Source organism: Kaistella palustris DSM 21579 (assembly GCF_000422265.1).
GTDB lineage: Bacteria > Bacteroidota > Bacteroidia > Flavobacteriales > Weeksellaceae > Kaistella > Kaistella palustris.
On record NZ_KE383812.1, the window covers coordinates 488,448 to 545,610 of the forward strand.

Consider the following 57,163-nt stretch of genomic DNA (forward strand, 5'->3'; position numbering starts at 1 on the left):
GAAAAATCGGTCATGAAAAGCGAAACCGCCGAAAACACCTATATACTTGCAAAACTTTATTCCAAAACCGGAAATATGGCAAATGCGAAAATGTATGCTGAAATTTCCCGGAACCTTGCGGAAAGTCAGGGAAAGGATGCAACCATGGCGACACAGCTTTTAAAAACTTTAAAGTAACCTACATTTGAGAAAACTAATCTTCGCCCTGGCGGTCGCATTTACATCGTTGCTTCCTGCGCAAACGGTCGATTCATCTACCGTTCCGAAAAAACTTTACATAAAAGCGAACGCACTTTTTCTTCCCGTTGGCATGCTGAATGCGGGTGTGGAATACCAGCTGAACAAAAGATATACGGTGCAGGCAGAAGTTTTCATCTCGCCCTGGAAATCATTCATGGGAAAATATGCACAGGTGTATATGATAGGATTTGACGGCCGATATTATTTTGATGAAGCCTTCAAACACTGGTATGTGGGAGCCAATATTTCGGCTGCCAGAATCAAAATCCAGAAATATAATTACTGGGGCGATGAACCCTTCCAATACACCGAAACATCTCCGGTTTATACCAACAGCGACCTCTATCAGAATGGTTATTCCCTGATGCTGGGAGCAGTCGTTGGTTACCAGTTCCAGCTTGCACACAACTGGAATATAGATCTATTCCTGGGCGCCGGCACGGTTCAGAGTTTCTACCGCGGCTGGCACAAGGAATTGGGCATCCGGTACGATCTCGATCCCACCCGTGATTTCAACCGCAGTGGCGAATTCCTGCCGTACCGTGGTGGCGTAATGATCTCTTACAGACTGAAATAATGAACATCCGCAGTAAAAAATATCTGGTGATCGCCGTAATCACCTTCATCATCTTATTTTTGATGAACTATCTTGGCAACACCAATCCCGATAAACTCGAACGCGCGCTTATGACCGCAGTTGCCGGCGTGATCGGACTCACGATCGGTATGTGGTTCGTGTACCGAAATTCCAAAGACGATACGCACCACGATTTCGACTGATAAGCTGCAATCTTTTTGGGCGGACATTTCGCGCTTTCCGCTGCAATCTTTTTGCTCCACTTCGTGCCGCAAAAAGGATTTCCGCTGCAATCGCGGCCGCGGGTCCGCATGTAGTAAGTAAGCGCTAAAGTTGCAGGAAAACCCTTTGTGATTTTTCTCCGGCCCGGGTTTGTTTCTGCTTATTTCTACTAAACTCATAATTATTATCTTTGCACCATGATAAAAATCGGCAATATAGAACTGCCCGAATTCCCGCTGTTGTTGGCGCCAATGGAGGATGTCTCGGATCCACCCTTCCGCAGGCTGTGCAAAATGCACGGCGCAGATCTCATGTATTCCGAATTTATTTCCTCCGAAGGCTTGATCCGCGACGCCATGAAAAGCATGAAAAAGCTCGACATCTTCGATTATGAAAGACCGGTTGGCATTCAGATCTTTGGCGGCGATGAAGAAGCCATGTCACTCTCCGCAAAAATCGTGGAAGCGGTAAATCCGGATATCGTGGACATTAATTTCGGGTGTCCCGTAAAAAAAGTAGTTTGCAAAGGTGCCGGCGCCGGTGTTTTGAAGGATGTGGATCTTATGATCCGTCTTACAAAAGCGGTGGTAAACTCCACACATCTGCCGGTAACCGTAAAAACCCGTTTGGGTTGGGATACCGAAAGCATCAATATTATGGAGGTTGCCGAACGATTACAGGAAGTCGGTGTTAAAGCGCTGACCATTCACGCCCGAACCCGCGCACAGATGTACAAAGGTGAAGCAGACTGGAATTACATACACGCCGTAAAGAATAATCCCAATATCGAAATTCCGATCTTTGGAAACGGCGACATCGATTCGCCGCAAAAAGCGCTGGAATACAGAAACAAATACGACTGCGACGGTATTATGATCGGTCGCGGTGCCATCGGCTATCCCTGGATCTTCAATGAAGTGAAACACTTTTTTGAAACTGGTGAAATTCTGCCCGAACCTACGATCACTGACCGTTTGGAAGCAGTTCGCCAACATGCCGAGTGGAGCACAGAATGGAAAGGCGAGCGCCTGGGTCTTATTGAAATGCGCCAACATTACAGCAACTATTTCCGTGGGATTCCGCATTTTAAAGATTTCCGCAAACAGTTTCTGGAGGTTTTTACTTTAGAAGAAATGGATGTGGTGATTGAAAAGGCTGATCAGTTCTACGCGGACTACTGTTTTGATGCATAAGCGTTCGCTCAAAATCAATCCTGAAACTTTACCGACAAAATTTCAATCAGCAACTTCATCATATTGGAAAATGAAAGTTGATTTGAAACGGTCCCGCCTAGCCCTGATTGAACGGCCTGTCTGAGCTCTCCCGCGGCAAACTGCCGCGGGAAGCGAGTAGTGAAAGCAGGTTCCCGGCTCCTGAAAATTTGTCTTAAATTCCGTAACTTTCGGCCTGTTTACTGGACTAATCTTACAAAATTTACTTGATGCTAAAAGCTGAAAATGTAACCAAAACTTACAACGCCGGAAAAAAGCTCGCGCTCAGCGACTTTTCGATCGATGTTCCCAAAGGCAGTATTTATGGGCTTCTGGGTCCGAACGGCGCCGGAAAAACCACTTTTATACGCATCATCAATCAAATTACGCAGGCGGATTCCGGCAAGATTTTCATCAATGGCGAAAACCTGAATCCGGAACACATACGCCAGATCGGTTATATGCCGGAAGAGCGCGGCCTGTACAAAAACATGTCGGTCGGCGACCAGATCCTGTATTTCGGTGAGCTGAAAGGCATGAGTAAGAGCGATGCGCTGGCGCAGGCAAAATACTGGTTCGAGCAACTGCAGATCGATCAGTGGTGGAAAAAGAAACTCAGTGAACTCTCTAAAGGCATGGCGCAGAAAATCCAGTTTGTAGTGACAGTGCTGCACCGCCCAAAACTGCTGATCCTGGACGAACCTTTCTCGGGTTTTGATCCGGTGAACGCAAATTTGATTAAGGACCAGATCCTGAAATTAAAAAATGAAGGAACTACGATCATCCTGTCTACCCACCGCATGGAAAGTGTGGAAGAAATGTGCGATTATGTGGCACTGATCGACAATGCAAAAAAAGTGCTTGACGGAAAAGTGTTTGATGTACGCGAAAAATTCAAGAAAAATATTTTTGGAATTACCCTGGCTGAAATTGATGACGAGAAATTCAGTCTCTTTCGTAATGAATTCGGCATCACGGATTTCCGTACAGAAAACCAGCTGGTGACCTTCGATCTGAAAAATGACCGCAACCAGAATATCCTGCTGAATGAACTGATGAAAATTGGAAAAATACGGTCATTTGATGAGAAAATACCGAGTATGAATGAGGTGTTCATCAACGCGGTGGATAAGTCTTAAGAGATCACGAGACACCCGCAAAACTCTACCTAACCAATCATTTACTTCTCTAATGAAAAATATATTTCTTATCACCAAACGCGAATATCTTACGCAGGTCAAGAAAAAATCATTCGTCATCCTGACGCTTCTGGCACCGGTTTTAATGGTTGCATTTGGCGCTTTGATCGCGTTCATGTTCAAGGCTAATGAAAGTTCGAATACCTTCAATGTAGTAGATAAAAGCGGACTTTTCCTTGGAAACCTAAAGAGTGATAAGGCCGTGAAATATGTATTTGTGCCGCGGGAAAATGAAAGAGCCCTAACATCCACACTGAAAGACATGACCGGAATAGAAGGTCTGCTCATCATCCCCGAACTGAAAGATAACAATTTTGAGGATCTTGAGAAAAACTCGAAATTACTCCTGAATAAAAAGATAGGCTTTGACACCAAAAGCAAGGTTGCAGCAGACCTCTCGAAAGTCATTAAAAAAGAAAAAATTAAAACGCTCGGCATTTCCGAAACTGAACTCGCGAATCTCGACAAAGGTTTTCAGCTGAATACACAGAATGTTGTTGACAACAATAAAGGAGATTCTGATCTGGATTTCGGCGTAAAATCGGGACTGAGTATGGTTTTGATGTACGCTGTTTTCATGTTCATCATCATTTACGGTGTTCGCGTTATGCGTAGCGTGCTCGAGGAAAAAAACAACCGTGTGGTCGAGATCATCATTTCCTCCGTTAAACCTTTTGAACTGATGATGGGAAAAATTCTGGGTGTCACCCTGGTGGCGGTTACGCAGTTCAGTATCTGGATCACCATGTCGGTGATTGGCGCACTGTTCCTGAATACGGGCTTTTCTGCCATGCAGAAACAGATGCCGGGTGGCGAACAGTCGGCGGAAATGCTGCAGAAATTTGACATTAAGCAGACCGCGATGGAAGTTTCGCATATCCTTCTGGACATGAATTTTCCGCTGATCATTTTTGTCTTTATCGTATTCTTTCTTTTGGGATATATCTTTTACAGTTCCATGTATGCGGCGATCGGTTCTGCTGTCGACAATGAAACCGAGACACAGCAGTTTACCTTGTTTGCCATTATCCCTCTGATGTTGGGCATGTACGGCAGTTTCACGATCATGAACAATCCGGAAGGTCCGCTGGGATTTTGGCTTTCGATAATTCCGTTTACATCGCCGGTGGCGATGATCGCGCGGATTCCTTTCGGCGTTCCGGCCTGGCAGATTGCGCTTTCTATGATTTTACTGGTTATTTCCACTTTACTGATGATCTTTCTGGCGGCAAAAATTTACCGTGTTGGAATTCTGATGTACGGCAATAAAGCCAGTGCAAAGGAACTCTGGAAATGGATCAGAAGTTAGGAACTGAACTTGTAAATGTTAATGAAACCTCGATAGGGTTTAAATCCACTAATTTCTAGCCGCACAAGTACAAAAAATTCCCCCAAAAAAGTTTCGAGGGAATTTTTATGCTAAGAATTAAAATTTACTGAAAAATGTAACTGAGACCGAGGCTCAACACTTGCTCAGACTTATTCTTTGTGATATTGGGATCGCTGGCAACTTCATTCATCAATCCTTTGTACGTATTGCTGAGTCCGAAATCATACCGCCCGGTAATTTCCAGTTTACGCCTGTACGAGTAACCTAAACCTACACCGACCGCGAAATTAAAACTTGCAGCCTTACCGTTTATTCCGGTCGCAGGATCGCCTTCTATGGTATATCTTAAAGGTGCATCAGTCACTTTTTGACTGATCAGGAAATTAAATTTTGGTCCCGCAAGCGCAAAAAACTCCGATTCTGCTTCAGAAAAATAGCCTTTAAAATAAATCGGCACACTGATGTAATTGTTGGCGTAAACCGCATTGTAGCCGACCGCATTTTTGGCGTCTTTATCTTTCCCGCTTTCGCCGGCTCCCAGATATTCCACTTCGGGCTGGATGTAGAACTGGTCGTTACTGTCGACCGGGATCAATGCCAAAAATCCTGCGTAGGCGCCATAAAGCGGACCCGAAGGATTATGGGCATGGCTGACGCGGGAATACGTGCCACCGGCAGTAATTCCGAAGCGCGTACTGCTGAGATCGATCTGCGCCGAAAGCAATGCAGCTGCGCAAAGTGCGGCACTTGTTACTAATTTTTTCATATTTGTGTGTTTTAAAAATTATCCAAGAATCTTGGCGACAGTCACGCCGATATCTGCAGGAGAATCAACGACAGTAATGCCATTCTCGCGCATGATCGCCATTTTAGCCTGAGCAGTATCTTCGGCACCACCAACGATTGCGCCGGCGTGGCCCATGGTTCGACCTTTTGGTGCAGTTTGTCCTGCAATAAAACCGACAACAGGTTTTTTGCTGCCGCTTTCTTTGTACCATCTTGCAGCTTCAGCTTCCAGGTTACCGCCGATCTCACCGATCATTACCACGGCATCAGTTTCAGTATCATTAATGAAAAGTTCCAAAGCATCTTTGGTCGTAGTCCCGATAATTGGATCACCGCCAATTCCGATCGCTGTAGAAACTCCGTAACCTGCTTTCACTACCTGGTCAGCAGCTTCGTATGTTAAGGTTCCGGATTTTGAAACGATCCCTACTCTTCCTTTTTTGAAAACAAAACCTGGCATGATACCGATTTTAGCTTCGTCGGAAGTAATGATTCCCGGGCAGTTGGGACCAATTAGGCGACAATCTCTGTTTGCAATATAAGATTTTACTTTGATCATATCTTCTACAGGAATACCTTCGGTAATTGCAACGATCACTTTAATTCCTGCGTCGGCAGCTTCCATAATAGCATCAGCAGCAAATGTCGGCGGTACAAAAATAATGGAAACGTTTGCACCGGCTTTTTCGACAGCTTCAGCAACGGTATTGAAAACAGGTTTTCCCAAATGCTCAGAACCACCTTTTCCCGGAGTTACACCACCTACAACATTGGTTCCGTATTCAATCATTTGTTCTGCGTGGAAGGTTCCTTCGTTTCCGGTGAAACCCTGTACGATTACTTTCGAATCTTTGTTTACTAATACTGACATTTTTTATTTTTTAAAAATTGTTTATAATCTGTTTTTGACCATTTTAAATTGTGGCTCATTGGCCATAAATAAAAAGGCCGGCTTAAGAATTCCTTATAAATTTTTAAGCTTTATTTCTTTTCTTAAATACTGTTTAAACTCCTCTGCGATCGGGCCAAAGTAAGTTCCCTTCTTCAGATCTCTGTTTACGCCGCATTTTGCCAAAAGTACGGTTCCTGTTTCTACACGAACGCCGGAAGCCATACCGACCTGTCCCCAGATCGTGACTTCATCTTCTATAATACAACAGCCTGCAATCCCCGTTTGGGACGCGACAAGGCATTTCTTTCCAATAATGGTGTCGTGGCCGACCTGGATCTGATTATCGAGTACGGAACCTTCACCAATTACGGTAGAATCCGTAACACCGCGGTCGATGGTGCAATTGTTACCGATCTCTACATTATCTTCAATAACGACGTTTCCCACCGAAATCAACCGGTCGAAACTGCCACTGTGTTTTCTGTAATAAAAGGCATCACCGCCTAAAACTGTTCCGCTCTGGATCACTACATTATCGCCAATTACCGTGTAATCACCGATGACGACATTAGGAAAAACAAGACAGTTCTTACCAATCCGCACCTCGTTGCCAATGACTGCCGAAGGGTGAATCTGTGTGCCTTCGCCTACTTCCAGGTCATGCAGTTCCTTGGTGAAATTAAAGATCCGCCGGAAATGAGTGTTGATCATATTGAAATCCCGGAAAGGATCATCGGAAACCAAAAGGGCTTTGCCGGGCGGACACTCCACTTCTTTGTCAATAAGAATTATGGTTGCAGGAGAATTCAGTGCCTTGTCGTAATATTTTGGGTGATTTACAAAAACAATCTCACCATTCTGCACGCGGTGGATCTCATTGGTCCCAAACACGGGAAGGTTTTGGTTGCCAATAATTCTGGCACCAATAATTTCAGAAATTGTTTGAAGTGTTTGTGGCTGCTGAAATTTCATAAATTCAAATAAAATCTTTATATAGGAAAAAGTTGAAATACGGTTCCGCCCAATCCGGTGGAATTATTTTACTCTTTCCAGGTAACTTCCGTCTTCGGTGTTCACTTTAATCTTATCACCGGCTTCGATGAAAAGGGGAACCATTACCCGTGCGCCGGTTTCTACGATCGCATTCTTCAAGGCATTTGTCGCGGTATTTCCTTTTACACCCGGATCTGCTTCGGTCACATCTAAATAAACGGTTGGTGGAATTTCGGCAGATAAAGGACTTTCGTCGGCTTCTTTCAGAATAATGGTCACTTCTTCGCCAGCTTTCATGAACTGGGCGTTTTCGATCATTTCCTTATTAAGGTAGATCTGCGAGAAATCGTCATTATTCATAAAATGAAAACCATTGTCGTCTTCGTACAGGTACTGGAATTTGCGGGTAATTACTTTTACCTCATCGATCTTGTGTCCTGCAGAGAAGGTGTTATCCAGCACTTTACCGTTGGTCACAGATTTCATTTTTGTCCGTACGAAAGCCGGGCCTTTACCGGGTTTTACGTGCATAAACTCAATGATCTTAAATATATCATTACTGAATTCGATACACATTCCCTTCTTAATATCGTTGCTTGTTGCCATTTATTTTAGTTGATGGTTGAAATTAATTTTTAATCTTTAATCCTTAACTCTTAGTTCTTAATTTATTTATTCTTCTCGGTACCGTACCCTTTCACGATTCCGCTTGGGGAGTTTTTGATAAATTCTAAAATTTCATCGCGTTCTGCCGTTGGGAGCATTTCTTTTTCGATGTAGCCCATTGCTTGGGAAACATTCATTTTCATCTGAAAAATCGCTCTGTATATTTTTTGGATCTCGAAAATTTTGTCATTGGTAAAACCTCTTCTCCTGAGTCCTACTGAATTGATACCTGCATAAGAAATTGGATCGCGGCCAACTTTTACATATGGCGGAACATCTTTTCTGATGAGTGATCCGCCGGAAATCATGGCGTGTTTACCGATCTTGCCAAACTGCTGTATGGCAGAAAGACCACCCATAATGGCCCAGTCTCCAATTTCTACATGTCCGGCAATACCGCAGCCATTGGCAATAATTACATTGTTTCCCAGCACGCAGTCGTGTGCAATATGCGAAGTCGCCATAATCAGGCAATTTTCTCCTACTTTGGTATATCCCAATGCTTTTGTTCCGCGGTTTACGGTCACACATTCCCGAAGGGTTGTTCCATCGCCGATCATGACCTGTGTATCTTCGCCTTCAAACTTTAAATCCTGCGGTATGGCAGAAATTACAGTTCCGGGGAAAATGCGGCAGTTTTTACCAATCCGGCTGCCATCCATAATGGTGACATTGGGACCGATCCAGGTACCTTCGCCAATCTCGACGTCGCCGGCTATGGTTGTAAAAGGTTCTACTGTGACGTTTTTGTGGATCGTGGCGCGTTTATCTACGGCGGCGAGTTGATGTACCATTTAGTCCGTTTTGTTTTTTGCAACCTGCGCCATCAGTTCAGCCTCTACAACTACGCTGTCGCCGACATAACCGTAGCCCTGCATGTGTACAATTCCGCGGCGGATTGGCGATATCAGTTCTATTTTAAATACCATGGTATCACCCGGCACTACTTTTTTCTTGAATTTTACCTTATCCATTTTAATGAAATAGGTAGAATAGTTTTCGGGATCCGGAACCGAAGCCAAAACCAGGATACCACCGGTCTGCGCCAGCGCTTCAACCTGCAGAACACCCGGCATTACAGGTTCTTTGGGAAAATGTCCCACAAAGAAAGGTTCGTTCATGGTCACATTCTTCAGTCCAACTACATGTGAGTCTGAAAGTTCCAGGATTTTATCGATCAACAGGAATGGCGGACGGTGCGGCATTAAACGCATAATACCGTTGATGTCGTATACCGGCTCTTTATTGATATCGATATCGGGGACGTTCTTCTTTTTCTGAAGTTTCCACTGGCGGTTCAGTTTTTTCGCAAACTGTGTGTTTACAAAATGTCCCGGTTTATTTGCAATGACTTTACCTTTGATCTTAACGCCGGTCAAAGCAAGATCGCCCACTACATCCAGAAGTTTATGACGCGCGGCTTCGTTCGGGTAATTTAAGGTCAGGTTATTTAAGATACCGTTTGGCCGGATCGCAAGATCATCTTTGCCAAAAGCGGATTTAAGTTTTTCTTTGGTATCGGAAGTCAGATCTTTGTCCACATACACGATGGCGTTGGAAATATCTCCGCCTTTAATCAAACCGGCATCCAGAAGCATTTCCAGCTCATGCAGGAAACTGAAAGTACGTGCGGAAGATATTTCTTCTTTAAATTCGGAAATATCTTTTAAAGTGGCATTTTGAGTCCCCAAAACTTTGGTACCGAAATCGACCATGGTAGTGACTTCATAAGTATCCGACGGAATTATGGTGATTTCTGAACCCGTGGTCGTATCAACATAAGAAAGGACCTCCTTTACAATTAAATATTCGCGCGCAGTGTTCTGTTCCTGGATTCCTGCTTTTTCGATAGCTTCTACAAAATACTTTGAGGAACCGTCCATAATTGGAGGTTCGGCACTGTTCATTTCAAGGTAAGCATTATCGATATCGCAGCCAACCAGGGCAGCAAGCAAATGTTCACAGGTGTGAATTCTTACACCTAGTTTTTCCAGGGTTGTTCCGCGCTCGGTCGTCGTTACGTAATTTACGTCGGCTTCAACCTGCGGGTGACCTTCCAAATCGGTACGCACGAAGACAAAACCTGTGTTCTCTTTTGCAGGTTTAATCGTTAACTGAACTTCTCTGCCGGTATGGAGGCCTATGCCCGAAAGCGATACCTCTTCCCGCAGCGTTTTTTGTTTATCACTCATTCATTTTATCTCTGGTGTCGCGCTCGAGGTTGTTGAGCCGCTTCACGATTTCTGTAAAGTTTCTGAAATGCACATAGTTTCTTCGGTATTCACCCGCATTTATAGCAGGTGAGCCGTAAAGGATATCGTGGTCTTTAGCACTGGAATTCACGCCGCTCTGTGCCTGAATCTTCACCTGGTTGCCGATTTTGATATGGCCTACAATGCCTGCCTGACCACCGATCTGATTCCAGTCGCCGATTACGGTAGAACCTGCAATTCCCGCCTGCGCAGCAATTACATTGTTCTCGCCAATTTTTACATTGTGGGCGATCTGTATCAGGTTATCTATTTTGGTACCTTTGCCGATTACAGTGGAACCGAGAGTACCCCGGTCAATACTGCAGTTGGAACCCACTTCCACATTATCTTCCAGTACCACGTTTCCGAGTTGGGGGATTTTCTGGTAGCCTTCTTTGGTAAGCTGAAAGCCGAAACCATCAGAACCGATCACTGTGTTTGAATGGATGATGCAGTTGTCGCCAATTACGCAGTAATCGTAAATGCGAACGCCGCTGTAAAGCACACAGTTTTTACCGATCTTTACATTTTTACCAATATAAACCTGGGGATAAATCTGACTTTCATCACCAACCGTCACCTTTTCAGAAACACAGGTGAAAGCGCCAACGTACACATTTTCACCAACCTTTGCGGTTTCATGGAATACTGCGCCATCTTCAATGCCGGATTTACGGTCCTGCATCTGCGTATAAAGGTTCATTAAAACCTGAAATGACAGATAGGCGTCTTCTACCGCAATAATGGTCTTGTCGTAATTGTCTTTGGTAAGTAACTTTTCGGAAACGATGAGAACGGAGCATTTTGTGGACTCAATATATCCTGAAAACCGCTCCTGAGACACGAAAGAAAGGTGACCTTCTTCACCGCTTTCTATGGGTAAAACGCCGGTTATTGCAGCATTTTCATTGCCGATAATTTTTCCATTAATAAAACTTGCAATCTGCGACGCTGTAAATTCCATATCCCGCAAAGATAGGAAATTCCCAAATATTGTCTGTTTATTTGCCTGAAAAAAAAATCTGCTAGATTTCCCTGGGGAAAGATAAAATATACTTAGTATTCATCTGGCTGATAAACGAAGACAGTATCTGGTTCTCGGAATCCTCGAGTCTGAGTGTATCGCCATTTTTTTGCAGCAAGAGTATGGGTTGCACTTCGCGGTTATACGGCAGCAGACTCCGCGAAATTTCTTCAACAAAATCTGAACCGTTGGAAATATTAAAAACCTCATTCGTTTTCGATATTTTTTGCTGAATAAATACCGGATCAAATGGTTTAGATGAAATAATTGTCTTGGGTAAATTCCGTTCCATGACGCATTTGCATAAATAGGACAGCATAAAATCATCATTTTTTGTCCAAAATTTCATGGCCTGAATAAAATCATTGTCGTCGAGTTCTGTAAAACGGCGTACATCTTCGGAAGTTGCGTACTCGAAATGGTTTTTATAAAGAAAATATTTCAGGTTTTCGGAAGCCGGCAGATCTTTGCCTTCAGCCGAAAGCGTTTTGGCGCGGTGCAGAATTTTAATCAATAGGTGCTCAGCAAGTACGGACGTTTTATGATAATACACCTGCCAGTACATGAACATACGCGCAGTGAGGAAATTTTCTATGGAATAAATTCCTTTGGCATCGATCACAAGTTCATCCCTGCAGACATTCATCATCGAGATAATGCGCTGGGTATTTACATTTCCTTCAGCAACACCGGTATAAAAACTGTCTCTTTTCAGATAATCCAGGCGGTCTACGTCGAGTTGCGATGAGATCAACTGGTTGAAAAACTTCCGGTGGTATTTACCCCGAAACATTTGTATAGCAACCACAAGTTCACCTCCAAATTCTTCGTTCATCTTCTCCATTAGTAATAAGGAGAGTTTCTCGTGGTGCCAGTCATCCATCAGCATATTTTCCAGGGCGTGGGAAAACGGGCCGTGACCTACATCGTGCAGTAGGATCGCCAGCAGGGCAGATTTTTCTTCTTCCCTGGATATTTCTACGCCTTTCAGTTTTAAAGTTTCCAGGGCGGTAAACATAAGATGCATAGCCCCGAGCGCGTGATGGAAACGGGTATGCGTGGCGCCGGGAAAAATAAGATTCAGCAAACCGGTTTGCGAAATCCGCCGGAGCCGCTGGAAATACGGATGTTCTATAACATCGAAAATAATTTCCGATGGTATCTTTATAAAACCGTGGACGGGATCGTTGATGATCTTGAGTTTATTGGTCATGTGGGAAAAAACTTTGTTAGAAAATTCAGTTAAACTGAAATTCTGCACAAAATTAATTATAATAAAACAAAACCTTTTTCGCGCAGCGACATTAGGAAAGAAAAAGCGGCTGTATTATTAACTGACAAATGTTTTTTCTGCAATTGCGGCGGCCGTACGCGATAACCATAACTCAATTAACTCAAGTTTAACTTTTTACACCGGCTTTTTGGGCAAAATTTAAGAACATTTGGTTGTATTTTTGATGCCTTAATACAGGTTCAAAAACATTGAACCTTTTCCTAAAAAAACTGAAACGATTTTATGACAAAACTGATTTGGATAGATGATGAAGTAGATTTACTAAAACCTCATATTGTATTTTTAGAAAACAAGGGTTACCAGGTTTCCGCGGTGAATAATGTGAATGAAGCGCTGGAAATGATAGAAAAGGAAAATTATGTCCTGGCACTTCTTGATGAAAATATGCCGGGAATTTCCGGTCTGGAGGCGATTCCGATGATCAAAAACATCGACTCAGCGATTAAGATCGTAATGGTAACCAAGAATGAAGAGGAACAGATCATGGAACAGGCGATCGGGTCGCAGATCGCGGATTATATCCTGAAGCCTGTGAATCCCAATCAGGTTCTGCTTTCCCTGAAGAAAAACCTACAGGAGGACACACTTGTGGAACAGAAAACGATCCTTGAATATCAGCAGGAATTCCGGAACCTCTCGATGGAGCTTTCCTATCTGCGCACGTACCAGGACTGGGCGGAGTATTATAAAAAGATCCTGAACTGGGAGATTAAATTCGATAAGGTTTCCGACAATGAATTCATGGATCTGCTGCAGTCTCAGAAAGAGGAAGCCAACATTCGGTTTTCCAAATTTATCGAAAGGAACTATGAGGACTGGCTGAATACGTCCGATAAACCGATGATGAGCCACACGCTCTTCAAGGACAAGATCAAAACGGAAGTTGAAAAAGAGAAAGTATTGCTTCTGATGATCGATAACCTGCGCTATGACCAGTGGAAAGTCATCGAACCGCTTTTTACGAAATTCTATAACAAGACCTCGGAAGATTACTATTTCAGTATTCTGCCAACTGCTACACAATATGCGCGGAACGCTTTTTTTGCAGGTTTACTGCCTTCGGAAATCGAGAAACGCTTCCCGCAATATTGGTTTAATGATAATGAAGACGGAAATAAAAACGAACACGAACGCGATTTTCTGGAGGATCAGATGAAACGCTTGGGCCTTTCCGCGAAAAGCATGAAATACCTGAAGATCCTGAACTCCGATTTTGAAAGAAAAATTCTCGACGATTTCAACCAGCATAAAAACAATGATCTGCTCGTTATCGTCTATAATTTTATCGATATCCTGTCCCACGCCAAAACCGACAATCACATTGTAAACCAACTGATCCGTGACGACAAGACTTTCCGGTCGCTCACTTACAACTGGTTCGAGAATTCTTCTTTGCTGAAGATCATCAAGCAGGCAGCGGAAAGTGGATTCAAACTTGTCATCACTACCGATCACGGAACGATTTATGTGAAGAAACCCAGCAAGGTTGTGGGCGACCGCGAAACTTCTACCAACATCCGGTATAAAACCGGCAGAAGTTTAACTTACGAAAACAGTGATGTTTGGGCAATTTCCAATCCCGAAAAACTATTTCTGCCCAAAGGCAATTTAAGTTCTAAATATATTTTTGCCAAAAATAATATATTCCTGGCGTACCCGAAAAATTACAATCACTTTGTGAATTATTATAAGGAAACCTACCAGCACGGTGGAATTTCCCTGGAAGAGGTTATTATTCCGATCAGCATTTTAGAACCCAAATAGTTTTTTTTCATAGTTTATTTGATTTGGGCTCTGTTGGGCGGGAAAGATCTAAGATTTTTCCCGCCTTTTTATGATTAAAAATTTCGTACCCCACCCCAGTCTTGGAAATCACCGCTCGAATTGGTATTTTTGAAAAAACTTTCCATGAAGATCATTTCTTATAACGTCAACGGCATCCGCGCAGCTTTTACTAAAGATTTTGTGGGCTGGCTGCAGGTAGCGAATCCCGATATAATCTGCATTCAGGAAAGCAAAGCCGGCACAGATCAGATCGATATCGCAAGTTTTGAACGGATCGGCTATCACAGCTTCTGGCATTCGGCCCAGCGCAAAGGATATTCAGGCGTGGGAATCGCATCCAAAGTTCAGCCGAACTATGTAGAATATGGTTGCGGAATCGAGCATTACGACAGCGAAGGGCGAATTATGCGCGCCGATTTTGATGATTTTTCAGTAATCTCGGTCTACGTTCCGTCGGCTTCCAACATTTTGCGGCTGGAATATAAAATGGCTTTCTGCTATGATTTTCTGGACTACATTAAAAACTTAAAGAAAACCATACCCAACCTTATTATTTCCGGCGACTTCAATATTTGCCACCAGGAAATTGACATTCACAATCCTGTGGGTTTAAAAAACACTTCAGGTTTTCTGCCGATGGAAAGGGAATGGCTTACCAAATTTATAGAGGAATGCGGCCTTATCGACAGTTTCCGGCACTTCAATGATCAGCCGGATTACTATTCCTGGTGGAGTTACCGCCAAAATTCCCGCGAGCGCAACAAAGGCTGGAGGCTGGACTATAATTTTGTTTCCACTGAGTTACAGGAAAAATTGCATCGCGCTGTAATTTTAAAGGAGGTTTTTCATTCCGACCACTGCCCGGTACTTGTTGAACTGAAATAAATTCCGGGTTTCATTTTTTTAAACCTTTATCAAATTCCTATCATCGTACTGAATTTACTGATGTAAAAAAGACATTCTCTTCCTTTCACATACTATTCCGCATTCATAACCAAATTTATTGTTATGCATCCAATTGCAGTGGCACATAATTTGGTTCGTATTTTTTACCTGGATAAAGCTCTGTTTTCCCCTGCAACAGAGTAAGCCGGGAACCTTTCAGATTTTTACCGTTTACAGGATTTACCTGCTCTTTTTTTCTACATTTCCAGCCGCTGGTTAGGTGGAGAACAAGAAAAGTCTGAATATATAGTACGCAACAACATTAAAAATAAACGATATGGAAGCTAACATTAAAAACCGAAAATCATATTCTTTCGATATGATTGTTTTTTGCCACCTGCGCTGGGACTATGTTTATCAGCGGCCACAACATCTCCTCAGCCGGCTTGCAAAGGATTACCGGATCCTGGTAGTTGAAGAACCGGTTGCACACACGCCTCATTCCAAAGGCTCATTTAACCTTCGGGAAGTGGAACCGAATGTTCATGTATGTCAACCCGCAATTGATGATATTGAGAATTTAGGACCCTACCTCAAAAAGCACCTTCACAACACGCAGTTCACCGTTGGCTGGTTTTATTCCGCCGCCTTTGTTTCGGTTTTGGAAACGCTTGAGTTCGAAACTGTAGTTTACGACTGTATGGATGAACTTTCTCTTTTTAAAGGCGCCTCAGCCAAACTGATCGAGCAGGAAAATACGCTGCTGGCCGCGGCGGACACCGTATATACCGGCGGTAAATCACTGTATGAATCAAAAAAACTGAAGCACCACAATGTGCACTGTTTCCCAAGTTCAGTGGATGTCGGCCACTTTTCCGGTGAATCGAAGACCGGGCAGGAAAAGCCGGCAGATCTGAGAAATATCGCACAACCTATCGTCGGTTATTACGGCGTGATCGATGAGCGCATTGATCTGGAACTCTTGCGCAAAACAGCAGAAAAAGCACCCGACTACTCTTTCGTGATGATCGGTCCTGTTTGCAAGATCGAGGAATCAGACCTTCCGCGCGCGGCAAACATTCATTATCTGGGCATGAAATCATATGATGAGTTACCGCAGTATCTGCAACATTTTGATATCGCGATGATGCCTTTCGCACTGAACGATTCCACTAAATTTATCAGCCCCACTAAAACGTTGGAATACATGTCGGCCTACAAACCGATCATCTCCACACGAATCCGAGATGTAGAAAGGGATTACAGCCACTGCATTTCGCTTATTGATGATGAAAATGACTTCTGTCGTGCGTTGCAAAACAACACCGCCGAAAAAGTGGCTGCTTACGACGAGATCCTGGAAAAGACTTCCTGGGATGCAACTGCTGAAAAAATGAGTACCATAATTAAAGGAGTGTTGGCATGAAAAGTATTGATATTCTAATAATCGGTGCCGGCATTTCCGGTGCCACTTTAGCAGAACGTTACGCTTCGCTTGGGAAGAAGGTATTAGTCCTGGAAAAACGTGACCATATCGCAGGAAACTGCTACGATTTTATTAATGAAAACGGCATCCTGGTTTCCAAATACGGCGCGCATCTTTTCCATACCAATGACGAGGATGTCTGGGAATATGTAAACCGCTTTGGCTCCTGGTATCCCTGGGAGCACAAAGTGGTGGCCCGGGTTGATGACAAAACGGTTTCCATTCCGGTGAACATTACCACTGTAAATACTTTATTTGATGAAAATATCTCTACTGAAGAGGAGATGAAAAACTGGCTCGACAAAAACCGCGTGGTTTATGAGCCTGCAAAAAACGGTGAGGAAGCGGTACTGAACCGCGTGGGACCCGTACTTTATGAAAAGATGTTTAAACACTACACAAAAAAACAGTGGGACAAATATCCGGCGGAACTTCATGCCTCAGTTTTAGAAAGAATTCCGGTGCGTACGAATTATGATGACCGTTATTTCTCCGATAAACACCAGGCTTTGCCAAAAGGCGGCTACACGAAGATCTTCGAAAAAATGTTGGATCACCCAAATATAACAGTTCTTCTCAATACCGACTACTTCGACGTTAAAGATCAGTATTCCGGTTACGAAAAGCTTTTTTATACAGGTCCGGTCGACCGTTTCTTCGAATTTAAAGAACAACTCACTGAAAAACTGGAATACCGCTCCATTAATTTCATTACTGAACATCTGGATCAGGAATATTATCAGGAAAACAGTGTGGTAAATTATCCTGGCCAAGAAGTGGATTTTACCAGAATCGTCGAATACAAACATTTTGGTGATCAGAAATCGGATAAAACGACCATCGTTAAGGAATTTACCGTTGACCAGGGCGAACCTTATTACCCTGTTCCAAACGAAAAAAATCAACTCATCTACGAAAAATACAAAGAAAAAGCCGATGCTTTGAAAGACGTATATTTCGTAGGCCGCTTAGCAAACTATAAATATTTTAATATGGATCAGGCCTTTAAAAATGCTCTGGATCTGTTCGCAGAGCTTGAAGCTGAAAATTTACAGGAATATGAGACCGCAAAAGTTATTTAAAAGTTTCTTTATGGGCGGTTTCGAATGTGCCGATCACATCAACCGCCATGGCGACAGAGTAAACCTATTGCAGGAAACCCAACATGACATCCGTGTAGCAGAAGATTACAGACTGCTCTCAAATCTGGGAATCAGAACTGTGCGCGAGGGAATCTGCTGGAGCGAGGTGGAGAAGCAACCCGGCGAATATAATTTCCTGGAAGTTTTGAACCGTATGAATGTAGCGCGGGAATTTGGTATACAGCAGATCTGGGATCTGATCCACTTCGGTTACCCGGATGGTCTTTTTCCTACACATCCACATTTTGGCCGCCGCTTCGAAGGACTTTGCCGTGCACTTGCGAGATTTTATAAAAAACATTTTGCAGAGCCGCTTCTAGTCGTGCCGGTGAATGAGATCAGTTTTCTTTCCTGGCATTCGGGCGAGAACCGGGGAACCGTTCCCTTTGCTTCACACAATGGCTGGGACATTAAATATCATTTATGCAAAGCCGCCTTGCAGGGAATACGTGTCTTAAAGGAAGAACTGCCGGACTGTAAAATCGTTTTGGTAGAACCGCTCATACGCATCCACGCCTGCGAGGAAAACGAAGAAGTGCATCACCGCAACGAATATCAGTTTGAAGCAATGGATATTATTGCGGGAAGAATGTGCCCGGAACTTGGTGGCGATGAAAGCTATCTGGAAATTCTGGGATTTAATTATTACTGGAACTGCCAGTGGCGTGGGGAAGCCGAAAGTCTGGAATGGCCTGATCACCGCCGCGAACGTGTCCCGCTGCATCAACTTATTCTGGATGCTTATCATCGGTACAAAAAACCTGTCTTCCTTTCAGAAACGGGGCATTTCGGTGATGGGCGCGTGGACTGGTTAGAGGAAATTACTGAAGAGTGTTTCCTGGCGAAAGAAGCCGGTGCAGATTTTCACGGAATTTGCATTTATCCGGTCACGGACCGCCCGGATTGGGATGATCTGACGTCTTATCCGAAATGCGGCCTATTTGATCTGGATGAAAATAAAAACCGGATTGCCGAGATTCCTTACATACAGTCACTCATCAATCAGCAGGAACGCCTGAATGTTTTGCACGAATTTTAAGTAAAAACAACACTAAAAATAAACACTATGGAAAATACAACTAAAAAGGTCGGAATTACTTTCAGCTGTTTCGACCTTCTTCATGCCGGTCATATCCGCATGCTTGCGGAAGCGAAAACCCAGTGCGATTATCTGATCGTGGGACTTCAGACGGATCCTACAATCGACAGACCGGAAAAAAACAAACCTACACAAACTGTTGTCGAACGGTATATTCAGTTGAAAGGCTGCAAATATGTCGATGAGATCATTCCGTATGCCACCGAAAAAGATCTGGAAGACATACTGAAGCTGTACAAAATAGATGTGCGGATTATAGGTGTAGAATATAAAGACAAAGACTTTACGGGAAAAGACTTTTGCGAAAAACAAAACATTAAATTGTATTATAACGAGCGGCACCACCGTTTCTCGAGTACCAATCTGCGCAAAGAAGTTTACCAGCGCGAAAGCCAGAAACTGAAGAAAGTTTCCGATAAAGTTGTAGGTATTTAAGCAGTTTCAATTATCAGTATTCAATCTAATATGGCAATATGAAGAAATTTTTGCGCGAAAACAGTTTATCGGTCGTCTTTTTTGTTTTATTTCTCTTCTCAATAGCAGGACAGATCTTTTTTGGACTCCACGAGTACAACAAAGATCTTGAAGAATGGGGCGGAAAGGCTGTAACACTGACTTCATATTTAAAGTCGGGCCACTTTTTCGAAGCTACTTTTGAAAACTGGGAAAGCGAATTTCTTCAAATGGCTCTTTTGGTCTGGTTCACTATCTTTTTGCGGCAGAAAGGCTCCTCGGAATCCAAAAAACCTGAAGGCGGCAATGATGTCGACCGCGAACCGTCGGCGTTGAGAAAAGGCGCGCCATGGCCCGTAAGGAAAGGCGGAATCTGGCTGAAGGCTTATAACAATTCATTAACGCTGAGTCTGTTTGCACTCTTTATAATCTGTTTTGTGCTGCATGTGTATGGCAGTTTAAAGGATGCCAACACCGAAAACATGCTGCAGGATAAACCTCTGGTGAGTCTGGGCGATTATCTGACAGGCTCCAGACTTTGGTTTGAATCCTTCCAGAACTGGCAGAGCGAGTTTCTGTCGATATTCTCAATTATTGTGCTGTCAATTTTCCTGAGACAAAAAGGTTCGTCGCAATCGAAGCCGGTAGATGCACCACACGATCAGACCGGCGACTGAATTTATAGCGGATAAATACGGCGGTAGGCTTTCTGTTGGTCTTATTTTTGTAAGTTTTAAAAACGGATCACACTTTCATTAAAAATATAAACATTAAAAAAAATTATTATGGCAAAGTCAACAAGCTCAGATAAAAAATCTGCAGCAACTTCAAAAACTAGTTCAAAATCCGCCGGCAGTACTACGAAAGCGCCAAAGAAAAGCGCATCTGCAGGAAAGATCAGACCAGAAAAAGATGCAGCTGAAAACCTGCGCGAATTTTTAGTTGACGGAATTAAGGACCTGTACTGGGCAGAAAAAGCCCTGGTAAAAAATCTGCCGAAAATGGCCAAGAACGCCACTTCACCGAAACTCGTGCAGGCAATTAACAAGCATCTGCAAGAAACTGAAACTCAGGTAACGCGTTTGGAAGGCGCTTTCAAAGCCTTAGGTGAAAAAGTTAAAGCGCAGAAATGCGACGCGATGGACGGGTTGCTGAAGGAGGCCGAAAGCATCATGAAAGAAACCGAACCGGGCGCCGTAAGAGATGCCGCGATCATCGCAGCTGCGCAGAAAGTGGAGCATTACGAAATTGCTTCATACGGAACCATGGCGACCTACGCTAAACTCCTCGGTGAAAAAGAAGCCTTAAACCTTTTAAAAGAAACATTAGGCGAAGAAAAAAACTGTGATACAGATCTTACAAAATTGGCGATAAGCGAAATCAACATCAAAGCGAAAAATTCGTAAAAAGCGCCAGAAAATCAAAAAGCCGTTTCGATTTCCCGAGACGGCTTTTTTTTGTTAAAATTTAATTTAATCGTTGTCGATAATTTCGTATTCTATGGGCATCGTACCTCTTGCAGGATTTCCGATGGCCTTGAACGCTGCTTTGGAGAGATCCAGTGCTCTGGAGGAGTGGAAGGGACCGCGGTCATTCACTTCAACTTCCACACTTTTTCCGGTTCTCAGGTTTGTGACCTTCAGGCGGGTTCCAAACGGGAGCGTTCTGTTTGCGGCGGTCATTTTGGAGTTACTGAAAATGTCTCCGCTCGCGGTTTTTCTACCATTAAACTTATCGTGATAGAACGATGCAAAACTTGTTTTGGCATCTTCGGCATTATACTTGTTAAATGAGTACATACCGAGTGTTGAAATCATCATCATGATTACGAGAGTTGCTCTTTTCGTCATTTTGAATTTATTTTTTGGGTTTTGACTCTGCAAATTTATTCCTAAAATGAGTTTTACAACAGTCGATAGGTTAAACTCCGTTAAGGAATTGTTAATTTTTTGTTAACAACACCCGCATTCCCACTAATAGCGCAAGTTTCCAAAGGTTCTTAATTTGTGTTAAAATCATTGTGTAAATGTTAATTTTATTAACTAATTACCGCATAACATCACTACTTTTACCAATTCAACCTATTGATATGCAAACCATTAAAGCAAAAAACCTCCGGAAAAATCCGAAGGTTTTATCTATTGGGTTCACCAATACTTTTTTAGAAGTTTTTTCCTTAAAAACTGTCGATTCTTAAATGAGTTCCCCATACAAATCAAATTCTTCCGCTCCGGTAATCCTGATATCTGCAAAACTACCGACGGATAAATAGGTGTTTTCTGCCGGCACCAGAACAGTATTATCCACATCCGGTGAATCGTATTCTGTTCTGCCTACGAAATAATTTCCTTCTTTCCGGTCGAATATGCAGCGGAAGGTTTTGCCGATCTTCTCCTGATTCTTCTCCCATGAGATCTGCGCCTGCAACTCCATGATTTCTTCGACACGCGCATCTTTTACTTCCTGCGGCACGTCATCATTTAACACAAATGCAGTGGTATTTTCCTCGTGTGAATAGGTAAAGCAGCCAAGCCGGTCGAAACGCTGCGTGCGGACCCATTCTTTCATTTCCTGAAACCGCTCTTCCGTTTCGCCCGGAAAACCTACAATTAGCGTTGTACGGATTGCCATATCGGGAACTTTTTCACGGAACTTAGCAAGCAGCGCATTGGTTTTCTCATGTGTGGTACCACGCTTCATGGCTTTCAGCAAATCAGAATTTATATGCTGCAACGGAATGTCGATATAGTTGCAGACTTTGGGTTCATTTTTAATGATTTCGAGTACATCTTCCGGGAAGCCTGTCGGAAAAGCATAATGCAGGCGTATCCATTCGATTCCCTCTACTTTTACCAGCCGAAGAAGCAAGTCACCAAGCGCCCGTTTTTTATAAATATCCAAACCGTAATAAGTAAGGTCCTGCGCGATTAATATAAGTTCTTTCACACCTTTTTTAGCAAGCTTTTCCGCTTCAATGACGAGATTTTCTATAGGTGTTGATATGTTTTTTCCGCGCATTAAGGGAATTGCGCAAAACGAACAGGGGCGGTCGCAACCTTCGGCGATCTTTAAATAAGCGTAATGTTTAGGAGTTGTCGTCATGCGTTCGCCGACCAGTTCATGTTTATAGTCTGCGCCTAAATGCTTCAATAAAATGGGGAGGTCGCGCGTACCAAAATACTGGTCTACATCGGGAATTTCTCTCTGCAGATCCGGCATATACCTTTCCGAAAGGCAACCGGTCACAAAAACCTTTTCCACCTCGCCACGGTTTTTTGCTTCTACAAAATCCAGAATGGTGTTGATGCTTTCTTCTTTTGCGCTGTCGATAAACCCACAGGTATTGATTACAACAATGTCTCCGCGGTCTTCGTGCACGACTTCTTTACCGTTGGCCTGAAGCTGACCCATAAGTACTTCGGAATCGTATACATTTTTGGAACAACCCAGAGTAACAATATTAATTTTCTTTTTTCCGACTGATTTTGTGCGCATTATAAAAATTTTGTGGGCGCAAAGATAGTGATATTAATGCGAAATCAGTCGGCACCATGCTCATCTTCTTCGAAACTGTGTGCGGAAAGCTGTTCTTTTTTAGCTCTTTTTTCAAAAAGCAGGCCGAGCATCATTACAAATGTAGTGAGCAGAATAACCTGTATAACCACCGATTCATTAAGGTAAGGAAAGCGGTCTTCCGGAGCAATGCTTAAAAACAGCAACACAGTGATCAGACCTCGTGGGGCGATATAAAACAACGGCTGCATATCCATTTTCCCAATCTTTAAAAACACAGCGCGCAACACATAAATTGCAACTACAATTGACAGTGACCACACCAGCGAATCCTGATTGATGATATCCTCGGTCTTCAACACAAAACCGAAAACTATAAAAAACAGCGTCCTAACAATAAAAGTGGCTTCTATAACCACATCTTTAAAATGGCGGACCTCCCGGGTTAGTTTTGTAAACCTGAAATTCCGCATCCACTTTACATTTTTCAGTTCATCGACATTACCAAGGACAAGCCCGAAAAAAAGAATAAATATAAGCGCAGGCAAATGATAAATTTTTGAGATCTGGTAGATCAGAATATTAAGAATAATGATCGGCCCATATTTGATGTGATGATCAATCTTAGCCAATAAAAAAGCCAGGACCAGCGATGCCACGACCGAAATCAGCAACATGAGCAGAAACTGCAGACTGAAATGAAAAACACCCGCAAACGTAATTGCAGTGCCGAAAGTCGCAAAATTGAAAAAGATAACGCCAATAATATCCGAGAGACTGCTTTCGTACGTCACAAACTGCCGCTTGTCGTGGGTGAGATTAATGGCACTCGGTATAGCAATAGAACTGCTGATGATACAGAAAGGAATGATATTGATTAAAGCTTGTTTAAATGGAATGCCCCACTCCACGCTCAAAAATATTGAAAATCCCACGGCGATTATAACGACCGGGACCAGGGCAATAAGCGCGGATTTTTTGATCACCGTTTTCGTCGATCTGTTAAGTTCGAGTTCCAGGGAACCTTCCAGAACGATCAATATCAAACCAATTGTTCCGAGAATCGGCAGAATAACATTGAGATTGGGAATGATGATGTTGAACAGCCCGCCGACCTGATTCAGAAACCAGCCGAGCACCAGCAGGAAAATGACCGACGGAACTTTTGTAAACTTCGAAGTAATGTCGAAAACATATGACAGCAGCAGGATTACGCAAATTCCAATGATAAAGATTTCAGCCATAAAGTAAATATATAAAAAAAAACCGCAAATGGTTTTTGCAGTTTTCAGAACAGGTTATTTTAATGATTAACTTTTTAATAATTATCTGACAAGGTCTTTCAGGTAATTGCCGTAGCCGCTTTTACCGTATTTCTCCGCGGATTTCAGCAGCTGTTCTTCATTAATGAAACCTTTGGAAAAAGCAATTTCTTCGATACATGAAATTTTGAAACCCTGTCGCTTTTCGAGCACTTTTACAAATTCTGATGCTTCGTGCAGAGAATCGAATGTTCCGGTATCCAGCCAGGCCGTTCCGCGACTCATCACGCCTACTTCGAGTTGATTTTTCTCCAGATATATTTTGTTGATGTCGGTAATTTCCAATTCACCGCGGGGCGACGGTTTTAAATTCTTGGCATATTCAACCACCGAATTATCGTAAAAATAAAGGCCGGGCACGGCGAAATTGGATTTTGGATCTTCAGGTTTTTCCTCAATTGATACCGCCTTCAGATTCTCATCAAATTCTACCACGCCATACCGTTCCGGATCGGAAACCTGATAAGCAAAAACGCAACCACCTTTTACCGTGGTCTTACTTGCTAAAAGTTTCGGTAAACCCGCCCCATAAAAGATATTATCACCCAAAACCAACGCTACAGAATCGTCGCCAATAAATTCTTCACCCAAAATAAAAGCCTGCGCCAAACCATCGGGACTTGGCTGCACTTTATACTCAATTTTACAGCCGATTGAGGAACCGTCGCCCAGCAGTTTTTCAAAACCGCCAATATCGTGCGGTGTAGAAATGATGAGGATTTCCCTGATCCCTGCCAAAAGCAAAGTCGACAGCGGGTAATAGATCATCGGTTTGTCGTAAACCGGCATGAGCTGTTTGCTTACGGCAATGGTTAATGGATAAAGTCTTGTTCCGGAACCGCCGGCGAGTATTATTCCCTTCATCTTATGAGTATTGTTTGTCGTAATATTTTTGATAATCGCCAGAAGTGACGTGTTCTAACCATTCCTTATTTTCAAGGAACCAGTCAATCGTTTTCCCCAATCCTTCTTCAAAAGTTACGGATGGTTTCCAGCCCAATTCTTTATTTAATTTTGTGGCATCGATGGCGTAACGCAGATCATGGCCGGGACGGTCTTTTACGTAAGTGATCAGTTTTTCGGAATGACCTTCGGGATTGCCCAGTTTCGCATCCATTTGTTTGATGAGTTCTTTTACCAGATCGATGTTTTTCCATTCATTCCAGCCACCAATGTTGTAGGTTTCGCCTGTTTTTGCTTCGTTAAATATCTGGTGAATAGCTTTCGCATGATCTACTACAAAAAGCCAGTCACGCGTATACTTGCCGTCGCCGTAAATTGGAAGCGGTTTTCCATTTAAAATATTTGAAATACAAAGCGGGATTAATTTCTCGGGGAAATGATTTGGCCCGTAATTGTTGGAGCAGTTGCTGATGATAAACGGCAGGCCGTATGTATTCCCGTAGGCGCGCACCAAATGATCGGAAGCGGCCTTGCTGGCGGAATAAGGAGATTTCGGATCGTAAGCCGTATCTTCCAGGAAAAATCCGGTTTCACCTAAACTTCCGTACACCTCATCGGTGGAAACGTGGTAGAAAAGATTCGTTCTTTTTTCATCCGGAAAGTTTCCGTGTTGATGGTCTGGGTTTAAGGTCCAGAATTCTCTGGCCAGATTCAAAAGATTTGCAGTTCCGTTAACATTGGTATTGATGAAAGCGTTCGGATCCGTAATACTCCGGTCCACATGGCTTTCAGCAGCTAGATGTACGATTGCATCAGGTTGGTATTTCTCAAAAACCTTTCTTAATTCGTCGGGTTTTGTGATATCAGCCTTTTCAAAAACGTAATTCGGTTCGCTCTCGATATCTTTTAAATTCTCCAGATTTCCGGCGTAAGTCAGCGCATCCAGATTGATGATTGTTGAGTTCGGATTATTTTTTACAAACTCCCGCACGACATGCGAACCGATAAAGCCGGCACCACCGGTGATGATTATATTTTTCATGATTTTTTAAAAATTTCCTTCTGCAAAGGTAGGTTGAATTTTATCTTTGTCGGAAAGCACCACATCGGCAGCAGCCAGTCTCCAGTCGATCTGCAGGTCACTGTCGTTCCATAGCACGCCGCCTTCGGATTCCTTATTATAGTAATTATCACATTTATAGGAGAATACCGCAGTTTCCGAAAGCACAGAAAAACCATGTCCGAATCCACGCGGTACATAAAACTGGAGTTTATTTTCACCGCTAAGCTCCACGCCAAACCATTTGCCAAAGGTTGGTGAATCTTTTCGCAGATCTACAGCTACATCCCACACCGTGCCTTCCAGACAGGAAACGAGTTTCGCCTGGGCATGCTCCCCTTTTTGAAGATGAAGTCCACGCAGCACGCCATAAGTTGATTTCGAAATATTATCCTGAACGAAATGTCCGTTTAAACCCGTAAGGTGCTCAAACTTCTTTTCATTGAATTTTTCAAAAAAATAGCCGCGCTCATCTTCGAAAATTGTGGGCTCTATAATGCAGCAGTCTTTGAGAGAAGTCTCAGTTACTTTCATTTTTTTAATGCTTAATAATCGTATAAAAGGTATTGAAAATAATTTTTATGTCTTTGAAAACACTGTTATCTGCGATATATTTCAGATTCAGATTCAGTTTTTCGGGCATGATTTCTTCGATATATAGTTTTTCGGGCTCAGAGCTGGCAGAGAGCAAATCATTTTCATTTCTGAATTTAATGGAAGCATAATCTGTTATTCCCGGCCGTACGGTGAGCACTTTCTGCTGTTCCGGATTATAGAGGTCTGTATATTTCTGAACCTCAGGCCGCGGGCCTACAAATGACATATCACCGAGTAAAACATTGAAAAGCTGTGGCAATTCATCCAGTTTATACTTCCGGAGCGTATAACCGACCGCGGTAATTCTCGGATCACGGCTGCCTACAGTCAGGGCGCCTTTAGAAAACGAATCAGGACGCATGGTACGGAATTTAAATACCCGAAATATCTTGCCACCTTTTCCGGTGCGGGGTTGGCGGTATAAAATCCCTCCTTTACTGTCTGCCAAAATTAAAACCGAAATAATCAGGAAAAAAGGCAGCAGAATTAAAATGCCGGAAAAGGAAAACACAACATCGAAAATGCGCTTCATTATTTAATTTTATGGTAGGCCTTCTCCACCGATTCGCAGATATAATCAATCTGTTCATCAGTGAGCTGCGGATATATCGGCAGGGATATTTCGCGAGCGTAATTGTCATAAGACACCGGATAGTCTTCTATCTTATAGCCCAGATTTTTAAATAAAGTAAGCATTGGCATCGGAATAAAATGAACGTTCACTGATATTCCGTCTTCGGCAATCGAAGCCATCATGTCATCCCGCTGTGTTTCTGTAATCCCATTGATCCGCAAAGCATACAGGTGATAGCAGGCAGTTCGTTTTTTATCTTTCATCACCGGGATCTGCGCCCATTCCTTTGACTCAAAAAAAGCATGGTACCTTTCAGCAACGCGCTTTCTTTCCGAAATAATTGCCGTATCGTGTTTTCTGATCTGCGCCAGACCTAAGGCAGCACAAATATCTGGCATATTAACCTTCAACCCCTGGAATATAATGTCATACTTCCAGTTATTGGAACCGCCCTGAGCTTTTGTAAATGCGTCCTTTGTCTGACCATTCAGCGTCCAGAGACGCATGGTCTTATATTCTTCTGCGTTATCGAAAGGCGCAGGAAGATTGATGCAGATGGCGCCACCTTCAGCCGTGGTAATATTCTTTACAGCATGAAAGGAGAAAACGGTAATATCGGTTAAAACACCGGTTGGTTGGTTATTATAAAAAGCGCCAATAGAATGTGCGGCATCTGAAAGCACTAAAATACGGCCGAGTTTTTTCTGATTTTCAGAATGCGGTTTAAAATTCCTTACAGCATCCGCGGAGTGAACCAGTTCGTTGATCGCGTCGTAATCGCAGGTTAAACCTGCAATATCCACGGGCATGATGACTTTTGTATTTTCAGTCAGCGCAGCTCGTATTTTCTCTACATCTACGGTAAGGTCTGCATTTACATCGACCATTACAGGTGTACCTCCGCAGTGTAAAACTGCCAACGCGGTGGCACTGTAAGTATATGCAGGTATGATCACTTCATCTCCTTCGGAAATCCCGAACCATTTTAAAACCAATATAGCGCCCGAGGTCCAGGAATTTACACAAAGAGCTTCGGCCACGCCAGTGAGTTTTTTCACTTCATTTTCCAAATCTTTCACTTTAGGACCCGTGGTGATCCAGCCGGACTGCAGTGTATCGATTACCTCAGAAATTACGTCCTGATCAACGAAAGGAGGAGAGAAAGGAATTTTCATTTAGTTTTATTATAAATATTTTAAGCGTTCTTCTTCAGAAACCTGTACATTTTTCTGTGCTGATAACTTTCAAAAACTTCGTGGATCTCATAGCCACAGTCTTTGTAGAACTGAACCGCTTTTTCATTATCGTCTACATCTGTCGTAAGGGCAACAGGCAGATGATCCGTATTTTTTCGGGCCACTTCCTTTTCAAATTCGTCGAGAAGGAATTTGCCGTAGCTTTTTTTATTTTTTAATGTCGCTATACTCAGCAACTCGGCAAAAATAGGATTATTTTTTGATGATGTACGGGAATTAACCGCCATCCGCTTCAAAGCGGCGGGATTTGAGAATAAAATACGGATACCCACGAGGAAAAACCTGGAAAAACTGTTCAGTAACAGCTTCCTGTAAAATCCCCTGTTATCTCTGCTGCCCGCTGCAAAACCTTTTATGGCTCCCTCATCTTCAAGTACCAGAAGAATTGCGGGTTCCTTAAGAAACGCGCCATAAAAAACCCTGAGAAAAGGCTTCCCCAGTGTAGACAGAAAAAAACCGGAAAACCGCTCAGAATGAATATCTACTATTTTCTGAATATCGTTTTTGACCGCTTTCCTAACCCTCATAAATATTTTCTCATAAATTCATCAACCTTGCTGCTCCCGCTGAGCGTAATACATTTGTGTAAATAAAGTTACAAACTTTCTATGATTTTTGTGATTTTTTTAAGATTTCCGCTTTTGGAAAAATTTTCCATGGCGTACTTAAAACCATTTTCTCCTTTCTGCTGGATTTTTTCGCTACTCCAGGAGGCAATTTCGCGTATAGCGCCCACCAGTTTTTCGGGATCTTCGGGTTCAACCACTATTCCGGCATCGGCATCAGAAATAGCTTTGGCGGTATCACTATCCACATCCAAACTTCCAATAATAGGCTTTTTGGAGAACATATATGCCGGTAATTTAGAAGGTATGGAACTGTATGCGCCATTCTTTTTTACAGGCAGCAACATCACATCGGCAATAGCCTGCGTTTGTGGAACCTTCCCTTCGGGCACAGACATAAATTCCACATTATGTGCATTCAGACTTTTTGCCAGATTTTCGCAGTCTTCTTTTTTGGAGCCGCTGCCTGCAATAACCAGACGAGAATTAGGAACTGCTGCCTTTACAAAACATTCAATCAGAAATTCTACGCCGGCAACGGGACCGTTATTTCCCAGATACATATAAGTAAAAGGAGTGTTTTCCGTATGTTTTGCAGCCGCAGTACTTTCATCCAGATATTGAATAAAAGTATTTTCATCCTGCCAGTTGACAATAACGGAAAAATGATCTAAAGGCAGATTGCGGGTCTTTGCCAGATACGCTTTCATGTTATCGGAGATACATAAAACCTTGGTTGAGTTCTGCAGAATAAACCGGTCTTTCTTTAGTAATATACTTTGTATAAGTCCTTTTCCTACAGGCAGTTTATTGGTAAGAGATTCAGGATATATGTCCTGAATGATCGTCACACAGGGAATATTATATTTTTTCGCAGCCTTAATGATTGCTTCCTGGGAAAACAACGGCCACGCATTCATATAAACCAACTCTATGTCTTTGTGATTTTCTGTAATATAATCGTAACACCATTTACCAAAGCTTTTGCTTTCTTTGTACCTTCCCAATAAAGTCATCTGCGGACTTGTAAAAGAATCGGTCACTAAATGCTCAAAGTTGTGACTGGCCACGCGCTTTTCATCAAACTTAAAATTAAAAGGACGCGTCGGTTTTGGTGTTATTACTTTAACCTTTCCTGTTTCCGACAACGCTGTAGCCACATCAAACATAACCTGTCCGGAGACGGTAGGTTCTGGCGGGAAAACGCAGGAAATAATTAATTTGTACTTCATATCATTAAATTATACAGCCAAAATCTGCAAAACAGTTGCAATTAACTGCTTGCAGATCATGATTTTTAGACGGATTTCTTTGCTTGCTCATTAATCCAGTCGAAAGTTTTCTTCATTCCTTCAACCAAAGGCTGACTTACTTCCCAGCCAATTTTTTCGCGGTATAATTTATTGTCGGAATTTCTGCCTTTTACGCCGAGCGGACATTTAAAACCATATTTGTCCACAAATTCCTGTCCTTCGATATTGTGGATGGAAAGATCTTTACCGGAAATATCAATGGCGATCTGTGCAAGCTGGTTGATCGTCACCATCTCCTCACTACCAATGTTCACCGGACCTACAAAATCTGAGTGCATTAACCGCAGAACGGCCTCCACACATTCATCGACATAAAGGAATGATCTGGTTTGTAAACCATTTCCCCAGACTTCGATCTCGTCACCTTCTGCAGCTTCCACCACTTTTCTGCACATCGCAGCGGGGGATTTTTCTCTGCCACCTTTCCAGGTTCCCTGTGGGCCAAAAATATTGTGAAATCTTGCTACACGCACATCCAGGTTGTAGTTTCTTTTGAACGCCAGAAAAACTCTTTCCGAAAAAAGCTTTTCCCACCCATATTCAGAATCCGGATTTGCAGGATAAGCGGATGACTCTTCACAGTTAGGATTACTTGGATCCAGTTGGTTATGTTCCGGATACATGCAGGCCGACGAGGAATAGAAAACTTTCTTTACCTTTTTGGTTACGCTTTCTTTTGCCACATTTAAATTGATCATCGCTGAATTGTGCATCACGTTGGCATCGTTCTCACCGGTAAAGATATAGAGTGCACCGCCCATGTCAGCAGCCAGCTGATACAATTCATCAACTCCCTCTTCAATCACCAGTTCTACGACTTTTGGATCGGTAAGATCGCCTAAGATAAATTCGTGACAGATCTCCTCATGACGGAAATACTCATGATTCTTGATATCACAAATTCTCACGTGGTTTCCTTCGTCTTTTAATCTTTTAGCCAAGTGACCGCCGATAAATCCACCGCCACCTAAAACTACAATTTTTTTCATTTTTAAATATACTTTTTGTTATTGCTGTACCATTCGTACGTTTTGCAGAGGCCGTCCTGTAATTCTACAGAAGAAGACCATCCTTTATTTTTTAATTTGGACACATCCATTAATTTCCTGGCAGTTCCATCGGGTTTAGATGAATCCCAGAAAATTTCACCGGTATGGCCGACTATATTCTGAATAAGTTCTGCTAGAGCTTTTATCGTTAAATCGGAACCTGTCCCCACATTGTACAGGTTTTCCTCCATTTTATTTTCGATGGCAAATTTCACGGCATCTGCCAGATCATCCACATGGAGAAATTCCCGGAAAGGCCTGCCGCTCCCCCATAAAGTCACAGGAGTATTTCCATTAACCTTAGCTTCATCAAACTTCCTGATCATTGCAGGAATCACGTGCGACTTTTCCGCCCCAAAGGTATCAAAAGAACCATATAGATTGGTGGGAACTAAGCTAAAAAACTGTTTTTGATATTGCTGTCGGATGGCTTCACAGGCTTTAACACCGGCAATTTTTGCCACCGCATATGCTTCTGTATTATTTTCCAGAGGACCGCTGAGCAGATTCTCTTCCCGTAAAGGTTGGGGTGCCGACTCAGGGTAAATGCAGGAACTCGCTATAAAAATAAACTTTTGAACGTTATGATCAAGCGAACTGTCTATTAGATTATTTTGAATCTGCAGATTTTCCATCAGGAATTGATAGGGGAAATTACGGTTCGCCAAAATGCCGCCAACTCTGGCAGCAGCATCAATTACAATGTCGGGTTTTTTTGTGGCGAAAAACTCCTGTACCGATCTTTGGTCGCGAAGATCGATGGTGCAACGGTCTGCGGTAATGACATCGCCGTAACCTGCACGCTCGAGAGAACGTACTACCGCCCGGCCGACCATGCCCGTATGTCCGGCAATGTATACTTTACACGATTTCACAACTGCAAATCAGAGGAATTAAATTCTTTGATAATCATCCTCGATCCTGACAATATCATCTTCGCCAAAGTATGTTCCGTGCTGCACTTCTACGAATATTACTTTTTCGGTTGTAGGATTTTCGATCCGGTGTGTCGCTCCCAACGGGATGATTACTGTTTGTCCCGGCTTACAGGATATCTGCTCACCGTTAACAGTTACAATGGGGTTACCCTGTATAATCGTCCAGACTTCTGCTCTGTGCTTGTGATACTGCAAAGAAAGTCTACCTGCGGGGTTAACCATAATTCTTTTTACCTTATGGGTTTCGGCATCTTCCAGCACCCAATATTGACCCCACGGCCGAACATCATGTTCCATAGCTTTCTTTTAGTTTCGTTTAGCGAGTTCTCTGTACAGTTTAAAAAAACCCAGTCTCGCCTTGAGTTTTCCCTGGATATTCCGTTTCAAATTACTTGTATTGTTCTGATGAACGCGGTGATACAAAGTTTTCTCCTCAATATGAAGGTTGGCTTTCATATAGTTAGCCGCCATCGCAATCCACAGGTCATGTGCCTCCACATATCCAGGAATCGGCAGAATAACTGAAACTAAATCTCTTTTAAACGCCATCGCACAGCCGAAATATCCGATTTTCCCGGTAAAAATAGAAATAATATTCTTTCTGTACTGAAAACTGCCTTTTGCAGACACCTTATTCAGATTGTTCTTCACGATGTCACCTTCATCATTGATGCAGTTAAAATTACTGGACACCAGCATAACCTCGGGAAATTTACGGAAATAAGTTTCAAAAACCTCTAAACGCCCTTTTTCCCACAAATCATCCTGGTCGCACAAAAATATCAGCTCTTTCGTACTCAGTGAAATTGCTTTTTCAAAAGTTTTTACATGACGCAGATTTTTCTCATTCTTATAAATTTTTATTCTGCCGTCGCTGTAATTATTTATTATTTCAAGCGTATTATCTGTAGAATAGTCATCAACAATAATTATTTCGTCATCTTCATTTAACTGTGCAAGAACAGAATCCAACTGCTTGGCGATATATTTGCTACCATTGTAAGTTGTTATGCAAACGCTTTTGGTCATCAATGATTTTTAAATTGATTATATTGTGGTTTACGTGCAAAAATACATATTTTAAAATAAAAAAAATGAGCCGTTTCCTTTTAATATTAAGCGTTTTAATCTCAAATTTTATGTTCGGTCAAACGCTGAGCGTCCTTCAGTTTGGAGCGAATGGGAAAGATCTGAAAGATGACACTTTTGCTTTTCAAAAGTGCGCTGATCAGTTGGCTGCAATGGGCGGTGGCACTATGGAAATTCCACTTGGCACTTATTATATTTCCCACGTTAAATTTTTTGGTAAAAAGTACAGTAATATTACTGTGAATGGTAACGGCTCTGTTATTAATCAACTTGTACCCAAAAAAAGGGTTTCTGTAGAAAGCGGAAAATGGTTCACGTTCGCGGAAAGAAAAGGTGCGGACGGCTGTTTTGTTTTCGATGCACAGGTGAGCTACCAGACCAACGATAATTTAAGCATCAAGAACATAATTATCCGGGATCTAAAGTTTTTTTCAGACGTGAAAAAAAATAAATTCGATGAATTGCTCCACCAGATCTCTGCTCACGGCGTTTCAAATTTCAAAGTGCAGAACTGTCAGTTCATTGGTTTCCTGGGTGACGGCATTGCGGTAAATGCTTCTACAGATTATAAACAGTTCAGAAATGCCTATAATAAGGATATTGAAATAACAAACTGTACCTTCGACGGGGTTAATAATGATAACAGGCAGGGAGTGAGTATATATTATGCTGATGGTTTCCGGATTGAAAACTGCACTTTTAAAAACATTACAAGGCCAGACATGCCCGGCGCGATTGATATTGAGCCAAATGATGACCTGCAAATCGTAAGAAACGGCATTATAAAAAACTGTACGTTCGAAAATATTGGCGGTTTGGGTGCTATATGTTTTGTACTTCAGAAATCATCGGCGAAAAACGATTTTTCAAATAAGAATTTTTCAGTAGACAACTGCACATTTACTAATGTCGTGAGTCCGTTGACCGTCGTCGGAAATGACGGATTTAAAAATTTTGAGGGTCCCGACATTATAACTTTCAGCAATTCAACGGTTCAAAATACCAAATCAGTGGCCAACCTAATCAGCGCGTACGGGGTTAAGTTTTACAACGTGAAATATAATAATATAACAAGTGAGAACTTAAATGTGGTATCGGCAAATGGCGCACGTAATATTACCTTTGAGGATTGCGACTTCAACACGACTGCGAATCCCAATGGCCTGGGATTTTTCGGTGACACAGGCATGATCAACTTCATTAGATGTACTTTCACAAATTTTAAAATAAACGCAATTACCATCAACAGTCCCCAAGGTATTGGGACCATATCGAATAACAGATTTATTTCTACCTCATACCGCGGCGGGAAACCTTTGGTGACCGACTTCTTTAATAAAAAGTCCAGACTCAACAAGAAAGTGACGGGAAATATGAATTACGGCAATTTCACCAATCTGGATCTCTCCGTTTTCGAGAGATAAATTTGCCTAAACTGCCGATCTCACTTTTAAAAAAGCAAAGGTTTTATATTGAGCAGTCAAACGGAGTAAATGCGGAAGATCCACTGTAAAGAAAATCAACTTGCTGTTGTGGTGAATTTCTCGATACGCTTTCAGATCTTTCATAAACAGCCCATATCGGAATAATGCCTTCTCGAGATCATTGGTATCTGTGGAAAAGTTCTGGTCGAGCCGGAAATTTAAGAGATGAAGTCGGTCGATTTTTTTAGATGCCCTTTCAATAAATTCATGATCACAAAAATCAAGACGCAGTTTCTCACTATAGCCACCGGCCCGAAAATAATCGCTGACATGCACCATAAGTCCTGAGTTAATGCAGCTCACATTATTAAATTTCAAACTGTCCTCCAGCGGTTCTAAGATAAGTGATGAGCGGAAAAACCTGTAGTAACTCGGCGATATCAGTTTGTTGTTGGCAAAAACTTTGGGAGCCGCAAGACCTTGCGAATTTCGCATGGCAAAATCCTCATAGATTTTATAGGCATTCTTCGGTAAGTTCGAATCCTGGTCGAGGAAAACAAGCCATTCGAATTTATTACCCTTTGCAAAACCGGCGATGTAATTATAAGCGAATGCAATCCCCGGATTGTTTTGATAATGCACATAATTTAATTTAACATGCTGGGAATATTCTGGTAGCGTTAACACCCAGTCCTGTAAATCTGTATTGTCAAATATGAAGATGTTGATTTCATTATTCAAATGATCGTCATTAAAGGAAGCCAGCAGACTTGTAAATGATTCACATTCCCAAAAACGTTCCCTGAAACAGACAATACCAAAAAGTAAATCTTTCATAATTAAAAAAGCCAGGAGCGGTACGGTTTATAAATTTCGGAAACATCAACTAAATAATAGAGCTGCAATAACGAACAGGAGATGATCAGTATCCACGCAAACACTTTATAATTATCTTTAAAAAGCCGCAGGATCATTGGGAAAAGCAGTATCTGCACGACCGACAGAAGATCGAAACTTCTTGCCGAAAAAACCATTGCCGTATTACTCAACGCGAAGAATATAACCAGCGCCATGATGTTGATTCGAAACAGAACCTCGAACCATCTGTCATCCTTCAGTTTTTTATAATTAAAGGCGAAAATGAGAAAGAATAAAATCGATATTAAAATCTTGAAGTTGAAAATATTAAGTGCATCTTCCTTTGACCACTGCATGATCTCCAGATAAACTGCTACTCGGGGGAAAATGCGGTCCAAAAATAAAATCTGCAGCAGGTTTTGGTTGGTGATAATTATTAAAAAAGAAGCTCCAAGGGCGTAATAGTAATATTTTATTTTCAGGTTGAGCATGATCATAATCGAAACCAGCACAAATAAAACCGATGAATTATGGAAAAAAAAGGAAGTCAGGATAATCAGGAAAAACTTAAAGTAATTCTTATCAATAAGATAGGGCAACGACAGCAAAAATATTCCCGCTGCGATCCCGGCGCGGATTGTGGTCATCTCCTGCATGAGGAAAAGATAGCTTACATATAAAAAAATACTTAAAATATAGTTGACTGAATAGCGGTGTATAGCGATCATTTTGGTGGAAACGCCCAGACAGGCGAACACAAGAAAGCTAAAATTAATTACGTCGGTTTTAGAGTAAAAGATAAGTCGGGCGATTTTGTCCATAAAGAATATACAGTACTCCACGTTTATCTTTAAGTTATAAAATTCCTTTATACTTCTGAAGCGTGTACCAAAAAGATCTTTGTACATCCAGTAGTCATTATCTATATTCAGACGGGTTCCGGCAAAAACAGCAAGGATAATGGTGGCGATGACAGTAGCAGCCAACTTTTGCTTATAGAACAGGGCGGCTATAAAACACACAGATAAAATCACAAAATAATATATCATTCTGCTGTATTTAATTTATTGCTGTTATTATAAAGTACCATCGTCTAAAAGCTGTAACTTATTTTAAATCAATTTGGTTTTATTGTTGTCAAACTGTAATATCTATTTGACATATCTTTTTATGCGCATCAGACATAAAACATTTATTAGTATTAAAATTTCCGCTTAGCCAGCATGAACGCACCGTACATCACTACACAAAGATATAATTCTGAAATAAACACCGAAACTGCTGTGCCATAAAAGGAGTACTTGTAGGTGAGAGGCACAACCAGTAATACATTCAACACTGCTGTGGATAACAATACGTTAAAAAAAACTTTGTCTTTGCCCATATTCAGAAGCATTTGAGTTCCTGAAAGGTTATTAAGAAAAATAAATAAAGGAAGCAGACTCAAAATTCTTACAATTTTCTCGGCGCTCTCCATGCCACTGCCAAAAATAAAATACACCACGTCGTGCGAAAATATAAATATTAAAACAATAACAGGCACATACAGAATACTCCCCAGTAATGCGATCCTGTTTACATTTCTGTACGCTGCTAACTTATTATTCTTCAAAAGGTTAGAGAAATATGGATACAATGATGCCACTACAGGAACCTGAATGATGGCCAGCGCCCTGATCACTTTGTCTGCGGAGGAAAAATAAGCCACCGCCGTATTGCCGGCAATAAAACCAAGTACAATTATATTGAAACTGCTGAAAAACGATATTTTAACCTGCGACAGAAAGACATACAAACCGGATCTGAGCTGCTGCTTAACTGCTTGCAGTGAGCTGATCACGTACCTTAACCGGTATGTTCGGTAAGCATGAAGATATGAAAATAAAAATGCAAATAAAAACCCCAAACCGGTCAGAATGGGAACAATCCAGTAGTCTGCCTCTTTTTTGACCAACAGAAAGATCAGTAATGTAAAAAACAGCTTAATGATGGAATTCTGAATGGTAATTCCCTTTAAATTCTGCATTCCCTGAAAAAACCAGACCGGCAGCAGATTCTGAAAACATACACCGGCAAAAATGACCAGATACAGCGAATAATATGCTCTGAACTTAGGGACTGCCAAAAGCAATATGCATAAGATGACTGCAGAAATTAAGATCAGTACAATTTTCGAAGTGGTCACACTGTTGAAAATCCTTGCGAGTTCTTTGGGGTTGTCGGAATTCACGGCTACTTCCTTCGTAGCGGTAAGGTTGAAGCCATAATTCACAATAATCCCAAAATAGGCAATGGTTGCTGCGGCAAAATTAAGCAGGCCCACTTTATCTAAACCAATATGCCGAATCAGATAAGGAATGGTCACCAGGGGCAAAAGCATGTCCAATCCGTACATTACGGATAATGAAAAAAAGTTTTTCATTATGACCCGTAGATTGCTGCTCAGCGTTATTTTTTTCAACAAAAGATTTTTAGAGATTCAAATGATAATTTAAAATATTTCAAAATGTCAGATGAGTAATTGGAGAGGTATACCTTTCACAGATTTTGGATGGCGAAAAATGATACATTTTAATTGATGGTAGTTTTTAGGAACAAGCCGCGCTTAACTAAAAAAACGCTGCTTCAGCCTGCCAAAAAATGAGAGCTCCTCCTGGCCATAACCATAACCGTATTTATTTCCATACCCATAATTCTCACGGCTCACATCATTTAAAACAAACGCCACATTTTTAATTTTCTTGGCGTCGATCTGCTTATTAGCAAAATCGATAAGTTGGTTTTCCGTAAATTCAGATCTGGTGACATAAATTGTGGCATCTGCCAGCTCGCTGGTGATGAAGGTATCTGTCACAAGCATCAGCGGCGCCGTATCCACAATAATATAGTGGTAGGTTTCTTTAAGCTGATTCAACAGAACTTCATATCTGCCGTTTTCCAGAAGGTCGGTTGGGTTCGGTGGTATTTTTCCCGAATAAATAACATCAAGGTGTGGATTAAAAATCGAGGTATGAATGATATCTTTTACGGTTTCATCAGCATTATATAAAAATTCTGTAAGGCCATCCAGTCCTTTCCTTGCGGCATTATATCGCTGCAGTTGTGGATTTCGGATATCTGCACCAATTATGATCACTTTATGTGCCGGCGAGGCTAGAGTCAGCGCCAGGTTTACTGATGCAAAAGTTTTACCTTCTCCTTTAATAGTGGAGGTCACAAAAACAACCTTGCCCATTTCTTTCTTCGGCAGCAGGAATTTCATATTCGTAATCAATATCCTGAAAGCTTCTGCCATAGGCGAAAGGTCATTGATCTCTACAATTTCGCTCTGCCCCTTTTGTACCCTTGGCAGTTCACCAATGATCGGATTGCGCGTCAGTTTTTCAAGATCATGTTTGGAGGCAATGGTATTGTTGAGCAGGTTTCTAACATAAACAACAGCAAACGGTAACAGTAAGCCCAGGAATATTGCAATTCCCACCGTAGTAAGAAACTTCGGACTCACAGGCTTTTTAGACGCGTATGAGTAGTCGAGCGTACGTGCTTTCGGTGCAGTCATAGCAAGCGTAATCGCGGTTTCTTCCCGCTTTTCCAGAAGTAAAAGATAAAGATTTTCCTTTATTTGCTGCTGTCTTTCGATGCTCCGGAACATTTTTTCCTGTGCCGGTATTTTAGAAATACTGGAATTGATCTGGCCCTGTTCATTGTTGAGTTCGGATAAAAGCAGATTGATGGACACTTTATACTTGGATAAACCGTCGGCCACACTTGCCCGAAGATTATTGATCTGCTTGGTAAGATCAGCAACTACGGGGTTTTGTGGCGTCGCGTTCTCCAGCAGATTGTTCCGTTCCAGCACCAGTTGGTTATAAGCCTGTATATTGGCAGAGGCAGTCGGATTGCTCAGACCTACGCTTGAGGGTAACGTCTGGTTATTACCAAGCCGCGACATATAATTGATCAGATCGTTGGTGAGGCTCAGTTGCGTTTCTGCTTCCAGCATTTTCTGCCTTGCGTTGGCGGATTTATTTAAGTTTAATGAAGCTTCGGCCGGAATATCAGTAATCTTATTAGCCCTTTTAAAATTTTCTTTCTGATTTTCTACAGCGCCAAGCTCATTCGCGATAATGGATATCCGGTCATCAATGAAATCCATTGTCTTCTTGGACTCGGAGTTTTTATCATTGATTGCATCATTATTATACGACTGTACCAGCACATTAAGCAAATTTTTTGCTTTCTCAACCTGCTCGTATCTTATCGACAGTCCTATAACGGTCGCATCCTTATCGACCAGATCCACCTGCATTGCTTTCTGATACGCTGTTACCGCATCTTCAACAGTAGAATAGCTAAACATGAGTTTGCCTAAACCATTTTCCTTCTTTCTAGGTTTTACAAACTTTGGGTTTTTACTGATGATGATATTTGCATAAGGCAGACTGATGGTCTTATCATAAGTCGTTACGATTTTTTGCGGCAACTCCTCGGATGAAAGGGTGATCTTATCGCCGGAAATTTCCAGATCAATGGGCTTCTTTATACTTTCGTCATATTCCTTTTCATTGACTACGCGGATGAGCACCGGTGAAGTTTTATCGTACAACTCTGTTTTTCGCAAGTTCTTCTCAGAATATACGGCAGTTTGCAGACCGAGTCTTTTAACCACATCGCGCATCAGTTTTTTAGACTTGAAGACTTCAATTTCATTTTCAACACCATTTGAAGACATTCCCCCGAATCCGGAAATATCAGAAAGCATACTTAAGTCACCCATTCCGGATTTCTTCGCATCCTTTATCAATACTGTAGAATCGATCTGATATACAGGACTGGTAGTTTTAAGAAAAAATATGGCCAGTGCCAAAAACAGAAATACGGACAATAAAAACCATGGCCATTTTCGGAGATATGGTTTTAATAATTCTCTCATGTTTCTATTATCAGAAGGCTTGAACTCCGATTGAACTTCTTGACTCATCGATTGAAGGATAATGTTATTTTTTGAAAATGGTGATGAAGATACCGGCTAGACCGATGATCGTTCCCGCTACAGCGATGTAAATGTTGGTGTTCGGATCTAGGCGCGCAATTTTCTCCCGTGTTGGGTTGGCAGATACATAGATCACGTCGCCCTGTTTCAACTGGTAATAAGGCGAAGATATAAAAGAATCATCCATCAGGTTAATTCTTTCTTTGGTAATCTCGCCGTTTACATTGCGTACGAGCAATACATTATCCCTTTTCCCGTAAATGGTGAGGTCACCTGCCATACCAATGGCGTTTAAGATTGTAGGGTTAATATCCTCCAATGTGTACTGCCCCGGTCTGGATACCTCGCCGAGCACGGTCACACGAAAGTTAGCGAGCGTAACAGAAACAACCGGATCTTTTACATATTGTGAAATGCGGTTTGTGAGCTCCTCTTTTAATTGTTCAAGGGTTTTTCCTGTCGTGCTGATGGTTCCCAAAACCGGGAAGTCAATATTCCCTTCAGAATCTACCAGATAAGGCTTGTCTTTAATATTGGTATTGGCGGAACCGCCTGGTGTCATTGCATTTTGCGAGGAGTAATAGGTCTGATTAAAAGGCTTTACCACATCCATATTCTTTGCAGAAACAAATATTTCAAGCTGGTCACCTTTCTGAATTGTGGAGATTGCGGTCTTATTGGAGGCATCTACGGCAATCTGTTCTCCGCTCTGCAGATAGTTGTATTCGTTTACTTTCTGTTTGGGCTTACAGGACACGGCAAAGAAAAGGAAACTGACCAACAACAGTACTGTGTTTTTATTCATTTTAATCATTTAGAAATAGAATCCTGCAAATATACAATTCTAAATAACTTCTCCAAACTTCGGAAACCGATTCATAAACGCCGAAGCATCATGCTCTAATCGGATTAAGTTCAATTTCTGGAGCCTGGTATTGCAGTATAGAAAATATTATAAAATGATGATGAGCTTTTCCGCGGAACTGTCACCAGTCCAACCCTGACGGAACGGCCTCTAATATTATAATTCGTAAAAAATTTTCTTTGGGTTAAAGATTTAGAAAACACCATTGTTTGGACCACCGGCAAACTCAAGCATTTACTTATCCAAAACCTCGTAGATTGAATTGTTGCTTTTATACTCCGGCACAATATTTTTCAGGATCTGCACCACTTCAACTTTCTCGCGGCGCAGCGCCGCTTTGATGATATTATTACAGAACTTTTCAATGTGAACGAAGTCCATATTGGTGTCCTTGGAAATCATGATTTTCTCGTGGTGTGTCGGCAGCGTTTTGGCATCGTCGCTCAAAAGTTCTTCATAGAGTTTTTCGCCCGGACGCAGGCCTGTATAGATGATTTTTATATCCACGTTTGGCTCTAACCCGGAGAGTTTGATCATACGCTCCGCCAGATCCAGGATTTTTACCGGCTCGCCCATATCAAACACAAATATTTCACCGCCATGCCCCATTGCGCCTGCTTCCAGAACGAGATCACACGCCTCGGGAATCGTCATGAAATACCGTACAATTTCGGGATGGGTAATTGTTACAGGTCCACCCTTTTCTATCTGTTTCTTAAAGTGTGGGATTACAGAACCATTGGAACCAAGTACATTTCCAAATCGTGTGGTAATAAACTTTGTTTCGTTGCTTTCTGTATTCTGTAAAGCCTGTACAAAGAGCTCCGCCGTTCGTTTGGAGGCGCCCATCACGTTGGTCGGCTTTACAGCTTTATCCGTAGAAACCATTACAAAACGGTTGACCCTATATTTTGAAGCTAAAGTAGAAAGATTTTTACTCCCTAAGATATTTACGAGTATGGCCTCATGTGGGTTTTCCTCAATAAGCGGCACGTGTTTATATGCTGCCGCATGGTAAACCATGGAGAACTGGTATTTCTGGAAAAGCGGTTCAATGCGGTGCCTGTTGGAAATGTCGGCGAGCACAAATTTAAAGTTAATCGAAGGATAAGCCGCGCGCATTTCCATTTCTATTTCGTAAAGCGGAGTTTCGGCCTGGTCCAGGACCACGATCATTGCCGGCTCAAAATGGGCCACCTGGCGCACGATCTCACTGCCGATCGACCCCGCCCCACCGGTAATAAGAATAGTCTTATTATGATGGCGGCGTTTCACGTCCTCGTTGCCGATCTTAATCGGTTTCCGGTTCAGGAGATCTTCAATCTGCAGGGTTTTAATGGTGCTTTCCTGATCCGCGCTTTTCAGTTTTTGTAAGGATGGTGATTTAAAGATCTGCATGTCCTTCTCCAGAAAGAGCGTTACCCACTTGTTCATTTCCTCCTTCGACATACCTTCCTGGTCCAGAAGCACACCATCCACAATAAGATCATCTTTGCTGAGCTTCAGTATTTTTTCTTTCGTGTAAATGGGTTTCCCAAGCAAACTGGCACGTTTGGAATCGTGGCGTTGTGTTAAAAATCCTACCACGTGGAATGGTAAATTTGGATTGTCCAGAACCGCTCTGGCCATAGCGACCGAAGGTTCATCGATCCCCAGAACCAGAATTCGCTTTCGAAGTGTGCTTCGTCGGAAGTCCCGTAAAACGTTGAAGAACTCCTTTACAAAAAGCCGGAAAAGGAAAGACAGCATAAAAGCGGTGGCAAAAAATATCACCAGAAAGGGCACCGACATGAAGATCATGCGCTCACCGCTCCACATATAATAGCCGAAACTCACGATCGCCACTACAATAGTGGTACTGAAGGTGGACAGAAATAATTTGAAAAGATCGATAAAGGTGGAATGCCGGATGATACCCGCATAAGTACGGAACGCAAACATGGAAACCACACTGATCGCGATGATCATCAGCACCACCCTGCTGCCGTGCGGAAATACTTCCTGCGAACTGAAGCTCAGTTTTTCAATGAGGTATTTTGAGAAATAAATCGACAGTCCTATGAAACAGATGTCAATCATCAATATGACCCATCTCGGTAAATAACGTACATCGCCCAGGTTCATCAGATTGTCTCCGCTGTAAATTCTGTTTCTGATACTTTTACTCAAACTCATTGATCGAAAAGGATTGTATGTAGGCCTAATATTTACCTCTGAAGCTTATGATTTTAAACTCCCTGTGCGGCAAAAATACGATTAAAATGCTAAAAGATGAAAAAAAATGATCAGCGTAATGCCTTTCTCAGCACGTCTGCAATACGGTTTTTATCGCTGTCGCTCAGGTTTGAGCCCGATGGCAGACAGATTCCGCGGCCAAATAAATTCTCGGCAACATCATTCCCAAAATACGTTTTACCTTTAAAAACCGGCTGCAGATGCATCGGTTTCCAGATGGGGCGCGTTTCGATATCTTCTTCTTCAAACCGCTGTCGGAGTCGCTCTGTTGAGCGGTCAACACCCGGCTGCAGATAAGCCACACTCAGCCAGTAATTCGAAAAGTAATCACTGCTCAGCTCTGAATGCAACCCAAACTCCGGATAATCATTAAAGATCTCTCTGTAAAATTCATGGTTGGCGCGGCGCTGGCGGATTCGCTCCTCCAAAACCTCCATCTGTCCCCGGCCGATCCCCGCACTTACATTACTCATGCGGTAATTATAGCCGATCGTGGTATGCTCATAATGTGGTGCATCATCTTTTGCCTGGGTCGACAGAAACACGGCCCTGTGTTTAACGTCTTTATTTTTCAGGATCAGCACACCGCCACCCGAGGTGGTAATGATCTTATTACCGTTAAAACTCAAAACAGAAATATCACCAAAGGTCCCACACTTCTGGCCTTTATAGGTACTGCCCAATGCTTCTGCACTGTCTTCGATGATCGGAATACCGTAGCGCTGCGAAATTTCCGTGATCTCAGCCACCTTAAAAGGCATCCCATAAAGACTTACCGCAATGATCGCTTTGGGTTTTTTGCCTTTGGAAATCCCGAATTTCACGGCATCTTCCACGGCAGTAGGACAGAGATTCCACGTGTCCTTTTCACTGTCGACAAACAATGGTTCTGCACCCATATAGATGATGGGATTTGCCGAGGCAGAAAAGGTCAGGCTTTGGCAGATCACAAAATCCCCGGCTTCAATCCCCAACAGTACAAGCGCAAGATGCAGCGCTGCCGTGCCGGAACTCAAAGCTGCCACATGCACGTTTTCGCCAAGATAGTTCTGCAGGTCCTCCTCCAGTCCGTTCACGTTTGGTCCCATCGGGGCGATCCAGTTTTCTGCGAACGCCTCCTCAATATACTTCATTTCAGAACCTCCCATGTGCGGAGACGAGAGCCATATTTTCTTATTCATGTGTCATAAAGTTCCAAATCTAATAATTCTTCCGGGATTACCTACCACTACGGCATGATCCGGCACATCACTCAGCACCACTGCCCCGGCACCAATCACCGCATTTTCTCCGATGGTGATACCCTGGATCACATTCGCTCCCAGTCCGATATGTGCACCTTTCTTTACGGTAATGTTTCCTGCCAGCGAGGCAGACGGTGAAATATGTACAAAGTCCCCGATCACGCATTCGTGCTCTATAACGCTTGCCGTATTGATGATGCAGTGCATACCTATGGAAACTTCGGCATTAATGCACACTTTGGGCATGATCACACTGCCGTCTCCGAACTCGGTAAACCTCGAAACGTACGCGCTGTAATGCTGCATGATCTCAAAGCTGCACCATTCCTTTGTCTTGTCGTATATCATTTCACGGATCCGGTTATCACCGATCGCGATGATCACTTTTTTATCCAGCAGCAGTTCGCGCGAAGGCAGGTAAATGGGGAGGTGGTGCGGAAAGTCAGCGGGCGGATTGTCGTCCACCAGATATTCCAGGAGTTGGTTGTTGGAGAGGATCAGGTCGTACATTACTTTTGCCTGCCCCCGGGCGCCATATAATATCATGCGGCATTATTTCCTTTAAAAGGCGTCATTGTCATGTAATTGTTCACATTTACGCCCTGTCTGCGGATCACTTTGTGCAGTGTGGTGAAAACAATGCGCGCATCCAGCTGGGGCGACAGTCGCTCCACATATTCAACATCAAGCCGGAATTTTTCTTCCCAGGACAGTGCATTACGGCCGTTCACCTGGGCCCAGCCCGTAATACCGGGTTTTACAAAATGTCTTCTGGCCTGCTCTTCACTGTACAGCTCAAGATATTCGGGCAGCAGTGGCCGCGGACCGATCAGGCTCATTTCGCCTTTCAATACATTGATGAGTTGTGGAATTTCATCGAGTGAGGTTTTGCGTACGATCTTACCTATAAACGTGAGCCTTTCGTAGTCAGAAAGCAGGTTGCCCTGCGCGTCACGCTGGTCGGTCATGGTTTTAAACTTGATGATCTTAAATATAATCCCATCCTTACCCGGCCTTCGCTGGACAAAAAAGGCGCTGCCGCGGTTGCTGTGGGCAAGCAGCAGAGTAATTACCGCAAATACCGGACTTACCAGCACCAGTGCACAGAGCGCAAGTGAAAAATCCAGTGCAGGTTTCAGCACATGCACGTACAGATGCAGGTTTTCATCATCTGCGCAGCTGCGGTCCCTGCCGGCAGCCAGGTACGTAAAAACTTTGGAGACTACGATAGGGCTTTATTTTTTTTCCGGATAGTGTAAATGATGATACCGGTTGCGGTTACAAAAAGGAGAGGGAGATAGTCGTCGATGGGGGCTGGATCGGCTGGGTTACCTCCGCTATAAGCAACTTCATGGTCTTTAGCCGAATTCCAATTGCCTTCCTGTTGTCGATTAAATTCCTGATCAGCCTCTTCAAAACGGTTTGCTGACCGCTCCTGGGAATAACTCTGTATAAAAAAACCGAGGCTCAGCAAGGTAAATATCGTTTTCATGCATTGTGTCTAAAATTCCAAACACCCATCGTAAAAGCAAAGAACCGTAAGCTCTATTAAGATGTTAGAATGCAAATATAAATACTTTTTTTAATTGTGCAATTTTTCAGTTTCACTTTGCACTAATTCGGTGTTCATTAATAATGAAAGACATATATGTGAGGTTTATACCGGTTCTCAAAAATTTGTAAACAATAAACTGCCCTTTTAGATTTATGCATGCTTGATGCTACACGAATTACTGAAAGGGCGGTATGTAATTTTTTAAAAACGCTCCAATTGTTTAATTTGTAGGGTTTCTATTTTACAATCTTCTTATTAATTACCTCTTCCTGGCGTTTTATTTTCAAAATATACATACCGTTAACCAACCTTGTCGCGTCAATATTAACTTTAGCACTGTTGGTGTGCAGTTTATGGTAAAGACGGCCGGAAGTATCGAAGATCTCGACTTCAGTAATTTTTTTAACTGCGGAACTGATGACAAAATGATCGCCGCTGCGGTAAACCTGCAACTCGTCTTTCTGCGCAGTACCGGTACCCAAAGTGGTTTCGGGCAGGTAGACGATTTCGAATCTGCCTGTACTTTCACCCGAATTTGCCATAAAAGTGTAATTACCTTCGGACAAGTCAGTGAGGATACCCAGTTCTTTATCTTTAAGATAAATGCTTTGTCCATTGGCAAAGATGCCTTCCTTATTTCCTAAACGGAGCTGGTAAATTCCACTTGAAAAAAAGCGGTTCCCAACTTTCAGGACATCACTTTCTCGGAAAGTGCTTCGACCATTAATTACAACTTTTTCGTCGCCGGCATTTGTGAACAAAGCATCTGAAACTGTGGATTGCAATTTAGAATCATCCGCGGCAAAATCGTCATTACCTTCATCAAAATAAACGACGGCGTTGCTCACTAATAAATTAGCGGGCGTGAGCATCTCCAGCCAGTATCGGTTGCCCGCAGAATCGACCGCTGGTTTTCCGAAAAATTCTGCATCGGTCTGCGTCGTGATACGATCACTGTTTCTAAAACCAACTGAAGAAGCATTACTTGTCGCTTTCACAAGCATACCCTGCCCAACTTTTAAAATATGATTCGGTTGTTTAAGCCCCGCCAGACTGGTAGGGTCACCATTTATATTTCCTGCGCTGCCCGTTGCTTTAACTCCCGCATTAGTAACCGCATTATAGGTTGCGTATGCATAACCCTGATAGTTTGACCCTTGTTGCTGACTGATGCTGTTTGCGTAATTATCCCAGAAAAGAAAAGTGGAATCCAAATTGGTAGAATTCACATACAACTGAACCAAATCTAAATTTGAGGGATACGGATTCCCGACAAGATTATAGCCATGTGCTGCATCGGTAAACTGCAATGTATAATCGAAATCCCCCACAAAAGGTGTTCCGGTAAATTCTGCGGTCAATGTTCCCGGAGTTGTGACCGGATTACGGACTGCCAAAGCGCGGCCGGTAATGTTGGCGCCGGAGGAAGTGTAAAATTTGTCGTTGGTTTCGTTATAATACAATGCTGAGGTTGGGTACCCGGAAAATATGTCTTTGAAATTCTGCTGGTTTACCGGTGAACTGAAATAAACGTACTGATAAAAAGTACTGTTCGGAACGGTTGCAATACGCGTTGCGGTAATTTTTCCTGTATTGACGGCATCACCGTCCTGCATGAGTTGTGCGTTATTCTCCAAATTTAATATTCCGTTTCCTAAAACCTGTAGCCCTTTTTTAGGAGTGAAGACATAACCCGCAACACCTTCTGATGTTTCGGGTACGGTTAATTTCCCGGTGTTGGTAACGGTAGCTGTTTGATTTACTGTTAAATTCTGTCCACTTGGTTTTACACTTTTCCCGGAAACGATAATTTTCTCATATGTCTTAGAAACTTTAATTTCAGTTGCAGAGTCATTTTGAAATTCTATAGTAGAAGTGGGATCTAAAGCATAAGCTCCATTCGCGTCCGGTTTACCACCGGAGCCACCTGTTTTAAACAGAGAATTGATATCCATCAGTAAATTTGTGGTGCTTTTTCCAACGGTAAAGCTTTTACCATCTAATGTAGTAGCATTCATAATACTAATAAGACCATTAATTTCTGATGTCCCGTTAGACAATGTTTTTGAACCACCACCTGAAAAAGTTAAATCATAGTACGCTCGTGACCCTCTTAATGTTTGAAATGAATCCGAAGCTCCGTAACCGGCTAATTCTATTTCACCTCCAACTAAAGTATATGTTCCCTGCATTCTTGGGATATATATTCCACCGTTACCGCCCTCACTTGTTTGCTCTGTAGCATCACCTTTCACAACTTTATATTTTGTTCCAGTCGCCATTTTCAGACCACCTGTTGATCCAAATATATAATTGGTTGTAGTTTCCAGAACTTTTCCTTTTCTAATATCTAACAATCCAGCTCCACTAAGACCAAAAGGTACATCTAGAGATAAAGTTTTACCATTGTCTGCCAATTCCGCAATTACTGTTTTGGTATTAGCTGTTGTAGAGAATGTAGAATTTGGAGCGTCTCCCGTTTTTTGGTCTAATTTACCAATATACCAGAAAGTTCCTAAGGTGTTGATTGTTCTGTTGCTTTTTGGCAGTCTAAGATTACCTGTTGCTGCAGTTACGGTAGAGAATTTTGTTGTATTCCAATTTCCATATAAACCGTCAGGAGAAGTGATTTTTAAAATACTGTTCTCTGCAGAGGTAAAGGTATTGGTACCCGTTGGAGAAGCAGGTTGACCAATATAAAGCCCACCAGTTCCGGCTCCATTAACTCCGTCATAGCCAAAATCTAACGTTGCGCCACCTTCAACTGTAAATGCTGAACTATTGTTGATAAGTAGATTATTGTTAACTAATCTTACAGAGGAACCAGACTTTACTAAAAATGGAATTCCACTGAATGAATTAGCTAAAACAGATGCTGCATCGAGAGATTGAACTGTATTTCCCACAAAATTAAATTCCGTTTCTGTAGTTGGACATCCTGATTGAATTTTGCTATTTGTACCTGCTATAAAGTTTCCTTTTAAATTTAAAATAGCTTTTTTAACCGGATTATTTACAGAGGTATATTGCGCTTGATTTATATTAAAAGTTCCAGTGCCTGATACAGATAAATTACCATCCAAATTTAGAGTGGTGTCACCTGTCGCATTTTGTGATGCCCGAACTGAAAATGCACCAGAATTAATTGTTAGATTCTTTTTAATATTTAATGTGAAATTTCCAATTGTCGCACCATATATATTACCAAAATATGTAGAATTGAGAATCAAATTACCATATATATTAACAACATAAGGGTCTCCATTTGTGTCCCCCATAAATCGCAAAGTCTGATATTTATCGGTAAATGTATTATATGCTACGTTATTGATCTCAACATTTCCAAATACAAGATTAATTGGCGAAGTGTTATCCTTTCCTATCATATCCCAAGCTTGCCTTGCTATTCCAGTGTCATAATCGCCATTATTTGTATCAGGATCTTGTCCTGGGTTATAATAAATATTTCCAAACATTGCTGAAATTCCATTCTCAGTAAACAAATCAACATTGCTATTTACTAATGGTTGTCTTGTATCCCAATTCTTAATGTAAAATTTTGATAGTGGATGAAATTTTTCAGTACCGTCCCAAATTGCAGCAGTAGGATCATTCCCATAAGAATGATCGATAGTAACTTTAGCGTTGTCTTGCACCTCAAATAACGCGGCAGAATTATTCATATTAAAATTGCCTTTAATTGTTAATGCTCCACCATCCTTTACTAAAGCTAGATCTGATACGGGATAATTATTATTAATTATTAATTCTCCGCCAGCAAATATTGTCAATTCTGCCGCACCATTAGAGCCCGTATTATTTACAACACTTCTAATGTAAACTGTAGAAGTATCAATAGGCAAGCCGTTTCCACCATAAGCAGACCACCCACCTGAACTTGCACTTGTTCCTGTGCAACCACCGACTTGCCCACACTTAATCCAAGTTGTCTGAGTTGTATAAGATAAAGGGCTTGCTATTGTTCCCGATGTATTAGACATAAACGCACCTTTCGCATACACTTCATTCACAATATTAAAAGTATTGGAAGTTCCTGCCAAGGACGGACTTGCAATAGAAGCCGATAATGTGATTCCCGTTTGCGGTGCAACACTATACTTAATTCCAGAATTTATCGATGCTACTCCATTATTTAGGGTAAATGATCCTGTAAATGTACTTCCTGTTCCTGTAGTTGTGAAATTGACTGTTTGTCCTGTTATATCTTTATCAATTTTATTATTGGCATCTGATGTTGATACTGTGAAAGCTGCTAAATCGACATTAAATGCACCATCATTCACTGTGGAGAAAAGTAGTTTTGTAGCAGTAACCACAATTCTGTTTCTATTATTTGAAGTTGAAATATCAGTTTGTGCCCCACCTCCGTCGGTAGCAGCAAAGGCAGAACCAGAAGCAGCTGCGGTTGCTTCTACAACTTTGTAGATGAGTTTTGTATTATCAATGATATCTTGAGTCTCATCGAAAGCAACTCTTAAATGAACAATCTTTTCACTATGGGTAGTAGCCGTAACATTGGTTCCACTCATTCCACTGAAAATAAGTTGTCCTGCATTAGTAGTTGCCGCAGCAATATAAGTTCCACCAGAAGTGGTCAAAATTGCTTTCTTGATCCACCCACTTCTGTCGATACCATCAGTATCTTTTACGGTAAACTTAATTCCAGTTAATATGGTAGATAAACCGTCGGCATCAGAAATGCCATCAACTATTTTAAACTTCAGTGGAATATATTTTCCCGTAGAAGTATTTGAATTATCTGTGAAATCTATGTATTTAGTGCTGATATTAAATTCTGGCGTAGTACTAGAATAAGTACCCGTATTATCTACGATGGTTGATTCTGCACTATTGCTTCCTGTTCCCGTAATGGTAAAAGTATAATCTGCACCTGCATTGTTTGGAATGGTAACTGTTGCGGTCTTGCTGCCTAAACTGGTAGGTGAGAATGTACCTGAAAAAGTTGTAGTAGATCCACCTGCTACAGGACTTGTTGCCGCCTGAGTAATAGAAAACTGATCGGCATTAGTTCCCGATAACGCAATTGTACCTAAAGTTAAATCTGCATTCCCCGTATTTTCTATTTTAAAAGAAACAGGCGAAGATGAAGTATTGACCAATTGATTGCCGAAACCATAAGTTCCGGTGCCACTTGAGATAATTGTGGTGTTTTGCTTGATGTTAATTGCGGGAGTTGGGGTACTAATAACTTCTACAAATAAATAAACATCTGCTTGTCCTGTTGTATATGCAGAAAAAATGCTTGCTCCGCTATTATTATATTTAATCGTTCGGCTTTCTGTCGTTGTTGCTATTGTAGCAATGTTGGAAGCTATGGAAATACTCCAATTATAATTATTTGAACCTCCCGTTCCATTTTTTAAATAGTTTGAGCCTGAAGTAGGATATAAGAACCCTCCATTCACTACATCTTTAAAAGTCCATGAACCTGTTGATCCTCCTAAGGTTAATTCAAATGGTTCTGTTCCTGAAGATATTGATGCCGGTGTAACTGAAATTGTATTAGGTGTTCCACTAACGATCGTAACAGAAGACTGAGATCTATTATTGGCAGCTTGGGTACTTAAAGCCTGTCCGCTTCCTGCTGATGGTGTATTAACTATCAAATATTTCTTGCCAACTACTAAATCTGCTGTTGAAGTAACCAACTTATATGTTTTCACAACCGGCCCCACATAAGCCTTAAAATTAGCAACAATTGTATGACCTGCAGTAACATTATTAAAAGGATAACTTGTTACTGCTCCTACAGAAACTCCATCTACCACAACATCATCTACCGCAAAACCAGGGTCGGGAGTGATGGTGTAAGTTCGGTTAGTGCCACAAGTAATAGATGTCGCGCCGGTTGGGGAAATCGAACCATTTGCGCCAGCTGAAGCTGTAATAATATAAGTGTTTTGCGCAAAAACTGCGGTTAGGGTATGATTGGCTGTGACGTTAGAAAAGATGTAGGGAGACGCATTACCCGCATCAACTCCATCTGCAATCCAATGATCAAAAGCATAACAGGAAGAACTTGCAGTTGTGTTAAAAGCTTGACTTCCTCCCTCGGTAACTACAACAGTTCCTGATGGAGAAATACTTCCGCCCGACGTTGGTTGCGTGACGACAATATTGAAGGAAGGTGCAGCGGTAGTGAAATTCCAGGTTGTCGCTCCACTGATTCCTGCAAAATTATTTCCTGCAGTATCTTGAATTACTCCAGAACCAAGTTCTACATAATAACCTGTGCTGTTTGCTAAATCGGTAGGTGGATTTACGGTAACAACAGCTCCTGAAACACCTACATCAGTAGAAGTAGCATCTATCGTTTGTACAATTGTACCATCAGAAGATTTCTTGATTAAAATATTACCAATTCCTTTTTTTACGTTCTCATCAAATGTCATCACCAAATTGCTATTTATAGCAACATTGGTTGCATCATCTAAAGGTGATAGAGAAGAAATTGTTGGCGGCGTGCTGTCAGCTGCGGCTAAAGCAACCGTTCCTCCAATTGCTAAACCGTTTGTACCTGCAGTTGCTGCTGATAGAAATCCCCAACCTCCTGTTGCTGTTTGTCCACTTGCATAATAACGTAGTGTTACAGTTGTTCCTGCAACTACGTTTTGAAGCGCAGTAATTGCCGACAAATCAATTTGAGTCATTGTCAAATCTGTCGATGTGACAGGACTACCAATTAAATTAAAGGTTGATCCATTAAGACTATATGCAAATTGTGAAGTCACACCGGGAGATGCATAATAACTAAGAGTACCCCCAAATTTTGCATCAATTGTAGAAAGTGAAACCTTATATCCTGTTGCTGCTGTTAATGTAATTTGAAAATAATCTGTATTAGTTGTTGAAATTCCGTCATTTTTAAAACCCGTTGTTCTAAAGGAATTATTTGCTGAGGAAGTTGCTGCTTCAGAACCTCGCGAAATGTCGCTTGCTCCACTCGTCGAAATTAAATTAGAATGAAACGTTGTTGCAGCGACAGTTACAGGCCCTGTATTCTGACCTGCAAAATCCCATGCCGCTATCTGCCCCCAAACTCCCACCGGGTTCAGCAGAAAAACAAACAGGAAAAAGTATTTTTGGACTATGCCTAGGACTGCGGAGAACGCACCGGCTTGCACGCGGCAGGACCGCGAAGAATATATATTTTTTTTCATCATCAAATTTGTTCGATAAATCTACAACAATTACTCTATAACTTTAATTATTTTTATCAATATATTCGGTATTAAATGTGCCATCAGTTAACTGCCTTTCAAACCTTTAGATAAAATTTTTTAGCGGTAACGGCAGTTTTTCGAGCCGGTGCACCGATCGTGGGTGTGCGGATATTTCGGGCTTTTTAGATTGGATGAAATTGCGGAGATTTTAAACTGTAACTGGCTTCTAAATTTTAGATTCTAAATTGTTGATCCTAAATTCTGACTTTATAATAGGGAGAGCGGATTTCGTTAATATTGCCTTTCTGGTGCCGCGTCGGCATCAAAAAAATCAACGAGAGAATGGCTGAGTCCAAAAGACCCTATACTTTGGGAACTTTCATAATTCAGTTTTGGCCGGTTGTTGTCGGAAGCACATCAATTTAATATAATCCTGCCATAAGATTGGCTTGAAAACACCGGCGGGGATTAAACAAAAAATCCCGGCTCAATCAAGAACCGGGATTATATAATCAGTATTTGAATTATTTCATTACTTTACGCACAGTGACCGTATCGCCCTGCTTGATCTTCAAAATATAAACACCTTCAGTCAGCATTTCCGCATTGATCACGGCTGTCGTACTGTTCGGTGATAGGCTCATGATAAGGCGGCCGCTTAAATCCACCACATCAACCGCTGTGACTTTTTTCGATGGTGCCTTTACCACAAAGTCAGAACCGTTTCTGTATACTACAAGTCCTTCTTTTGCAGCACCCTCCGTTATCAGAACGGTTTCCGGTTTATAGATGATGTCGAATCTACCGGTAACTTCCCCGGCTCCTGCCTGGAAAGTATAGCTGCCCTGTGACAAATTGGCAATAACGCCAGTCAGCTTATCTTTAAGGTAAATGTTCTGTCCGTCTGCAAAAATTCCGTCTTTTTCATCGCTTAATGAGATCGTGTAAGCACCATCGGCAAAATGATTTGTTCCTAATGAAAGAACATCTGTCTGAGCAAAAGCGCTCTTGCCGTTGATGGAAAGAAATTCTCCATCAACAATACTGTATATGGCATCCGAGCCTAAAAGCGAGCGTGAATCTTCGGGAGTATAGGCATCATTTCCTCCTTCAAAATAAACCACCGCCATCTGCGAGGTGATTTGCGCCGGACTTGTCAGATTCAGCCAATACCGGTCAAATGATACGGATTCCTGCGTTCCTCTTCCAAAGAATGCTTCTGCCGGTGCACCGGACCGCATCGTATTGGAAAAGTTAACTACCAGGCCGTCTACTGCAGTTTTTGCCATAAAACCCTGACCAACTTTAATGAACTGTGTAGGAATTTTACGACCGGTTAAGGCCGAATTACCTTTTGCCGGAGCAGTCGCACCTGTACCCTCTCCCGGTGGCGTGGCCGCATTAAACTGCGCGTAAGCCTGGCCGCCGTAAGCGTCTCCCATTTGCGTAGTTTGCGAGTTGGCCGTGCTGTCCCATAAATTAAAGGTAGGGCTTAAAGCTTTGGTAGCAGAATTGGCGTTGTAAAAAGCAACCAGGTCTAAATTGGAAGGATACGGATTCCCGATCAGATTGTAACCGCGGCTATTATCGGTAGGTTTTGAATTGGCGAGTGTATAAGAAAAATTTCCGTTCATTGGTTCACCCTTAAATGTGGCGGACATTACTTGGCCGTTTCCGCCGGGAAAAGCCGCAGCAGTTGCTTCCTTTACCGCTAAAGCCCTGCCCAGAATGTAAGCACCGGTAGAATTATAGAATTTATTATCAGCCTCATTGTGATAGAGTACAAATGGAACTGTAACCGGCGCACCGGCGTCGTTTTTGTAAATATCTTTCAGACTTACATTTTTCACAGGAGAGATCAAGTAATTATACTGCTGTCTGCCGGTTGAAAATTTCAGGTCCCGTTTTACGGTAATAATTCCGCTGTTTACGGCGTTAGGATTAACCTGGATTAAATTCGCATCGGATTCTACAGTCAGCGTTCCGGAACTCACATCGAGACCATTTTGGATTTTAAGATAAGTTCCTGACTTTATCGTAACATTCGCCTGTACGGTGCACGAACAACCGTCGATATTTACGTTTGGATCAACAGCCGGCGGATACTTTCCCGTAAAAATTAATGCTTGAGTACTGTCTGGTGTACCCTTCAACCAGGTTGATCCGTTCCAAGTATTTGTAACAGCAGGATGAATAATTACGTTTCCTGTATTCCCTGATATACAATAACCATTTATGCTTAAAACCGCAAATTGATACGAACCCGCAGCTAAACCCGAAATGGTCATTTTTGTTCCCGTAATTGGATAATCAGCCACTACGGTTCCCGTTTGTTTAATCGTTCCCGATTCTGGTAACCCAGTTAGAACTACGCTACCAGTATTCGCGCAATCAGTTTGTGTATTAGTGTTCACTAGGGGAATGGATGGAGTTGCAGTAGAAAAACTGATTATATTAGAATTTCCTGTAACGCCACAATTGTTATATGCTCGTAGTCTATAGTATAAAATACCTGCCGGGAGCCCCCCTGCATAAAAATTTGTTCCATTATATCCTATATTATAATTATTGTAGCCTGATACAAAACTTGTAAAAGCACTATCAGTAGATATATCCAAATAATACCCAGTAGCATTTGCAACAGTTGACCAGTTGACCACGATTGCTGAGCAATCACCATTGGGTGATACCGCCTGCGCGACGGGAGGAACTGTAGGTACCAAGGAAGTTGAATAATTCATGGTTTGCGAATTTGCACTCGTCCCACAGCCCGAAGCCCTAACCCTATAATAATACGTTGTAGCCGGATTAAGCCCCGTTAATGTATAATTTGTTACATTCCCTACATTAAAATTATTATACGCCGATACTATATTTGTAAAGCCGCTGTCTGTTGCTACATCAATAAAATAGGTTGTGGCATTTGATGCATAACCCCACTGAGCAGTAAAGCCGCTGCAGGTTGGACTATTCGCCGTGGCTGTACCTGGAATTGTAACTGAGGAAGTTGAATAATTCATGGTTTGCGAATTTGCACTCGTCCCACAGCCCGAAGCCCTAACTCTATA

Annotated in this window: 49 protein-coding genes (1 of these 49 running past the window's edge); 15 read left to right on the forward strand and 34 right to left on the reverse strand. The window is 42.1% G+C overall.

Annotated features, from left to right (window positions below):
* The 6 genes from H562_RS0112350 to H562_RS0112375 form a co-directional block, all read left to right on the forward strand.
* Positions 1-177, forward strand: partial view of a thioredoxin fold domain-containing protein gene (locus H562_RS0112350; protein ID WP_027377788.1) — the final stretch only. Its footprint begins 996 nt before the window's first position; only the last 177 of its 1,173 coding nucleotides appear in the window; the start codon falls outside the window, past its left edge; it ends in the stop codon at positions 175-177.
* Positions 178-184: 7 nt separating this feature from the next.
* Positions 185-817 (forward strand): DUF3575 domain-containing protein, encoded by a 633-nt coding sequence (locus tag H562_RS0112355; protein ID WP_027377789.1) that lies wholly within the window; start codon positions 185-187, stop codon positions 815-817.
* Complete coding sequence (locus H562_RS0112360; protein ID WP_027377790.1) at positions 817-1,020, forward strand: hypothetical protein; 204 nt, start codon at positions 817-819, stop codon at positions 1,018-1,020. Before H562_RS0112355 ends, H562_RS0112360 begins: the two co-directional genes overlap by 1 nt.
* Positions 1,021-1,236: 216 nt before the next feature.
* Positions 1,237-2,232 carry a tRNA dihydrouridine synthase DusB gene (dusB, locus tag H562_RS0112365; protein ID WP_027377791.1) on the forward strand — a complete coding sequence of 332 codons (996 nt, stop codon included), beginning with the start codon at positions 1,237-1,239 and terminating at the stop codon, positions 2,230-2,232.
* 248 nt (positions 2,233-2,480) lie between these two features.
* Positions 2,481-3,389, forward strand: coding sequence for an ABC transporter ATP-binding protein (locus tag H562_RS0112370; protein ID WP_027377792.1), 909 nt, complete (start codon positions 2,481-2,483; stop codon positions 3,387-3,389).
* A 52-nt stretch (positions 3,390-3,441) separates the two neighbouring features.
* Positions 3,442-4,758, forward strand: a complete 1,317-nt coding sequence (locus H562_RS0112375; protein WP_027377793.1) for an ABC transporter permease — start codon at positions 3,442-3,444, stop codon at positions 4,756-4,758.
* Between the two features lie 124 nt (positions 4,759-4,882).
* Here H562_RS0112375 and H562_RS0112380 read toward each other — a convergent pair whose 3' ends face one another.
* The 8 genes from H562_RS0112380 to H562_RS0112415 all read right to left on the reverse strand — a co-directional run bounded on the left by H562_RS0112380 (position 4,883) and on the right by H562_RS0112415 (position 12,605).
* On the reverse strand, positions 4,883-5,545 hold the full coding sequence (locus tag H562_RS0112380; RefSeq protein WP_027377794.1) for a porin family protein: 663 nt from the start codon (positions 5,543-5,545) through the stop codon (positions 4,883-4,885).
* Positions 5,546-5,563: 18 nt separating this feature from the next.
* Positions 5,564-6,436: a succinate--CoA ligase subunit alpha gene (sucD, locus tag H562_RS0112385; RefSeq protein WP_027377795.1), complete on the reverse strand. Its 873-nt coding sequence runs from the start codon at positions 6,434-6,436 to the stop codon at positions 5,564-5,566.
* A 93-nt stretch (positions 6,437-6,529) separates the two neighbouring features.
* Positions 6,530-7,429 carry an LpxD N-terminal domain-containing protein gene (locus H562_RS0112390; protein WP_027377796.1) on the reverse strand — a complete coding sequence of 300 codons (900 nt, stop codon included), beginning with the start codon at positions 7,427-7,429 and terminating at the stop codon, positions 6,530-6,532.
* A gap of 63 nt (positions 7,430-7,492) precedes the next feature.
* Entirely contained in the window at positions 7,493-8,056 is a 564-nt protein-coding gene (gene efp, locus H562_RS0112395) for an elongation factor P (RefSeq protein WP_027377797.1), read from the reverse strand.
* Positions 8,057-8,118: 62 nt separating this feature from the next.
* Positions 8,119-8,910, reverse strand: a complete 792-nt coding sequence (lpxA, locus tag H562_RS0112400) for an acyl-ACP--UDP-N-acetylglucosamine O-acyltransferase (RefSeq protein ID WP_027377798.1) — start codon at positions 8,908-8,910, stop codon at positions 8,119-8,121.
* Positions 8,911-10,308 carry a bifunctional UDP-3-O-[3-hydroxymyristoyl] N-acetylglucosamine deacetylase/3-hydroxyacyl-ACP dehydratase gene (locus H562_RS0112405; protein WP_027377799.1) on the reverse strand — a complete coding sequence of 466 codons (1,398 nt, stop codon included), beginning with the start codon at positions 10,306-10,308 and terminating at the stop codon, positions 8,911-8,913.
* The gene (lpxD, locus tag H562_RS0112410; RefSeq protein ID WP_027377800.1) at positions 10,301-11,332 is read right to left on the reverse strand and encodes a UDP-3-O-(3-hydroxymyristoyl)glucosamine N-acyltransferase; all 1,032 of its coding nucleotides are present in this window, start codon (positions 11,330-11,332) and stop codon (positions 10,301-10,303) included. Before lpxD ends, H562_RS0112405 begins: the two co-directional genes overlap by 8 nt.
* A gap of 61 nt (positions 11,333-11,393) precedes the next feature.
* Positions 11,394-12,605: an HD domain-containing protein gene (locus H562_RS0112415; protein ID WP_027377801.1), complete on the reverse strand. Its 1,212-nt coding sequence runs from the start codon at positions 12,603-12,605 to the stop codon at positions 11,394-11,396.
* 303 nt (positions 12,606-12,908) lie between these two features.
* Here H562_RS0112415 and porX point away from each other — a divergent pair, with 303 nt between their 5' ends.
* The 8 genes from porX to H562_RS0112460 all read left to right on the forward strand — a co-directional run bounded on the left by porX (position 12,909) and on the right by H562_RS0112460 (position 20,942).
* Positions 12,909-14,450, forward strand: a complete 1,542-nt coding sequence (gene porX, locus H562_RS0112425; RefSeq protein ID WP_027377802.1) for a T9SS response regulator signal transducer PorX — start codon at positions 12,909-12,911, stop codon at positions 14,448-14,450.
* Positions 14,451-14,594: 144 nt separating this feature from the next.
* Positions 14,595-15,356, forward strand: coding sequence for an exodeoxyribonuclease III (locus H562_RS0112430; RefSeq protein ID WP_027377803.1), 762 nt, complete (start codon positions 14,595-14,597; stop codon positions 15,354-15,356).
* Positions 15,357-15,693: 337 nt separating this feature from the next.
* Positions 15,694-16,782, forward strand: a complete 1,089-nt coding sequence (locus H562_RS0112435; RefSeq protein WP_034691125.1) for a glycosyltransferase — start codon at positions 15,694-15,696, stop codon at positions 16,780-16,782.
* Positions 16,779-17,924 carry a UDP-galactopyranose mutase gene (gene glf, locus H562_RS0112440; RefSeq protein WP_027377805.1) on the forward strand — a complete coding sequence of 382 codons (1,146 nt, stop codon included), beginning with the start codon at positions 16,779-16,781 and terminating at the stop codon, positions 17,922-17,924. Before H562_RS0112435 ends, glf begins: the two co-directional genes overlap by 4 nt.
* A complete protein-coding gene (locus H562_RS0112445; protein WP_027377806.1) occupies positions 17,902-19,023 on the forward strand; it encodes a glycoside hydrolase family protein in 1,122 nt (373 codons plus the stop codon). Before glf ends, H562_RS0112445 begins: the two co-directional genes overlap by 23 nt.
* Before the next feature lie 27 nt (positions 19,024-19,050).
* Positions 19,051-19,518, forward strand: coding sequence for an adenylyltransferase/cytidyltransferase family protein (locus H562_RS0112450; RefSeq protein WP_027377807.1), 468 nt, complete (start codon positions 19,051-19,053; stop codon positions 19,516-19,518).
* A gap of 38 nt (positions 19,519-19,556) precedes the next feature.
* On the forward strand, positions 19,557-20,213 hold the full coding sequence (locus H562_RS0112455; RefSeq protein WP_027377808.1) for a DUF6766 family protein: 657 nt from the start codon (positions 19,557-19,559) through the stop codon (positions 20,211-20,213).
* Between the two features lie 108 nt (positions 20,214-20,321).
* Positions 20,322-20,942: a YciE/YciF ferroxidase family protein gene (locus H562_RS0112460; protein ID WP_034691126.1), complete on the forward strand. Its 621-nt coding sequence runs from the start codon at positions 20,322-20,324 to the stop codon at positions 20,940-20,942.
* A 66-nt stretch (positions 20,943-21,008) separates the two neighbouring features.
* On the opposite strand, the gene H562_RS0112465 is transcribed toward H562_RS0112460, so the two are convergent.
* The 14 genes from H562_RS0112465 to H562_RS0112535 form a co-directional block, all read right to left on the reverse strand.
* Positions 21,009-21,386 (reverse strand): septal ring lytic transglycosylase RlpA family protein, encoded by a 378-nt coding sequence (locus tag H562_RS0112465; protein ID WP_027377810.1) that lies wholly within the window; start codon positions 21,384-21,386, stop codon positions 21,009-21,011.
* Between the two features lie 343 nt (positions 21,387-21,729).
* Positions 21,730-23,031, reverse strand: a complete 1,302-nt coding sequence (rimO, locus tag H562_RS0112475; RefSeq protein ID WP_027377811.1) for a 30S ribosomal protein S12 methylthiotransferase RimO — start codon at positions 23,029-23,031, stop codon at positions 21,730-21,732.
* Between the two features lie 44 nt (positions 23,032-23,075).
* Positions 23,076-24,293: a cation:proton antiporter gene (locus H562_RS0112480; RefSeq protein WP_027377812.1), complete on the reverse strand. Its 1,218-nt coding sequence runs from the start codon at positions 24,291-24,293 to the stop codon at positions 23,076-23,078.
* A gap of 81 nt (positions 24,294-24,374) precedes the next feature.
* Positions 24,375-25,235, reverse strand: coding sequence for a glucose-1-phosphate thymidylyltransferase RfbA (gene rfbA / locus H562_RS0112485; protein ID WP_027377813.1), 861 nt, complete (start codon positions 25,233-25,235; stop codon positions 24,375-24,377).
* 1 nt (position 25,236) lies between these two features.
* Complete coding sequence (gene rfbB, locus H562_RS0112490; RefSeq protein WP_027377814.1) at positions 25,237-26,316, reverse strand: dTDP-glucose 4,6-dehydratase; 1,080 nt, start codon at positions 26,314-26,316, stop codon at positions 25,237-25,239.
* 6 nt (positions 26,317-26,322) lie between these two features.
* Positions 26,323-26,868 (reverse strand): dTDP-4-dehydrorhamnose 3,5-epimerase, encoded by a 546-nt coding sequence (gene rfbC / locus H562_RS0112495; protein ID WP_027377815.1) that lies wholly within the window; start codon positions 26,866-26,868, stop codon positions 26,323-26,325.
* 4 nt (positions 26,869-26,872) lie between these two features.
* Positions 26,873-27,463 carry a sugar transferase gene (locus H562_RS0112500; RefSeq protein ID WP_027377816.1) on the reverse strand — a complete coding sequence of 197 codons (591 nt, stop codon included), beginning with the start codon at positions 27,461-27,463 and terminating at the stop codon, positions 26,873-26,875.
* Positions 27,463-28,680: a DegT/DnrJ/EryC1/StrS family aminotransferase gene (locus tag H562_RS0112505; RefSeq protein ID WP_027377817.1), complete on the reverse strand. Its 1,218-nt coding sequence runs from the start codon at positions 28,678-28,680 to the stop codon at positions 27,463-27,465. Before H562_RS0112505 ends, H562_RS0112500 begins: the two co-directional genes overlap by 1 nt.
* 20 nt (positions 28,681-28,700) lie before the next feature.
* Positions 28,701-29,288, reverse strand: coding sequence for a GNAT family N-acetyltransferase (locus H562_RS0112510; protein WP_034691129.1), 588 nt, complete (start codon positions 29,286-29,288; stop codon positions 28,701-28,703).
* Positions 29,289-29,356: 68 nt separating this feature from the next.
* The gene (locus H562_RS0112515; protein ID WP_027377819.1) at positions 29,357-30,559 is read right to left on the reverse strand and encodes a glycosyltransferase family 4 protein; all 1,203 of its coding nucleotides are present in this window, start codon (positions 30,557-30,559) and stop codon (positions 29,357-29,359) included.
* A 65-nt stretch (positions 30,560-30,624) separates the two neighbouring features.
* Positions 30,625-31,629 (reverse strand): NAD-dependent epimerase/dehydratase family protein, encoded by a 1,005-nt coding sequence (locus H562_RS0112520; protein WP_027377820.1) that lies wholly within the window; start codon positions 31,627-31,629, stop codon positions 30,625-30,627.
* A 2-nt stretch (positions 31,630-31,631) separates the two neighbouring features.
* Entirely contained in the window at positions 31,632-32,564 is a 933-nt protein-coding gene (locus tag H562_RS0112525; protein WP_027377821.1) for a GDP-L-fucose synthase family protein, read from the reverse strand.
* A gap of 18 nt (positions 32,565-32,582) precedes the next feature.
* Positions 32,583-32,924 (reverse strand): phosphomannose isomerase type II C-terminal cupin domain, encoded by a 342-nt coding sequence (locus tag H562_RS0112530; RefSeq protein ID WP_027377822.1) that lies wholly within the window; start codon positions 32,922-32,924, stop codon positions 32,583-32,585.
* A gap of 9 nt (positions 32,925-32,933) precedes the next feature.
* Entirely contained in the window at positions 32,934-33,656 is a 723-nt protein-coding gene (locus H562_RS0112535) for a glycosyltransferase (protein WP_156832001.1), read from the reverse strand.
* Positions 33,657-33,721: 65 nt separating this feature from the next.
* On the opposite strand from H562_RS0112535, the gene H562_RS0112540 reads away from it, so the two are divergent.
* Positions 33,722-35,140 carry a right-handed parallel beta-helix repeat-containing protein gene (locus H562_RS0112540; RefSeq protein WP_169463280.1) on the forward strand — a complete coding sequence of 473 codons (1,419 nt, stop codon included), beginning with the start codon at positions 33,722-33,724 and terminating at the stop codon, positions 35,138-35,140.
* Between the two features lie 6 nt (positions 35,141-35,146).
* Here the strand turns inward: H562_RS0112540 and H562_RS0112545 are convergent, their stop codons facing one another.
* From H562_RS0112545 to H562_RS0112600, 12 genes are all read right to left on the reverse strand, one after another.
* Positions 35,147-35,977, reverse strand: coding sequence for a glycosyltransferase family protein (locus tag H562_RS0112545; protein ID WP_027377825.1), 831 nt, complete (start codon positions 35,975-35,977; stop codon positions 35,147-35,149).
* A gap of 2 nt (positions 35,978-35,979) precedes the next feature.
* Positions 35,980-37,047: an EpsG family protein gene (locus tag H562_RS0112550; RefSeq protein ID WP_027377826.1), complete on the reverse strand. Its 1,068-nt coding sequence runs from the start codon at positions 37,045-37,047 to the stop codon at positions 35,980-35,982.
* Positions 37,048-37,199: 152 nt separating this feature from the next.
* Positions 37,200-38,420 carry an oligosaccharide flippase family protein gene (locus H562_RS0112555; RefSeq protein WP_084466371.1) on the reverse strand — a complete coding sequence of 407 codons (1,221 nt, stop codon included), beginning with the start codon at positions 38,418-38,420 and terminating at the stop codon, positions 37,200-37,202.
* A 183-nt stretch (positions 38,421-38,603) separates the two neighbouring features.
* A complete protein-coding gene (locus H562_RS0112560; RefSeq protein WP_233702000.1) occupies positions 38,604-40,931 on the reverse strand; it encodes a GumC family protein in 2,328 nt (775 codons plus the stop codon).
* Positions 40,932-40,995: 64 nt separating this feature from the next.
* Positions 40,996-41,796: a polysaccharide biosynthesis/export family protein gene (locus tag H562_RS0112565; protein ID WP_034691158.1), complete on the reverse strand. Its 801-nt coding sequence runs from the start codon at positions 41,794-41,796 to the stop codon at positions 40,996-40,998.
* A gap of 294 nt (positions 41,797-42,090) precedes the next feature.
* Positions 42,091-44,031, reverse strand: coding sequence for a polysaccharide biosynthesis protein (locus tag H562_RS0112570; RefSeq protein WP_027377830.1), 1,941 nt, complete (start codon positions 44,029-44,031; stop codon positions 42,091-42,093).
* Between the two features lie 110 nt (positions 44,032-44,141).
* Positions 44,142-45,272, reverse strand: coding sequence for a DegT/DnrJ/EryC1/StrS family aminotransferase (locus H562_RS0112575; protein ID WP_027377831.1), 1,131 nt, complete (start codon positions 45,270-45,272; stop codon positions 44,142-44,144).
* A gap of 3 nt (positions 45,273-45,275) precedes the next feature.
* Positions 45,276-45,881 (reverse strand): acetyltransferase, encoded by a 606-nt coding sequence (locus tag H562_RS0112580; protein WP_027377832.1) that lies wholly within the window; start codon positions 45,879-45,881, stop codon positions 45,276-45,278.
* Positions 45,878-46,489: a sugar transferase gene (locus H562_RS0112585; RefSeq protein ID WP_027377833.1), complete on the reverse strand. Its 612-nt coding sequence runs from the start codon at positions 46,487-46,489 to the stop codon at positions 45,878-45,880. Before H562_RS0112585 ends, H562_RS0112580 begins: the two co-directional genes overlap by 4 nt.
* Positions 46,490-46,557: 68 nt before the next feature.
* A complete protein-coding gene (locus tag H562_RS0112590; RefSeq protein WP_027377834.1) occupies positions 46,558-46,827 on the reverse strand; it encodes a hypothetical protein in 270 nt (89 codons plus the stop codon).
* 299 nt (positions 46,828-47,126) lie between these two features.
* On the reverse strand, positions 47,127-54,095 hold the full coding sequence (locus H562_RS0112595; RefSeq protein WP_084466372.1) for an Ig-like domain-containing protein: 6,969 nt from the start codon (positions 54,093-54,095) through the stop codon (positions 47,127-47,129).
* A 524-nt stretch (positions 54,096-54,619) separates the two neighbouring features.
* Positions 54,620-57,163 (reverse strand): T9SS type A sorting domain-containing protein (locus H562_RS0112600; protein WP_219729264.1); only part of this gene is annotated, 2,544 nt, incomplete at its 5' end.

What these genes read in the sequence shown, in the direction of transcription:
- H562_RS0112360 (WP_027377790.1), top strand. Translation starts at nt 817, where the DNA reads ATGAACATCCGCAGTAAAAAATATCTGGTGATCGCCGTAATCACCTTC.
- dusB (WP_027377791.1), top strand. Translation starts at nt 1,237, where the DNA reads ATGATAAAAATCGGCAATATAGAACTGCCCGAATTCCCGCTGTTGTTG.
- H562_RS0112370 (WP_027377792.1), top strand. Translation starts at nt 2,481, where the DNA reads ATGCTAAAAGCTGAAAATGTAACCAAAACTTACAACGCCGGAAAAAAG.
- H562_RS0112375 (WP_027377793.1), top strand. Translation starts at nt 3,442, where the DNA reads ATGAAAAATATATTTCTTATCACCAAACGCGAATATCTTACGCAGGTC.
- H562_RS0112380 (WP_027377794.1), bottom strand. Translation starts at nt 5,545, where the DNA reads ATGAAAAAATTAGTAACAAGTGCCGCACTTTGCGCAGCTGCATTGCTT.
- sucD (WP_027377795.1), bottom strand. Translation starts at nt 6,436, where the DNA reads ATGTCAGTATTAGTAAACAAAGATTCGAAAGTAATCGTACAGGGTTTC.
- H562_RS0112390 (WP_027377796.1), bottom strand. Translation starts at nt 7,429, where the DNA reads ATGAAATTTCAGCAGCCACAAACACTTCAAACAATTTCTGAAATTATT.
- efp (WP_027377797.1), bottom strand. Translation starts at nt 8,056, where the DNA reads ATGGCAACAAGCAACGATATTAAGAAGGGAATGTGTATCGAATTCAGT.
- lpxA (WP_027377798.1), bottom strand. Translation starts at nt 8,910, where the DNA reads ATGGTACATCAACTCGCCGCCGTAGATAAACGCGCCACGATCCACAAA.
- H562_RS0112405 (WP_027377799.1), bottom strand. Translation starts at nt 10,308, where the DNA reads ATGAGTGATAAACAAAAAACGCTGCGGGAAGAGGTATCGCTTTCGGGC.
- lpxD (WP_027377800.1), bottom strand. Translation starts at nt 11,332, where the DNA reads ATGGAATTTACAGCGTCGCAGATTGCAAGTTTTATTAATGGAAAAATT.
- H562_RS0112415 (WP_027377801.1), bottom strand. Translation starts at nt 12,605, where the DNA reads ATGACCAATAAACTCAAGATCATCAACGATCCCGTCCACGGTTTTATA.
- porX (WP_027377802.1), top strand. Translation starts at nt 12,909, where the DNA reads ATGACAAAACTGATTTGGATAGATGATGAAGTAGATTTACTAAAACCT.
- H562_RS0112430 (WP_027377803.1), top strand. Translation starts at nt 14,595, where the DNA reads ATGAAGATCATTTCTTATAACGTCAACGGCATCCGCGCAGCTTTTACT.
- H562_RS0112435 (WP_034691125.1), top strand. Translation starts at nt 15,694, where the DNA reads ATGGAAGCTAACATTAAAAACCGAAAATCATATTCTTTCGATATGATT.
- glf (WP_027377805.1), top strand. Translation starts at nt 16,779, where the DNA reads ATGAAAAGTATTGATATTCTAATAATCGGTGCCGGCATTTCCGGTGCC.
- H562_RS0112445 (WP_027377806.1), top strand. Translation starts at nt 17,902, where the DNA reads ATGAGACCGCAAAAGTTATTTAAAAGTTTCTTTATGGGCGGTTTCGAA.
- H562_RS0112450 (WP_027377807.1), top strand. Translation starts at nt 19,051, where the DNA reads ATGGAAAATACAACTAAAAAGGTCGGAATTACTTTCAGCTGTTTCGAC.
- H562_RS0112455 (WP_027377808.1), top strand. Translation starts at nt 19,557, where the DNA reads ATGAAGAAATTTTTGCGCGAAAACAGTTTATCGGTCGTCTTTTTTGTT.
- H562_RS0112460 (WP_034691126.1), top strand. Translation starts at nt 20,322, where the DNA reads ATGGCAAAGTCAACAAGCTCAGATAAAAAATCTGCAGCAACTTCAAAA.
- H562_RS0112465 (WP_027377810.1), bottom strand. Translation starts at nt 21,386, where the DNA reads ATGACGAAAAGAGCAACTCTCGTAATCATGATGATGATTTCAACACTC.
- rimO (WP_027377811.1), bottom strand. Translation starts at nt 23,031, where the DNA reads ATGCGCACAAAATCAGTCGGAAAAAAGAAAATTAATATTGTTACTCTG.
- H562_RS0112480 (WP_027377812.1), bottom strand. Translation starts at nt 24,293, where the DNA reads ATGGCTGAAATCTTTATCATTGGAATTTGCGTAATCCTGCTGCTGTCA.
- rfbA (WP_027377813.1), bottom strand. Translation starts at nt 25,235, where the DNA reads ATGAAGGGAATAATACTCGCCGGCGGTTCCGGAACAAGACTTTATCCA.
- rfbB (WP_027377814.1), bottom strand. Translation starts at nt 26,316, where the DNA reads ATGAAAAATATAATCATCACCGGTGGTGCCGGCTTTATCGGTTCGCAT.
- rfbC (WP_027377815.1), bottom strand. Translation starts at nt 26,868, where the DNA reads ATGAAAGTAACTGAGACTTCTCTCAAAGACTGCTGCATTATAGAGCCC.
- H562_RS0112500 (WP_027377816.1), bottom strand. Translation starts at nt 27,463, where the DNA reads ATGAAGCGCATTTTCGATGTTGTGTTTTCCTTTTCCGGCATTTTAATT.
- H562_RS0112505 (WP_027377817.1), bottom strand. Translation starts at nt 28,680, where the DNA reads ATGAAAATTCCTTTCTCTCCTCCTTTCGTTGATCAGGACGTAATTTCT.
- H562_RS0112510 (WP_034691129.1), bottom strand. Translation starts at nt 29,288, where the DNA reads ATGAGGGTTAGGAAAGCGGTCAAAAACGATATTCAGAAAATAGTAGAT.
- H562_RS0112515 (WP_027377819.1), bottom strand. Translation starts at nt 30,559, where the DNA reads ATGAAGTACAAATTAATTATTTCCTGCGTTTTCCCGCCAGAACCTACC.
- H562_RS0112520 (WP_027377820.1), bottom strand. Translation starts at nt 31,629, where the DNA reads ATGAAAAAAATTGTAGTTTTAGGTGGCGGTGGATTTATCGGCGGTCAC.
- H562_RS0112530 (WP_027377822.1), bottom strand. Translation starts at nt 32,924, where the DNA reads ATGGAACATGATGTTCGGCCGTGGGGTCAATATTGGGTGCTGGAAGAT.
- H562_RS0112535 (WP_156832001.1), bottom strand. Translation starts at nt 33,656, where the DNA reads ATGACCAAAAGCGTTTGCATAACAACTTACAATGGTAGCAAATATATC.
- H562_RS0112540 (WP_169463280.1), top strand. Translation starts at nt 33,722, where the DNA reads ATGAGCCGTTTCCTTTTAATATTAAGCGTTTTAATCTCAAATTTTATG.
- H562_RS0112545 (WP_027377825.1), bottom strand. Translation starts at nt 35,977, where the DNA reads ATGAAAGATTTACTTTTTGGTATTGTCTGTTTCAGGGAACGTTTTTGG.
- H562_RS0112550 (WP_027377826.1), bottom strand. Translation starts at nt 37,047, where the DNA reads ATGATATATTATTTTGTGATTTTATCTGTGTGTTTTATAGCCGCCCTG.
- H562_RS0112555 (WP_084466371.1), bottom strand. Translation starts at nt 38,420, where the DNA reads ATGAAAAACTTTTTTTCATTATCCGTAATGTACGGATTGGACATGCTT.
- H562_RS0112560 (WP_233702000.1), bottom strand. Translation starts at nt 40,931, where the DNA reads ATGAGAGAATTATTAAAACCATATCTCCGAAAATGGCCATGGTTTTTA.
- H562_RS0112565 (WP_034691158.1), bottom strand. Translation starts at nt 41,796, where the DNA reads ATGAATAAAAACACAGTACTGTTGTTGGTCAGTTTCCTTTTCTTTGCC.
- H562_RS0112570 (WP_027377830.1), bottom strand. Translation starts at nt 44,031, where the DNA reads ATGAGTTTGAGTAAAAGTATCAGAAACAGAATTTACAGCGGAGACAAT.
- H562_RS0112575 (WP_027377831.1), bottom strand. Translation starts at nt 45,272, where the DNA reads ATGAATAAGAAAATATGGCTCTCGTCTCCGCACATGGGAGGTTCTGAA.
- H562_RS0112580 (WP_027377832.1), bottom strand. Translation starts at nt 45,881, where the DNA reads ATGATATTATATGGCGCCCGGGGGCAGGCAAAAGTAATGTACGACCTG.
- H562_RS0112590 (WP_027377834.1), bottom strand. Translation starts at nt 46,827, where the DNA reads ATGAAAACGATATTTACCTTGCTGAGCCTCGGTTTTTTTATACAGAGT.
- H562_RS0112595 (WP_084466372.1), bottom strand. Translation starts at nt 54,095, where the DNA reads ATGATGAAAAAAAATATATATTCTTCGCGGTCCTGCCGCGTGCAAGCC.